At 68.8% G+C, this 57,671-nt stretch carries 50 protein-coding genes, 1 tRNA gene and 1 pseudogene (2 of these 52 running past the window's edge); 17 read left to right on the forward strand and 35 right to left on the reverse strand.

Annotation, left to right across the window (positions count from 1 at the left end):
* Positions 1-925, forward strand: partial view of a family 2 encapsulin nanocompartment cargo protein polyprenyl transferase gene (locus tag AB8M46_RS37380; protein ID WP_037346564.1) — the 3' portion only. The gene continues 101 nt to the left of window position 1, outside the view; only the last 925 of its 1,026 coding nucleotides appear in the window; its start codon lies off the left edge, out of view; the stop codon is at positions 923-925.
* Between the two features lie 57 nt (positions 926-982).
* Here the strand turns inward: AB8M46_RS37380 and AB8M46_RS37385 are convergent, their stop codons facing one another.
* The 7 genes from AB8M46_RS37385 to AB8M46_RS37415 form a co-directional block, all read right to left on the reverse strand.
* Positions 983-2,110 (reverse strand): CapA family protein, encoded by a 1,128-nt coding sequence (locus tag AB8M46_RS37385; protein ID WP_394363237.1) that lies wholly within the window; start codon positions 2,108-2,110, stop codon positions 983-985.
* 134 nt (positions 2,111-2,244) lie between these two features.
* A complete protein-coding gene (locus AB8M46_RS37390; RefSeq protein WP_378426341.1) occupies positions 2,245-3,561 on the reverse strand; it encodes a DNA polymerase IV in 1,317 nt (438 codons plus the stop codon).
* Entirely contained in the window at positions 3,548-3,871 is a 324-nt protein-coding gene (locus tag AB8M46_RS37395) for a transcriptional regulator (RefSeq protein ID WP_016332004.1), read from the reverse strand. Before AB8M46_RS37395 ends, AB8M46_RS37390 begins: the two co-directional genes overlap by 14 nt.
* Complete coding sequence (locus tag AB8M46_RS37400) at positions 3,868-4,497, reverse strand: hypothetical protein (RefSeq protein ID WP_394363238.1); 630 nt, start codon at positions 4,495-4,497, stop codon at positions 3,868-3,870. Before AB8M46_RS37400 ends, AB8M46_RS37395 begins: the two co-directional genes overlap by 4 nt.
* 20 nt (positions 4,498-4,517) lie before the next feature.
* A complete protein-coding gene (locus tag AB8M46_RS37405) occupies positions 4,518-5,249 on the reverse strand; it encodes an ABC transporter permease (RefSeq protein WP_394363240.1) in 732 nt (243 codons plus the stop codon).
* On the reverse strand, positions 5,246-6,148 hold the full coding sequence (locus AB8M46_RS37410; protein ID WP_125735548.1) for an ABC transporter ATP-binding protein: 903 nt from the start codon (positions 6,146-6,148) through the stop codon (positions 5,246-5,248). Before AB8M46_RS37410 ends, AB8M46_RS37405 begins: the two co-directional genes overlap by 4 nt.
* 142 nt (positions 6,149-6,290) lie before the next feature.
* Positions 6,291-7,847, reverse strand: a complete 1,557-nt coding sequence (locus AB8M46_RS37415; protein ID WP_394363241.1) for an alpha/beta hydrolase — start codon at positions 7,845-7,847, stop codon at positions 6,291-6,293.
* A gap of 230 nt (positions 7,848-8,077) precedes the next feature.
* On the opposite strand from AB8M46_RS37415, the gene AB8M46_RS37420 reads away from it, so the two are divergent.
* Positions 8,078-9,250 (forward strand): macrolide family glycosyltransferase, encoded by a 1,173-nt coding sequence (locus AB8M46_RS37420; RefSeq protein WP_394363242.1) that lies wholly within the window; start codon positions 8,078-8,080, stop codon positions 9,248-9,250.
* 72 nt (positions 9,251-9,322) lie between these two features.
* Here the strand turns inward: AB8M46_RS37420 and AB8M46_RS37425 are convergent, their stop codons facing one another.
* The 5 genes from AB8M46_RS37425 to AB8M46_RS37445 all read right to left on the reverse strand — a co-directional run bounded on the left by AB8M46_RS37425 (position 9,323) and on the right by AB8M46_RS37445 (position 15,052).
* On the reverse strand, positions 9,323-11,050 hold the full coding sequence (locus AB8M46_RS37425) for an aminotransferase class V-fold PLP-dependent enzyme (protein WP_394363243.1): 1,728 nt from the start codon (positions 11,048-11,050) through the stop codon (positions 9,323-9,325).
* Complete coding sequence (locus tag AB8M46_RS37430) at positions 11,047-11,814, reverse strand: amino acid ABC transporter ATP-binding protein (RefSeq protein WP_394363244.1); 768 nt, start codon at positions 11,812-11,814, stop codon at positions 11,047-11,049. Before AB8M46_RS37430 ends, AB8M46_RS37425 begins: the two co-directional genes overlap by 4 nt.
* On the reverse strand, positions 11,807-12,706 hold the full coding sequence (locus AB8M46_RS37435) for an amino acid ABC transporter permease (protein WP_394363245.1): 900 nt from the start codon (positions 12,704-12,706) through the stop codon (positions 11,807-11,809). Before AB8M46_RS37435 ends, AB8M46_RS37430 begins: the two co-directional genes overlap by 8 nt.
* Positions 12,693-13,661, reverse strand: coding sequence for an ABC transporter substrate-binding protein (locus AB8M46_RS37440; RefSeq protein WP_394363246.1), 969 nt, complete (start codon positions 13,659-13,661; stop codon positions 12,693-12,695). Before AB8M46_RS37440 ends, AB8M46_RS37435 begins: the two co-directional genes overlap by 14 nt.
* A 173-nt stretch (positions 13,662-13,834) precedes the next feature.
* Entirely contained in the window at positions 13,835-15,052 is a 1,218-nt protein-coding gene (locus tag AB8M46_RS37445) for a glycosyl hydrolase family 8 (RefSeq protein ID WP_037346977.1), read from the reverse strand.
* A gap of 141 nt (positions 15,053-15,193) precedes the next feature.
* On the opposite strand from AB8M46_RS37445, the gene AB8M46_RS37450 reads away from it, so the two are divergent.
* Entirely contained in the window at positions 15,194-15,595 is a 402-nt protein-coding gene (locus AB8M46_RS37450) for a PPOX class F420-dependent oxidoreductase (protein ID WP_394363247.1), read from the forward strand.
* 134 nt (positions 15,596-15,729) lie between these two features.
* Here AB8M46_RS37450 and AB8M46_RS37455 read toward each other — a convergent pair whose 3' ends face one another.
* From AB8M46_RS37455 to AB8M46_RS37475, 5 genes are all read right to left on the reverse strand, one after another.
* On the reverse strand, positions 15,730-16,269 hold the full coding sequence (locus AB8M46_RS37455) for a TetR/AcrR family transcriptional regulator (RefSeq protein WP_037346548.1): 540 nt from the start codon (positions 16,267-16,269) through the stop codon (positions 15,730-15,732).
* A complete protein-coding gene (locus tag AB8M46_RS37460; RefSeq protein WP_394363248.1) occupies positions 16,269-17,834 on the reverse strand; it encodes a long-chain-fatty-acid--CoA ligase in 1,566 nt (521 codons plus the stop codon). Before AB8M46_RS37460 ends, AB8M46_RS37455 begins: the two co-directional genes overlap by 1 nt.
* A gap of 68 nt (positions 17,835-17,902) precedes the next feature.
* A complete protein-coding gene (locus AB8M46_RS37465) occupies positions 17,903-19,108 on the reverse strand; it encodes a GTPase (protein WP_394363249.1) in 1,206 nt (401 codons plus the stop codon).
* A complete protein-coding gene (locus AB8M46_RS37470; protein WP_394363250.1) occupies positions 19,105-20,871 on the reverse strand; it encodes a dynamin family protein in 1,767 nt (588 codons plus the stop codon). Before AB8M46_RS37470 ends, AB8M46_RS37465 begins: the two co-directional genes overlap by 4 nt.
* 120 nt (positions 20,872-20,991) lie before the next feature.
* A complete protein-coding gene (locus tag AB8M46_RS37475; RefSeq protein ID WP_394363251.1) occupies positions 20,992-22,101 on the reverse strand; it encodes an IniB N-terminal domain-containing protein in 1,110 nt (369 codons plus the stop codon).
* A 295-nt stretch (positions 22,102-22,396) separates the two neighbouring features.
* Here AB8M46_RS37475 and AB8M46_RS37480 point away from each other — a divergent pair, with 295 nt between their 5' ends.
* The 6 genes from AB8M46_RS37480 (at position 22,397) to AB8M46_RS37505 (ending at position 28,447) form a co-directional block, all read left to right on the forward strand.
* Positions 22,397-23,542 carry a molecular chaperone DnaK gene (locus AB8M46_RS37480; protein ID WP_394363252.1) on the forward strand — a complete coding sequence of 382 codons (1,146 nt, stop codon included), beginning with the start codon at positions 22,397-22,399 and terminating at the stop codon, positions 23,540-23,542.
* On the forward strand, positions 23,539-25,887 hold the full coding sequence (locus AB8M46_RS37485) for a helix-turn-helix transcriptional regulator (RefSeq protein ID WP_394363253.1): 2,349 nt from the start codon (positions 23,539-23,541) through the stop codon (positions 25,885-25,887). Before AB8M46_RS37480 ends, AB8M46_RS37485 begins: the two co-directional genes overlap by 4 nt.
* A gap of 4 nt (positions 25,888-25,891) precedes the next feature.
* Positions 25,892-26,356 (forward strand): VOC family protein, encoded by a 465-nt coding sequence (locus AB8M46_RS37490; RefSeq protein ID WP_378424937.1) that lies wholly within the window; start codon positions 25,892-25,894, stop codon positions 26,354-26,356.
* A 364-nt stretch (positions 26,357-26,720) separates the two neighbouring features.
* Positions 26,721-27,197, forward strand: a complete 477-nt coding sequence (locus AB8M46_RS37495; RefSeq protein WP_394363254.1) for a hypothetical protein — start codon at positions 26,721-26,723, stop codon at positions 27,195-27,197.
* 114 nt (positions 27,198-27,311) lie between these two features.
* The gene (locus AB8M46_RS37500) at positions 27,312-28,049 is read left to right on the forward strand and encodes a hypothetical protein (RefSeq protein ID WP_394363255.1); all 738 of its coding nucleotides are present in this window, start codon (positions 27,312-27,314) and stop codon (positions 28,047-28,049) included.
* Positions 28,049-28,447 (forward strand): hypothetical protein, encoded by a 399-nt coding sequence (locus tag AB8M46_RS37505; RefSeq protein ID WP_037346535.1) that lies wholly within the window; start codon positions 28,049-28,051, stop codon positions 28,445-28,447. The genes AB8M46_RS37500 and AB8M46_RS37505 overlap by 1 nt, the downstream gene beginning before the upstream one ends.
* Positions 28,448-28,543: 96 nt before the next feature.
* Here the strand turns inward: AB8M46_RS37505 and AB8M46_RS37510 are convergent, their stop codons facing one another.
* Positions 28,544-28,990 (reverse strand): hypothetical protein, encoded by a 447-nt coding sequence (locus AB8M46_RS37510; protein ID WP_394363257.1) that lies wholly within the window; start codon positions 28,988-28,990, stop codon positions 28,544-28,546.
* Between the two features lie 136 nt (positions 28,991-29,126).
* On the opposite strand from AB8M46_RS37510, the gene AB8M46_RS37515 reads away from it, so the two are divergent.
* Positions 29,127-30,308, forward strand: coding sequence for a DUF222 domain-containing protein (locus tag AB8M46_RS37515; RefSeq protein ID WP_394363290.1), 1,182 nt, complete (start codon positions 29,127-29,129; stop codon positions 30,306-30,308).
* On the opposite strand, the gene AB8M46_RS37520 is transcribed toward AB8M46_RS37515, so the two are convergent.
* Positions 30,299-31,444, reverse strand: coding sequence for a HEAT repeat domain-containing protein (locus AB8M46_RS37520; protein WP_394363258.1), 1,146 nt, complete (start codon positions 31,442-31,444; stop codon positions 30,299-30,301). The two genes, AB8M46_RS37515 and AB8M46_RS37520, sit on opposite strands and share 10 nt — an antisense overlap.
* A gap of 110 nt (positions 31,445-31,554) precedes the next feature.
* Between AB8M46_RS37520 and AB8M46_RS37525 the strand changes: the two genes are divergently transcribed.
* Both AB8M46_RS37525 and AB8M46_RS37530 read left to right on the forward strand, forming a co-directional pair.
* Entirely contained in the window at positions 31,555-32,961 is a 1,407-nt protein-coding gene (locus tag AB8M46_RS37525) for a M20/M25/M40 family metallo-hydrolase (RefSeq protein WP_394363259.1), read from the forward strand.
* Positions 32,962-33,011: 50 nt separating this feature from the next.
* Positions 33,012-33,620 (forward strand): hypothetical protein, encoded by a 609-nt coding sequence (locus AB8M46_RS37530; protein WP_394363260.1) that lies wholly within the window; start codon positions 33,012-33,014, stop codon positions 33,618-33,620.
* On the opposite strand, the gene AB8M46_RS37535 is transcribed toward AB8M46_RS37530, so the two are convergent.
* Complete coding sequence (locus AB8M46_RS37535; protein ID WP_394363261.1) at positions 33,607-34,302, reverse strand: class I SAM-dependent methyltransferase; 696 nt, start codon at positions 34,300-34,302, stop codon at positions 33,607-33,609. The two genes, AB8M46_RS37530 and AB8M46_RS37535, sit on opposite strands and share 14 nt — an antisense overlap.
* Before the next feature lie 175 nt (positions 34,303-34,477).
* On the opposite strand from AB8M46_RS37535, the gene AB8M46_RS37540 reads away from it, so the two are divergent.
* Both AB8M46_RS37540 and AB8M46_RS37545 read left to right on the forward strand, forming a co-directional pair.
* Positions 34,478-34,732 carry a hypothetical protein gene (locus tag AB8M46_RS37540; protein ID WP_016331969.1) on the forward strand — a complete coding sequence of 85 codons (255 nt, stop codon included), beginning with the start codon at positions 34,478-34,480 and terminating at the stop codon, positions 34,730-34,732.
* Between the two features lie 45 nt (positions 34,733-34,777).
* Complete coding sequence (locus AB8M46_RS37545; RefSeq protein WP_394363263.1) at positions 34,778-35,572, forward strand: LmeA family phospholipid-binding protein; 795 nt, start codon at positions 34,778-34,780, stop codon at positions 35,570-35,572.
* A gap of 42 nt (positions 35,573-35,614) precedes the next feature.
* Here AB8M46_RS37545 and AB8M46_RS37550 read toward each other — a convergent pair whose 3' ends face one another.
* The 9 genes and pseudogenes from AB8M46_RS37550 to AB8M46_RS37590 form a co-directional block, all read right to left on the reverse strand.
* A complete protein-coding gene (locus AB8M46_RS37550) occupies positions 35,615-36,721 on the reverse strand; it encodes a peptidase inhibitor family I36 protein (protein ID WP_394363264.1) in 1,107 nt (368 codons plus the stop codon).
* Between the two features lie 131 nt (positions 36,722-36,852).
* Positions 36,853-37,428 (reverse strand): hypothetical protein, encoded by a 576-nt coding sequence (locus AB8M46_RS37555; protein ID WP_037346521.1) that lies wholly within the window; start codon positions 37,426-37,428, stop codon positions 36,853-36,855.
* Positions 37,425-39,047, reverse strand: coding sequence for a VWA domain-containing protein (locus AB8M46_RS37560; protein WP_394363265.1), 1,623 nt, complete (start codon positions 39,045-39,047; stop codon positions 37,425-37,427). Before AB8M46_RS37560 ends, AB8M46_RS37555 begins: the two co-directional genes overlap by 4 nt.
* Entirely contained in the window at positions 39,044-40,192 is a 1,149-nt protein-coding gene (locus AB8M46_RS37565) for a toxic anion resistance protein (protein ID WP_394363266.1), read from the reverse strand. The genes AB8M46_RS37560 and AB8M46_RS37565 overlap by 4 nt, the downstream gene beginning before the upstream one ends.
* Positions 40,192-41,280, reverse strand: a complete 1,089-nt coding sequence (locus tag AB8M46_RS37570) for a hypothetical protein (protein ID WP_037346518.1) — start codon at positions 41,278-41,280, stop codon at positions 40,192-40,194. The genes AB8M46_RS37565 and AB8M46_RS37570 overlap by 1 nt, the downstream gene beginning before the upstream one ends.
* A gap of 139 nt (positions 41,281-41,419) precedes the next feature.
* A complete protein-coding gene (locus AB8M46_RS37575; RefSeq protein ID WP_037346517.1) occupies positions 41,420-42,841 on the reverse strand; it encodes an ATP-binding protein in 1,422 nt (473 codons plus the stop codon).
* Positions 42,838-44,493: an FAD-dependent oxidoreductase gene (locus AB8M46_RS37580; protein ID WP_394363267.1), complete on the reverse strand. Its 1,656-nt coding sequence runs from the start codon at positions 44,491-44,493 to the stop codon at positions 42,838-42,840. Before AB8M46_RS37580 ends, AB8M46_RS37575 begins: the two co-directional genes overlap by 4 nt.
* Before the next feature lie 38 nt (positions 44,494-44,531).
* Entirely contained in the window at positions 44,532-45,086 is a 555-nt protein-coding gene (locus AB8M46_RS37585) for an HdeD family acid-resistance protein (protein WP_037346515.1), read from the reverse strand.
* 102 nt (positions 45,087-45,188) lie between these two features.
* Positions 45,189-47,332: pseudogene (locus AB8M46_RS37590) on the reverse strand (RICIN domain-containing protein).
* 268 nt (positions 47,333-47,600) lie between these two features.
* Between AB8M46_RS37590 and AB8M46_RS37595 the strand changes: the two are divergent.
* Positions 47,601-47,673: transfer RNA gene (locus tag AB8M46_RS37595), tRNA-Ala, on the forward strand.
* Between the two features lie 66 nt (positions 47,674-47,739).
* On the opposite strand, the gene AB8M46_RS37600 is transcribed toward AB8M46_RS37595, so the two are convergent.
* On the reverse strand, positions 47,740-48,879 hold the full coding sequence (locus tag AB8M46_RS37600) for a hypothetical protein (RefSeq protein ID WP_394363268.1): 1,140 nt from the start codon (positions 48,877-48,879) through the stop codon (positions 47,740-47,742).
* Between the two features lie 159 nt (positions 48,880-49,038).
* The gene (locus AB8M46_RS37605; protein ID WP_394363269.1) at positions 49,039-50,496 is read right to left on the reverse strand and encodes a hypothetical protein; all 1,458 of its coding nucleotides are present in this window, start codon (positions 50,494-50,496) and stop codon (positions 49,039-49,041) included.
* A 70-nt stretch (positions 50,497-50,566) separates the two neighbouring features.
* Here AB8M46_RS37605 and AB8M46_RS37610 point away from each other — a divergent pair, with 70 nt between their 5' ends.
* Together AB8M46_RS37610 and AB8M46_RS37615 are read left to right on the forward strand one after the other, a co-directional pair.
* The gene (locus AB8M46_RS37610; protein ID WP_394363270.1) at positions 50,567-51,151 is read left to right on the forward strand and encodes an RNA polymerase sigma factor; all 585 of its coding nucleotides are present in this window, start codon (positions 50,567-50,569) and stop codon (positions 51,149-51,151) included.
* Positions 51,148-52,398 (forward strand): hypothetical protein, encoded by a 1,251-nt coding sequence (locus tag AB8M46_RS37615; protein WP_394363271.1) that lies wholly within the window; start codon positions 51,148-51,150, stop codon positions 52,396-52,398. The genes AB8M46_RS37610 and AB8M46_RS37615 overlap by 4 nt, the downstream gene beginning before the upstream one ends.
* A 17-nt stretch (positions 52,399-52,415) precedes the next feature.
* Here AB8M46_RS37615 and AB8M46_RS37620 read toward each other — a convergent pair whose 3' ends face one another.
* The 4 genes from AB8M46_RS37620 to AB8M46_RS37635 all read right to left on the reverse strand — a co-directional run.
* The gene (locus AB8M46_RS37620) at positions 52,416-53,390 is read right to left on the reverse strand and encodes a glycine betaine ABC transporter substrate-binding protein (protein WP_394363273.1); all 975 of its coding nucleotides are present in this window, start codon (positions 53,388-53,390) and stop codon (positions 52,416-52,418) included.
* A 27-nt stretch (positions 53,391-53,417) separates the two neighbouring features.
* On the reverse strand, positions 53,418-55,814 hold the full coding sequence (locus AB8M46_RS37625) for an ABC transporter permease subunit (protein WP_394363275.1): 2,397 nt from the start codon (positions 55,812-55,814) through the stop codon (positions 53,418-53,420).
* Between the two features lie 171 nt (positions 55,815-55,985).
* The gene (locus AB8M46_RS37630; RefSeq protein WP_378424891.1) at positions 55,986-57,035 is read right to left on the reverse strand and encodes an alpha/beta hydrolase; all 1,050 of its coding nucleotides are present in this window, start codon (positions 57,033-57,035) and stop codon (positions 55,986-55,988) included.
* Positions 57,036-57,055: 20 nt separating this feature from the next.
* Positions 57,056-57,671: the final stretch of a cytochrome P450 gene (locus AB8M46_RS37635; RefSeq protein WP_394363276.1), read on the reverse strand. The gene runs 698 nt beyond the window's last position; only the last 616 of its 1,314 coding nucleotides appear in the window; its start codon lies off the right edge, out of view; its stop codon occupies positions 57,056-57,058.

Genomic DNA, 57,671 nt, shown 5'->3' on the forward strand with positions numbered 1-57,671 from the left:
ACTGCCCGAGTCGATGCGGCTCATCGCCGGTTACCACTTCGGCTGGTGGGACGAACACGGCCGTCCGTCCACTTCGGACAGCGGGAAGGCGCTGCGGCCCGCGCTGGCGTTGTTGTCGGCGCAAGCGGTCGGCGGGGACGCCGAGACCGCCGTCCCGGTGGGCGTCGCGGTGGAGATGGTGCACAACTTCTCCCTGCTGCACGACGACGTGATGGACTCCGACACCACGCGGCGGCACCGCCCGACCGCCTGGACCGTTTTCGGCACCGGCGCGGCGATCCTCGCCGGGGACGCCTTGCTGTGCCGTGCCTTCGAGATACTGGCGCCGTTCGGGCAGACCGCGCTGCGGGTGCTCAGCACCGCCGTGATCGACCTGCTGGAAGGGCAGAGCGCCGATCTGAAGTTCGAGGAACGCGGTGACGTCGACACCGCCGAATGCGTTCGCATGGCCGAGGGGAAGACCGGCGCGTTGCTCGGGGCGTCGTGCACGCTCGGAGCGCTGGCCGGAGAAGGGAGGCAGGATCAGGTCGACCGGCTGACCGAGTACGGGAGGGCACTCGGGCTGGCGTTCCAGCACATCGACGATCTCCTCGGGATCTGGGGCGATCCGGCGGTGACCGGGAAACCGGTCCACTCGGATCTCTCCAACCGGAAGAAGTCCCTGCCGGTGGTGGCCGCGCTCCACTCGGGGACGGACGCCGGGCGAGAACTGGATGCCTTGTACCGCAAGGAAAACCTCGACGCCGCGGAGTTGCCCCACGCGGCGGAGCTGGTGGAACGGGCGGGCGGCCGGACGTGGAGCCAGGAGCAGGCCGACGCGCTCCTGACCGGCGCGCTGCACCATCTCGCCGTCGCGAACCCGGTGCCCCGCCCAGGCGCCGAGCTCGCGGCCCTCGCGAAACTGGTGGTACGGCGACGGTATTGAAGCCGGGCGCGGTAAGGCAGGGGTGGGCGGGGAAGAGCCCACCCCTGTCCCCTCAGGTCAGCGGCCGGGCCGGGTCAAGCCCTGGTCACCGGCACCGCGACTGAGGACGACCTCATCGGTGGCCTTGAGCGCTTCCGCGCCGGCGTTCCCGGCCTGTCCCGCGGTCAGGTCGAGCAGCCGGATCGGCGGGCCGAGCTGGACCAGCGTCGGCATGTATTCGGCCTTGTCGACCTTCCAGCGGTCGCCGTCCCGCACGAACCGGAACCGCGCCGCGGCGCCCTGTTCGGTCGAGCCCTTCGGTTCCGAGTGCCGGGCGACGCTGTTGCCGAGACCGTAGGCCACCCACTTGCCGTTGATCTGCTCGAAGGGCTGCACGACGTGCGCGTGGTGGCCGATGATCAGGTCGATCGAGTCGTCGCCGAGGAGTTTCTTCGCCAGCGTGCGCTGTTCGGCGGTCGGATCGTGCTGGTACTCGGTGCCCCAGTGCAGGCTCGCGAGGACGACCTGGGCGCCCGCCTTCCGCGCGGCCTTGGCCTGGGCGATCACGGCCTCGGCGTCGATCTGGTTGACCAGCCAGGGTTTGCCCGCGGGCACCTTGATCCCGTTGAACCCGTAGGCGAAGGAGATCTGGGCGACCTTGACGCCGTTGACGTCGACGATCAGCGGCTTCTTCGCCTCTTCGGCCGAACGCGCCGAACCGGTGTGCTTGATCCCCGCCTCGTCGAGTTTGTCGAGCGTGCGGGTCGCGCCGTCCACGCCCTGGTCGATCGTGTGGTTCGACGCGGTCGAGCAGTTGTCGTACCCGGTGTCCTTGAGCGCGTCGACGATCTCCGGCGGCGCGCTGAACGACGGATAGCCGCTGTACGGCCCGCCCTTCGGCGCGAGCGGGGTTTCGAGGTGACAGATGCCGAGGTCGGCCCCGGAGATCAGCGGTTTGATCCCGGCCAGCAGCGGCCGGTAGTCGATCTTGCCGCCGCCGTCCTCCTTCGCCTGCTCGGTCAGCGCGGGGTGGATCAGCACGTCGCCGGTGGCGACCACGGTGAACGACCCGTCCGGCGCCTGGCTCACCTGCGGAGCCTCGGAGGCGGCGGGCGGCGGCTGCTGCTCAGGGGTGCCGCTGCACGCGGCGAGCAGGACGGCGGCGCCGAGGAGGGCGGTGGTCTGGCGGACGCGGGAGCTGAACATCGATTCCCTCGATCGGGTGACAGTCCCCTCCATCCTGCCTTACCGGCCCGCCGCCCCGACGAGATCGGCCTCCAAGCACGTGAGTTCCGCCTTCAATCACGTGAGTTCCGCCTTCAATCACGCGAGTTCGGTGTTCAGGCCAGGCAGTCGCCGGGTTCTCCCCGGCGCAGCGCCGGATCCTCCTGGGTGAAGGTCCGCGCGACCCCCGGCCCGCTGGACCGCGTCTCGAACCGGACGGTCACCCGGCCGTGCCCGGCGCCCTGCACCCAGCCGGTGCCGAACTCGTCGTGCACGACGTCGTCGCCGGGCCGCCAGCTCGACGAGACCACGGCCACCGGCGCGGGCGCCCGTTCGACCACCGGCACGTCCGGCGCCGGAACGGAAAGCGTGAACAGCGGATCCTGATGCGGCACCGACAGCCCGGACAACGCGACACCGGCCAGCCGCACCCCGCCGAATTCGGTCGGGTCGATCAGCAGCCGTTCCGCCATCGCGGCGAGCTGGTCGAATTCGTCGGTGGGCGAGGCCATCGTCTCCGAACGCGTCACCGTGCTGAAATCGGTGTGCCGCAGTTTCACCACCACCGTCCGCGCGACCCGGCCTGCGTTGACCAGCCGCCGGTGCGCGTGCACGGCGAGGTCGCGGACCTCGCGCCGCAGGCTCGGCAGGTCGATCAGGTCGCGGTCGAACGTCGTCTCCGCGCTGACCTGCTTGAGCTCCGCGCGGTCGGACACCGGCCGGTCGTCGACGCCGGTCGCCAGCCGCCGCAGGTCCCGCCCGACCACACTGCCCAAAGTGGACACCGCGTCGGCGTCGGAGAGCTCGGTCAGCTGCCCCAGTGTCCGGACGCCGATCGCGCGCAGTTTCCCCTCCGCCACCGGGCCGATCCCCCACAGCACCCTGGTCGGCAGCGGCGCGAGGAAATCGCGTTCGGTGCCCTGGTCGACGACGAGCAGCCCGTCCGGTTTCGCCAGATCCGAAGCGACCTTCGCGACCTGTTTCCCCGACGCCGCCCCGATCGACGCCACCAGGCCGATGTCGGAGCGGATGTGCTCCCGCAGGCGCGCACCGAACTCCCGCACGTCCTCCGACGAAGCCCCGGCCAGTGACGGCGGTTCCGCGAAGGCCTCGTCGAGGGAGATCCGTTCCAGCACGGGCGCGTACGTGGCGACGAGGTCGAACACCTGAGTGCTCAGCAATTCGTACAGTTTGAACCGCGGCGGCAGGATGACCCCGTTGGGCGGCAACAGCCGCCGCGCCTGCGACATCGGCATCGCCGATTTGATCCCGTGTTCGCGCGCCTGATAACTCGCCCCGGCGACCACGCCGCGCGGGCCCGCGCCGCCGACCAGGACCGGGCGGTGCGCCAGGGTCGGCCGGGTCAGCTGTTCACAGGAGGCGTAGAACGCGTCCATGTCGAGGTGGATGACCCACCGGTCATGCCCGCCCATCGCCCGGCACCTCGAGAAGACGGTGCAGGGCCTTCGTGTACTCCTCGAACGCGGCCCGGCCACGGGTGGTCAGCTCGACCAGCGTCACCGGCGTGCGATGTTCGAAGGCCTTGGTGATCCCGACGTAGCCGGCGTCCTCGAGTTTGCGCAGATGCGTCGACAGGTTGCCCGGCGTCATGTCCAGCAGTTGCTGCAACCGCGGGAAGGTGATGCTGTCCCCCGGCCCCAGGCTCGACAGGGCCACGGTGACCCGCAGCCGCGCCTGCGCGTGGATCACCGGGTCCAGCTGGGGCAGCCCGTCCTCACTCATCGCGCCCGCACCAGGAAGACCAGGGACGCCACCAGGAAGCCACCGCCGCCCGCGACGCTCAGCACGAGGAAGTTGTACGGTCCCCCGGCCAGCACGCTCGCCGCGCCGCACGCGATGATCCACACGCCGAGGCCGTACTGCAGTTTGCTCTGCCACAGCATTCCGCCGGCGAGGTACATCAGGCCGGTCAGCATGAGCGCGGTCCCGGACCAGAGCAACGGGATCAGGTCGGCGTCGATGCCCAGACGGATCAGCGCGGTGTTCACCACCGTCAGTCCGCCGAACGCGATCATCCAGCTCCACCCGTACATCGCCCCGACGAGCCGGGACGGGCCGTGTACGCCGCGGCCCGCGCGGATGCCGTAGATCGCCGAGTACGTCATGGCCCCGGCGAAACCGACGACGGTGATCACGGCGGCGACCCACAGCGGCATCAACGCCGTCGGCGGGGCGGAGACGTAGATCAGCCCGAAACCGAACAGCCACACCAGACCCCAGACGGCGAGCAGCACGGCCGGATTCGGCCCGATCTCGCGCCGGGTCCGCTCCGACTGCGTGGCGATGAGCGCGAGCGACTCCTCGGGCGTCATCGGCCGCTCGTCGCCGTCCCGTTCATCCTCCACCACTTGGGAAAACTAACACGGGTTCACAGCCTCGCCGTGTCGAGCCGGAACCTCGCCATCACCACGAGCGCGGGCACCACCAGCCACGCCGCGAGCACTCCGACGGCGGTCACCATGCCCGAGCCGCCGAGCACCGGAGCGCGGCCGATCTCGCCGAGCCAGTACGTCGGCATGAGGTGCCCAGCGGTGTTCATCCAGCCCGGCAGCACCTGCAGCGGGATCCACAACCCGCCGAACATGCCCAGCGGCAGCATCAGCGCGCCGGTCACGGCCTGGACGGTGTCGCCCTTGCCGAACAGGCCGATCATGAGGCCCAGTACGGCGAACGGCAGCGTCCCGAGCCACAGCGTGCCGAAGATCGTGAGCCACTGGCCGGTTTCGAGCCGGATGCCGCGGATCATCCCGGCCGCGAAGATCACCAGCAGGACGGGCAAGGCGACGAACAGTCCGGCCGCCACCTTGACCATCAGGTAGCCGGGCGCGCGCAACGGCGTCAGCCGCAGGGTGCGCTGCCAGCCGTCGGTGCGCTCGGTGGCGACGCGGGTGCCGGTGAACAGCGCGGCGGTCATGGCGCCGTACGCGGCCATGTTCACCATGGTCACCGTCGCCGTCGAGATGCCAGGAGCGATCTCGCGGGCACCGAAGATCCCGCCGAACAACAGGAACATCGCCAGCGGCATGCCGATGGTGAACAACGCGAACTGCGGGCTGCGGACGATGCGCTTGATCTCCAGCGCGAGGTAGGCGGGGTTCATCGCAGCGCTCCCTCAGTCTCGTCCGTGGTCAGCGCGATGAAGGCTTCTTCCAGTCCCACAGCGGTGATTTCGATGTTCGCGGCGAGCGGGAACTCGCGCAGCAGGCCGCGGACGGCGGCGTCGGAGTCGGCACAGTTCAGTTCCGCGTGCCCGGCGCGCAGCACGGCTCGCGAGACCCCGGGCAGCGCGGCGAGCGCGGCTTGGGTGGCATCCGGGACGACGGCGCGCAGCACCCGCCCGGCGACCGCGGCCCGCACCTCGCCGACGGGACCGTCCGCGACGACCCGGCCGTGCCGCATGAGCACCACGCGGTCCGCGTAATCCTCGGCCTCGGCGAGGTAATGCGTCGCGAAGAGGACGGTGCGGCCCGTCTCGGTGTACTCGCGCATCGACGCCCAAAACCGGCGCCGCCCGTCGACGTCCATGGCTGCGGTGGGTTCGTCGAGCACCAGCAGATCCGGATCGCCGACCAGCGCGAGCGCGAACCGGACCCGCTGCTGCTCGCCACCGGAAAGCTTGCCGCAGCGGCGGTTCGCGTACTCGGTGACGCCCGCCCGCTTGAGCACCTCGCGGACCGGCAGCGGATTCCGGTGCAGCGACGCGAACAGGCCGACCAGTTCGGCGACCGTGGCGTCCCGCAGCAGCGTCCCGTTCTGCGCCATCGCGCCGACCATCCCCCGGTCCATCGCCTCGGCCGCGCTGAGCCCGGCGACCCGGACCCGGCCGTCGTCCGGCCTGCTCAGCCCCAGCAGCATGTCGATGGTGGTCGATTTGCCCGCGCCGTTCGGCCCGAGCAGCGCCACCACCTCCCCTGGCGCGACCCGCATGCTGACGTCTTCGACGGCCAGGACGTCACCGAAACGCTTGACCAGCCCTTCGAGGCTGAACGCGTCCGCCATGACTCTCCCCCTTCGAGCACTCTGAACTACAAAGCTCACTCGCACTTTGTAACACAAAGTTCCCTGCTGCGGAAACCCCGTAGCGCGTGAAGGCCCCCTTCCCTCGGCTGAGCCGAGGGAAGGGGGCCTTCACGCGCATTGCTTAGGCGGGCACCCGGGAGGTGGCGGCCTGAGGAACCGAAGCGGGTGCCGGAGGCGGCACCGGGAGCGGCAACGGCGCGCACTCGACGTCGGCGGTGCGTCCCGGCTTGCGGTCGGGCAGCGCCCCGGTCGCCAGGTAGTCGGCGATCCGGTTGTCGACGCAAGCGTTTCCGCGCGGGGTGATGGCGTGGCTCGTGCCGCCCGGCTCACCGATCAGGCGAGCGCCGGGGAACCGGCTGCGCACCTCGAGGCTGCCCTCGTACGGCGTCGCCGCGTCGAGCGTCTCGCCGATCATCAGCACACTCGGCACCTTCGAGCCGTCGACCTTCACCGGCTTGGCAGGCTTCGCGGGCCAGTACAGGCAAGGCGCGTTGAACCAGGCGTTCTGCCACGTGAAGTACGGCGCCTTCTCATACGTGCGCCAGTTGTCGCGCTTCCACTGCTGCCAGCTCGGCGGCCACTTCACGTCCGTGCACTGGACGGCGAGGTAGACGGCGTACCCGTTGTCGTCGCCACGTCCGCCGAAGGCCTCGAACAGACCCTTCATCGTCTGCCAGTCGCCCTTGTTGACGAACTTCGCGAGCGCGTCACCGAGCAGTGTCCAGCGCAGCTGGTAGTACGACGCCTGCTGGAAGACGTCGAGGAGTTCGTCCGGTCCGATGAAACCACCGGCCGGAACGGCGGCCACCTTCTTCAACTGCTCGTTGAAGACCTGCTTCACCGCGGCCTGCGTCTTGCCGAGGTGATAGACGTCGTCGTGCTGCGCGACCCAGCCGAACCAGATGTTCAGGTTGACGTCGAAGGCCACGTCCTGGTTGAGATTCGCCTGGTACCAGACGTTGCGGGGGTCCACAGTGGAATCGAGGACCATCCGCCGGACGTGCTGCGGGAACAGCGTCCCGTAGACCTGGCCGAGATACGTGCCGTAGGAGTACCCGTAGAAGTTCAGCTGCTCCACGCGGAGGGCCTTGCGGATACTGTCCATGTCCTTGACCGTGTCGGTCGTCTTGATGTTCTCCAGCAGCGCGCGGCTGTTCTTCTCCGCGCACGCGTCGGCGTAGGACTTCGAGCGCTGCAGCCAGGTCTTCTCCAGCTGCCGCGTCGTCGGCACATAGTTCGGCCGGTTGTAGTCCATGTAGTCCGGGATGCACGAAAGCGCGGGTTTGCTGGAGCCGACGCCGCGCGGGTCGAAGCCGACCCAGTCGTAGGCGTCGCCCGCGTGGTTCGGCACGCGGGTGCCGCGGGTGGCGAGCAGCAGCCCGGAACCACCGGGGCCGCCCGGATTCGTGAGCATGACGCCCTGGTACTGCGCCTCGGGTGTCTTGTGCTTGACGCGGCTGAGCGCGAGCTGGATCTTCTCGCCGCGCGGCCTCGAATAGTCCAGTGGAACGGACAGGTGACCGCATTCGGCACCGGCGTTGATCAACGTCGGGTCGGTGCACGCTCCCCAGGTGATCGTCTCGACGGGCTGCGCCGCCTCCGCCGCGCCGGCGGGCGCGGTCACCGCGACCGAGGCGAGCGTGGCCGCGGTCAGCGCGGTGATGAGAACACGTCTCAAGGTTTCTCCCTTTCCCTCCAAAGGTGAAAGCCCCGAAACCCTATCCACGTCCATGACCTGCGGAAGCCTTCCGGCGAAGGTCCCTACCAACGGCGGGTCCCGATCGCGGCAAACCGGGCAACCGGTTAATCGGTTGGGAGGCCTCGCGGGCCTCGCTAGGCTGTCGATCATGATCCGCCGCATCCGCGTTCGCGCCCTCTGACCCCACTTCACGGATCCGGACAGGACACATGCAGAACCAGCACATCGCCATGATCGGCTCCACCGCGCCGAGTCACATCTATCCCTCGTTGGCGATCATCCGCGAGCTCGTCGCTCGCGGGCATCGGGTCAGCTACGCCGTGGGCGAGCCGCTCACCGGGTTGATCGCGCCGACCGGGGCCGAGGTCGTCTCGCACCCCTCGATCCTCCCGCTCGGTGATCAGTCGGCGTGGCCGGAGGATCCGGCGTCGCAGATGCGGGTCTTCCTCGACGAAGGCATCCAGGCGATGCCGGTGCTCACCGACTTCTACGACGACAACCGCCCGGATCTGGTGCTGTACGACATCGGCGGGCTTCCGGGGCCGCTGCTGGCGAGGCGTTACGGCGTTCCCGCGGTGCAGCTTTCCCCGACGTATGTCGCCTGGGAAGGCTACGAGGAGGACATGGGCGAGATCGTCACCGCGATCCGGACCTCACCGTCCGGAAAGGACTATTTCGCCACGTTCACCCGCTGGCTGAACGAGAACGGCATCGAGGCCGACGCCTGGGACTGGATCTCCCATCCGGAGCAGGTGCTCGCGCTGCTGCCGAGGGCGATGCAGCCCAACGTCGAGCGGGTGCCGTCGTCGGTGCGGTTCGTCGGCCCGGCACTGGACCCGGAACGTCTGGCCGATCGGAGCTGGACCCCGCCGTCGAGCGGCCGGAAGGTCCTCCTGATGTCGCTCGGCACGGCGTTCACCGACCAGCTCGACCTGTTCCGCGCGTGCGTCGACGGGTTCCGCGACTCGGACTGGCACGTGGTCATATCGATCGGACAGACCGATCCGGCCGCGCTCGGGCCGCTGCCGGAGCACATCGAGGTGCGGTCGTTCGTGCCGCAACTCGCGGTGCTGGAGGCCGCGTCGGCGTTCATCACGCACGCCGGTATGGGCGGCAGCACGGAATCGCTGTGGTACGGCGTGCCGACCGTCGCGATCCCGCTGGCGACCGACGGTTTCGGCAACGCGGCGAAACTGGCCGAACTCGGCGTCGGTGAACAGCTTCCGGCCGACGAGGTGACGGCATCGACGCTGCGTGCCGCCGTCGAGCGGGTGGCCGGTTCGCCCTCGGTGGCCGCGCGGCTGGCCGAGGTGCGGGCCGAGACCCGCGGGAACGGCGGGATCGAGCGGGCCGCCGATGCCGTGGAGTCCTTCCTCCCGTAGTCCCTCAGGAACGCCATGAAAGGTCCTTTCCTTGCAAAATTTGCAAGGAAAGGACCTTTCATGGCACGCGCGTCAGGTGCCCCGGATCTCGTTCAGGTAGTTGTAGATGGTGTATCGCGTGACGTCGAGTTCCCCGGCGAGGTGGTCCACCGAGTCCTTGATGAGGAAGAACCCCGCCTCGTCCAGTTCCCGGACCACGGCCGCCTTGTGGCGTTTCTTCATCAGGTCCACCGGGATCCCCGCCTTCGCCACCGCGCGCCCGACCAGGAACCGTTGCAGGCTGTCGACGTCCGGCGGGAACGTCTCGGGCTCGTGCCCGTTGGCCTTCGGCGCGCCGTCGGACAGCCGGTTGACGCACAGGCAGCCGATCGCGACCCCGTCCGCGTCCCGCAGGAACAACGTCGACGAGCGGATCGCGCGCCCGTCGGGGCCGTGGGTCTCGTAGTTCGTCAGATCCTGCGTCGTACCCCGGCGGACGAGCCCCAGCAGCAGATCCGTCATCGGCCCGCCGACCGTCCGGCCGGTGAGATCGCCCGCGATGGCGACGATCGAGTCCGGCAGCCTGCTCAGATCGTGCAGCAGGACTTCGTTGCCCGGCCCCAGCATCGCGGCGAGCGCGTGCACCGCCGGGACGAGCGCGGTGAGCAGATCGCCGGAGGCCGCGGACGTGACAACGGGCGCTTCGAAGACACGAGCCGGCTTCTTCAGCCGTTCCAACGCCGAACGCACCTGGTCCGCCGCACTCGCCGGAGTGGACGCGTGCGGCGACAGCCGGACGTGTTCCGGCCGCACGGTGGCCGCGATCCCGGCGTTCGCCAGCGCGGAACCCACCTGTTCGGCCGCGTGCCCCGCCAGTGTGAAGGCGAGGATCCCGGCCCGTCGCTCGACGGCGGAAACCACCTCGCCACCAACCGATTTCACGACTTCTTCGAGTTCGCCGATCCGTTCGGCGATCCGCCCGGCGATGGCGCCGACGCCCGCTTCCTCGACCAGTTCCAGCGCGGCCGCGAACGCGCCCGAGGTGATCGGGCTCAGGTTCGAGATCGACCACGCGGCCGCGGTGTCGTCGGCCGGATGGATCTCGTCGTCGAACAGGCCGGGGTCGCGGGCGCCGGTCCAGCCGGAAAGGATCGGCTCCATCCGCTCCAGCGCGCGATCCGACAGCACGGCGAAGCCGGTGCCCCAGCCCGCCCGCAGCCATTTCTGCCCGCCGACGACGAGCACGTCCGCGACCTCCCACGGCGCCTCGGTCACGCCGAAGCCCTGAATCCCGTCCACCACGAGGAGCCGGTCCCCCACCACCTCGCGGATGGTCGCCAGATCGGCGCGGTACCCGGTGCGGAAGTCGACAGCGCTCACGCTGACCAGCGACGTCTCCGGCGTCAGCGCCGCCTTGACCGCGTCCGCGGTGACGTTGCCCAGCAGCAGCCGCCGCACGGTCAGCCGCCCCGCCTGTTCCGCACGCGCCCACGGGTAGGTGTTGGCCGGGAACTCCGCCGCCGACACCAGCGCCTCACCGCCCGGCGCGTTGAACGCCGCCTGGAACAGGCCGAGACTGGTGTGCGGCAACAGCACCGTGTGGTCGGTGTCGCTGCCGGAAAGCCGCGCCGCGGCGGCCTTGGCCCTGGTCTCCTGCCGCATCAAGTCGTCCACAGTGGACGGACCGGCCTTGGTCGAAGCGTCCAGCAGGCTCGCCGTCGTGTCGAGCACGGCGTGCGACGGCGGTCCGAACCGGGCGAAGTCGAGGTACCCGGCGGGCTCGCCGAACTGCAGCAGGTACCGCGGCGAGATCCGCGTCATGCGAGGACCCTGGCCAGGAACTGCTTGGTCCGCTCGTGCTTCGGGGAGCTCGGGAGCTCCCCCGGCGGACCGGTCTCGACGACCGTGCCGTCGGCCATGAACACCACCTCGTCCGCGGCCTCGGCCGCGAACCCCATCTCGTGCGTCACCACGACCATCGTCATCCCCTCCGCGGCCAACGTACCCATCACCGCCAGCACCTCGCCCACGAGTTCCGGGTCGAGCGCCGACGTCGGCTCGTCGAACAGCATCAGCTTCGGTTTCATCGCGAGCGACCGGGCGATCGCGACCCGCTGCTGCTGCCCGCCCGAAAGCTGCGCCGGGTACGCGTCGGCGCGGTGCGCGAGGCCGACCCGGTCGAGGAGGTCGAGTGCTTGCTCCCGGGCCTCGTCCAGAGGGACGCCGAGCACGCGCACCGGCCCCTCGACGACGTTCTGCAGCGCCGTCCGGTGACCGAACAGGTTGAAGCGCTGGAACACCATGCCGATGTCACGCCGCTGCCGGGCGACCTCGCGTTCCTTCAGCTCGTACAGTTTGCCGTCGCGCAGCCGGAACCCGATCGGCTCGCCGTCGACCCAGACCTGCCCGGCGTCGATCGTCTCCAGATGGTTGACACAGCGCAGGAAGGTGCTCTTCCCCGCGCCGGACGGGCCGAGCAGGCAGACGACCTGTCCTTTGTGGACTTCGAGGTCGATGCCGCCCAGCACCTCGGTGTGGCCGTAGCTCTTGCGGACGCCGACGGCCTTGAGCAGTGGCTCAGACACGTTCACTCCTCACCAATGGCGCGGTGCGCAGGGCCTTGGCGGCGCGGGAGAACGCGCTCCGCGACCGGTCTTCGGAGTCGAAGGCGCGCTCCAGGTAGTGCTGCCCCACCCCGGCGACGGTCACCACGACCATGTACCAGACGGCGGCGGCCAGCAGGGTCTCCATCACCAGCAGGTTGTTGGACGAGATGTTGTTGGCGGCGTGGATCAGTTCGGTCACGCCGATCACCGACGCCATCGACGTGCCCTTGAGCATGTTGATGAAATCGTTGCCGGTCGGCGGGATGATCACCCGCATCGCCTGCGGCAGCACCACGCGGCGCAGTGTCGCGCCCGGCGACATCCCGATCGACTTCGCCGCCTCGGTCTGTCCACTGTCGACACTGTTCAGCCCGGCGCGGACGATCTCCGCCATGTACGCGCTCTCATTGAGCGCCAGGCCGAGCAGCGCGGCGGTGAAGGCGGTGATCAGCACGTTGGTCTGCTCGTGCAGCAGGTGGCCGCCGAACGGCAGCGGGATCGAGATGAACTCGAAGACCAGCGCCAGGTTGTACCAGATCAAGATCTGCAACAGCACCGGAAGCCCGCGGAACAGCCAGATGTAGCCCGCCGCGAACCAGCGTGCCACCGGATTCGCCGACCGGCGCATCAACGCGATCACGATCCCGATGACGATCGCCGATGTCTGCGCGATCACCGCGAGCAGCACGGTGTTGAGCAGGCCGACCGCCATCACGCGGTACCACAGGAACTCGGGGACCGAATCCCACTGGATCTGGGCGTTGCCGAGCGCGATCCCGAGCAGGATCAGCAGCGCCAGGATGATCGCGGCGCTGACCCACCGGCCCCAGTGTTTGCGCCGGACGATCGGCAGCGGCTCAACTTCCGCCATTGAGCTTCGCCTCCTTGAGCGCGCCCTGCTCGACGCCCCAGGCCTGGAGGATCTTGCCGTAGCCGCCGTCGGCGATCAGCGACTGCAGTGCCTTCTGGATCGACTCGGCGAGCGGCTTGTTCTCCTTGTTGACGCCGATCCCGTACGGCCCGCCGTTGATCGGCTCGCCGGGGACGACCTCGAAGAACTTGCCCTCGCCCGCGGTCCGCGAGATGTAGACCGCGCTGGGCAGGTCGTTGAGGATGGCGGCGACCCGGCCGGTGCGGAGCTGGTTCTGGTTCTGGGTGTCGGAATCGGTCGCGGTGACGGTCAGCGCGGGCTTGCCCGCTTGCGCGCATTTGCCGTTCTGTTCTTCGGCGAACTTCTGGTGGCTCGTGCCCTGCACCACCGCGACGTTCTTGCCGCACAACGTGTCCGGGCCGGAGATCCGGTCGGGGTTGCCCTTGCGGACCATGATCGTGATGCCGGACGAGAAGTAGTCGACGAAATCGATCTGCGCCTGACGGGTCTTCGTGTCGTTCATCGCGGCCATCGTGAGGTCGACGCGGCCGGACTGGAGGCTCGTGATCAGCGAACCGAACGCCATGTCCTGGTGGTGCACGGCGACGCCCAGCTTCTTGCCGATGGCCTTGGCGAGGTCGACCTCGTAGCCGATCGAGGTCTTGCCGTCGGCGGCGTAGAAGTTGTTCGGCGCGGACTGCAGGTTCGAGGCCAGGTGCAGCATCCCGGCCTGCGTGTACTTCGCGGGCAGGGTGCCGGCGACGGCGGCGTCCTTCTGGACGGACTCGATCAGCGCGGTCGTGTCCGGGATCGCGGCGGGCGCGCCGGGGGCCGCGGGTTCCTGGCCGCCGGCGCCGTCGGGCCCGCCTCCGCAGGCCGCGGTGACGAGCGCGGCCAGGCCGGTGAGCACGGCCAGGCGCCAGGTTCGGTTCAGGGTGAGCGGCGTCGACGGCATGACGGACCTCCACGGGGGCTTCGGGTGGTCGCCGACGCTACAACTGGGTGTTGAAGAGGTCAACTGGCTGTTGAAATCTTGTCCGGTCAGATGTCATGAAAGGGCCGTTCAGGACAAAAGATGTCCTGAACAGCCCTTTCATGACACTTCAGTAAGCGGTGGTCACCGCCGGATCAGACCGCGATGTAGTTCCCCGAGAGGATGATCAGGACCTGCACGGTGATGCCGGTGCCGTAGTAGTCGTCGGCCTGCGGCGACCAGGACGTGACACGGGTCCACAGCTTGTCCAGCCAGGCCTGGCTGCCCGGGTCGTTCATCGCCGCGATGGCGAACGACGCGGTGAAGCAGGGGTGCTCGCCGGACTCGCCCGAGATCTTGGAGCCCGACAGCGTGTAACCCTGGTTGATCTTGGCGGGGTCGCCACCGGTGGCCTGCTGGATCCAGGTGTTCATCTTCCGCACCTGACCCTGCGCCGGGCTGCCCGACACGGTGACGCCGTCGACGCCGAGGCGCCACGGGTCACGGCAGGCGTTCCAGCTGAAGTGCTGCGGGTGGTCCTCCATGAAGTCCGACGGCGCGGGCTTCGGCGTGGCGTTGGTGCCGACGACGAAGTCCGGGATGAGGCCGGTCTTCGGCGCGTACTTCTCCTGCAGCTGCGTGACGGCCTTCTCCTGCCTGGCTCGCACCTGCCCCCAGAACGAGTCCCCAGTGGCCTTTTCGAACGCGCGAAGGTGCCCCGGCATCCAGTCCGAGGAGCGCGAGCTGTTGATGTACTTGCCGCTGTCGGCCCAGTCCGCCAGCCGCATGAACTTGGTGTCGGGGTTGACCTCGCTGCGCTTGATCGCCTTGATGATCCGCAGCGCCTCGGCCTTGTAGTTGACCGAGCCCCCGCTTCCCCAGACCTTGTCGGCGATGAGCAGGCCGTAGGCGATCTCGAGGTCGCCGTCGGTCGCGGAGTCGCCGCCGTTGACGCTCTTGCAGTTCGGGTCCTGTTCGGCGGCGTGCAGGTCCTTGTCGATCACGGACGGGTGCGCCTTCACGAACTTGAGGATGCCGTCGAAGACCGTGCGCGCCTGCGGGTCCTTGTCGCCCATCATGGCCGCGATCGTCATGCCGTAGCCCTGACCCTCGGCGACGAAGGCGTGGTCGGCGTCCGGCGCCTTGACCGCGTAGGTGCCCGTGCCGCACTTGGTGGTCAGGAAGTTCTTCTTCCAGAAGTCGTAGTACTTGGCCAGCGCCGCGTCCTGCGCCGACTGGCTCGCCGACGGACGCAGAACGCCCGGCAGGTAAGGCGTCCCCTGAGTGGTCGCCGCGGTGGCGGGGGCGGTCGTGGCGACCAGCCCGGCGGTCAGCACGGCCGCGGCCAGCACTGTCCGAACGGTCTTTCTCATGGCTCCTCCGGAAACGTCGTTGGTGGCGGCGGCGCGTTCCGAGAGTGACATCCGGATCGGGCAAAAACAAGAGAGTTAAGAAAGTTTCCTTACTATTACCTCAAATGACGCCTACGTGAACAGCGGCCTAGCGTTGACCCCATGAAGATCGACCTGAGCGAACGCGGCGAAGCCTTCCGGGAATTCTGGACCGAACGGCATCTCGCCACCCTGACCACCGTCCGCCCGGACGGGACCCCGCACGTCGTCGCGGTCGGGGTCACGGTGGACTTCGAGGCCGGAATCGCCCGGGTGATCACCTTCCGCTCGTCCAAGAAGGCACGCCTGGTCAAGGAAGCGGGCGAAAACGGCATTCCGGTCGCCGCCTGCCAGCTCGACGGGCCCCGGTGGTCCACTTTGGAGGGACGCGCCGTACTGCGCGAAGACCCGGAGTCCGTAAGCGACGCCGAGAATCGCTACGCCGCGCGCTACCGGCAGCCCAAGCCCAACCCTGAGCGGGTGGTCATCGAGATCACCGTGACGCGAGTGCTCGGCAACGCCTAGCCGGGTCCCGCCTACGTGCGTGTCGTCCGTCCGATCACGCGCGACCGCTGAACCTCACGGTGGTCGTGAGTGGCGTTTCGGGTTAGAACCCGAAACGCCACTCACGACGACGGTGGATCAGGCACTCCTCCCCGCTAGCCGGCGAGCACCAGCCGCGTGTACTCGTCCAGGATCTCGCCGAGGTCGGTGAACCCACCCGCCGACGCCACCTGCTGGTAGCCCACCAGCATCGCCAGCCCGAGCGAGGTCACGACCTCCGCGCGACGCCGGTCGGGGATCAGCTCGGCCACCACCCTCCCGACCGTCTTCACCCGGGCGTCATCGACGCGTTTCTGCGCCACGCGAACGGTTTCGTCGTTCGCCGCCCAGGCGCGGATGGCCGCCTCCGCGCGATGGCGGAGTCCGCGCGTCAGGCTCATCAGCGCGGCGAAATCCGCCTCGGGACCGCCGGAACCGAAGTCCAGTTCCCGCAGGATCCGGACCTGCCGCTGCGCCCAGAAGTCGAGCAAGGCGCCCACGAATCCGGGCCAGCCGCCGAAATGGTGGTAGAAGGATCCGCTGGTGACGCCGAGGCGTCTGCCGAGCGCGCCGACGTTGAGCCCGGCGAACCCGGACTCCGCGAGGATCTCCAGCGCCGCATCGAAGTACTGCTCGCGGCTGACCGTGGAAGGCATCAGACCGCGCGCTCCCGCCCCTCCCAGTACGGGCGCCGCAACGTGCGTTTGAGGATCTTGCCGGTCGCGTTGCGCGGCAACGCCTCCACGAGCTCGACCGTGCGCGGGCATTTGTAATGCGCCAGTCGTTCCCGGCAGTACTCGACGAGTTCGTCGGCGTCGACGCGCTCTCCCGGAGCCGGGGCGACGACGGCCTTGACCTGCTCTCCCCAGCGGTCGTCGGGGATCCCGATCACGGCGACCTCGCCGACCGCGGGATGTTCGGCGATGACCCGCTCCACCTCCGGCGAGTAGACGTTCTCGCCACCGGTGATGATCATGTCCTTCACGCGGTCTTCGATGAAGACGAAACCTCCGTCGTCGACCCTGCCGACGTCACCGCTGCGGACCCAGCCGTCGACGATCGTCTCGGCCGTCGCCTCGGGTTTGCCCAGATAGCCTGCCATCGCCTGATCGGTGCGGAACCACAGTTCGCCAGGGGTCCCCGGCTCGACGTCTTCGAGGGTCGCCGGGTCCACGACGCGCATCCCCACCGCGGGGAGCACCGTGCCCGCCGACGCCAGCCGCTCGGGCCGGGCGGGGTCGCGATGCGCGTCCGGATCGAGCGTCGTCACCACCCCGGACAGCTCGGTCATGCCGTAGACCTGCACGAACCGGGTGTCCGGCCAGGCCGCGAGTGCCTTGCGCAGCAACGGGAGCGGCATCGGCGAAGCGCCGTAGCCCAGGTACTTCAACCGCTTGAACGCGGCGACGGCCTGCTCCCCCGCCTGCATGATGCCGGCGACCACGGCGGGCACCAGGAACGCGTGCGTGACGCCTTCGGCGAGCGCGCCCAGCAACGACCTGCCGTCGGGCTCGCGGGTCATCGTCGTCGGCTGCCCGTAATGGAAACCGATGATCGCGTAACAACTCCCACCGACGTGGAACAGCGGCATCGCGACCAGGTTGCGGTCGCCGTCGCCCATCGGGAACGCGGCACCGGCGTTGCGGCTGTGCGCCAGCAGGTTCCGGTGCGTCAGGACGGCGCCCTTGGGGAAACCGGTGGTACCACTGGTGTAGATGATCAGCGCGCCGTCGTGTTCGTCGACCTCGGGTGAGACCTCGGCAGGGGCCGCGCCGGCCAGGAAGTCCTCGTACTGGTCGTCTTCTCCCCCGACGACGATCACGCGCTCGACCGACGGCAGCCGATCGCGCAGCGCCTCGACGGCGGGCAGCAGTTCCGGGCCGGCGAAGACGATCCGCGCGCCACTGTCACCGAGGACGTACGCCAGTTCCTCAGGGGCGAGACGCCAGTTGACGACCGCGTTCGCCGCCCCGAGAGAGGACGCGCCGAAGGTCACCTCCAGGCAGGCGGGCGTGTTCTTGTCGACGAAGGCGACCCGGTCGCCTCTGCCGATCCCGGCGGCCGCGAGCGCGCCGGTGACGCGCCTCGTCCGGTCGTCGAGTTCGGCCCAGGTGAGCCGCCGCCCGGGGAACGAGAGGGCCTCCCGCTCAGGGATCGCCTTCGCCCAGTGCGCGAAAAGTTCACCGAGAAGCCGCACATCCGGACGCGCGTCGTCGGGCATGCCGGACCCCTTTCGCCTGGTCAGAGCCGCCATAGAGTGCTCTATGGTGACTCGGTGACCGGCGGGCGTCAAGCCACGAACAGGCTGAGCAGTCCCTCGACCGAGCGCACGATCACCCGGGCGGCGGCGCGTTCGGCGTGCGCGGCGTCGGCGCGTTCCGCCTCGTGCCGCCAGCGGACGAGGGCGCTTTCGGCACCCGCGTGGATCTCGGCCGGATCCGCGTCGGGTTCGAGACCGAGCCGCTCGGTGGGCGCGAGTCCCTGCGCGCCGAGCAGCCGTACGGCCTCCTCGGCGCTCTCCCCGGACAACGCCGTGCGGCCACCGCGGATACCCGCGATGAGCCGCAGTTCCCGGAAGTCGTGCGCGGCCGCGGCGAAGCGTTCCACACGGGCGGCCAGCCGGTCACCGTGCGGGAGAGGTTCCGCGGCGAGAAGGCTTTCCAACCGCAACACCGCCGTGCGCGCCTTCAACGCTTCGGCCCTCGCGACGAAGCATCCGGCGAGCGTGTCCCTCAGGTCGCCGAGACCGCTTCGGTGCACGAGTTCCGCCGAGAGTTTGAGCCTGCTGTCACAGCCGGTGCGGATCAGGGTGATCGCCAGCCGGACGCCGTAGAGTCCGAACCGCGACACCAGGTGTTTCCGCGACTCCGGCGAGACCCGCACCGGGAACGGATCGTCCACAAAGGAATCGACGGACAGCAGATACCGCTCCAGCTCCGGCCGGGAGATCGACGCGAGCGCGCGCAGCACCTCGAATTCGTCGTCCCGCAACGCTCGCCCCGCGTAGCCCAGCTGTCCGGCGACCGCGATGACTCCTTGGAATCCCGCGCAATCCGGGTTTTCGCGCCAGGCCCGGCGTGCCAGCTGTTTCGCGGTGAGCAAGGCGTCGATCCGGCCCGCGCCGACCTCGTCCGCCCGGCCGAGCACCAGCACCGAGTTCACCGCCGTCTGCCGCGCGAACGCCGAACCGCCCACCGGCCGAGTGCCGGCGAGTTCGTCGGGTTCGAGATGGCGCACCAAACGCACCGTCGCGTCGACGTGTTCGGCGAAAGCCGGAGTGTCGAACAGATCGATCTCGCGCAAGGCCCGCGTCGGCCATTCCGCCAAGGCGGAGACCAAAGTGGACTTCCCGGTCCCCGGCGTGCCGATGAAGCCGACGCGCAGCGGTTCGTCCAGCCGCTCCAGGCATTCCCGCAGCATCGCCACGGCGTGCGGACGGTCCCGGTAATGCGCGACGGCCTCGTTCAGCAGTTCCCGGACATCGAGCGTGGTCACGCCGACAGCTCCCGGCGCGGCGCGGCGCCGGTGCCGAGTGCCCCCGCCTTCCGGTGCAGGGCGGCCAGCCGGTCGATCTCCTTCTTGACCCGCTGAGTACGCCGGTCCCGTTCGGCGGAGCCCGCGATGATCAGTTCCCGTTGCCGCGTCAGCTCTTCCGAGAGCTGGTCGGACAGCGCGGCGAAATGGTCGCGCAGGCGCCGCTGCACCTGACGGACCTCGTCCTTGATCTCCTTGCTGAACCGGATGAACACGTCGTCCACATGGCGCTGCGCCGCGGCCTTCGCCAACGCCTGACGGCGCTGCAACCGCATCCCGCCTTCGTCACGCACGCTCTTGGTGGCGAACGCGACACCGGCGCCGAGCGACACCGGGTTGATCAAGGGCAGCCCGGCGAGACTGGTGACCAGACCGAACATCAGCACACCACCGTAGGAACCGCGCAAGCCGGTGAAGAGTTTCTGCCCGATCTTGAACCGCTCGATCTTGGGCGTGCCGACCTCGGGGATCGAGTCCACTCCGGACCCGGTCAGCGGCAGTTCCGGGGCGTGGCCGTAATGCGGCCCGAAGGTCGACGCGACGGCTTGCGCGATCCACTCCGACCGGTCGGACACCCAGTTGTAGTTCGTCTCGACGGCCTCGGCGAGGTTCTCTTCCAGCCAGGTCTGGAACTCCGGCCAGATCTGCACCGGGTCGCCTTCGTCGAAGGTGCGGTCGACATGCCGCACGATCACCCGGGTCCGCTCGCGCAGATCGTATTCGGCGTCGGAGATCAGGTCGGTGATCTCGTCGGACAACATGTTCTGCCAGCGGACGTTCTGGCGCCGCAGTTCCTCGGTGCGCCGTTGTGCCTGGTGCAGCAGGGTGACCTGGTCGACGCCGTTGTCCTGCGAGACCGCGTTCAGCCGGGTCTGCAAGGTCTCGACCAGTTCGACCGCCGCCGCGCGCACACTCACCGCGGCGGCGAGGGCGCGGGTGCGTTCGATCGGGCGTGCGGCCTGTTCTCCCACCCAGTTCAGGAGTTCCGGGAAGCCCGACCGACCGTTGAGGGCCGTGTCACCGGCCTTCGCGGCGGCTTGCCGCACCGTCGCGGACACGGGGAAGACGTCGGCGACGACACCGGTCTCCGACAGCGCGGCGCGATTGCGGGCGGCGAGTTCACGCCAGTCCGGGCTCACGTCGATCTTGGTCAGCGCCAGCACCAAAGCGGGGCACCAGGTCCGGATGTGCCTGGCCAGCGCGAGTTCGGCGGGCTGGAGTTCCTGTGTCGCGTCGGAGACGAGGATCACCGCGTGCGCGTCGGCGAGGACGTCGAGCGTGGCCGCCGTGCGCGGGGACCGGGGATCCCCGATCGCCGGGGTGTCCACGAGCACCAGGCCGGTGCCGAGGAGTTCGCGCGGCAGGCCGACTTCGACCCGGCGCAGCGACCCGGGCGGCCGGACCTCGAGTTCCTTGGCGAGGTCGCCGACCGGCACGTTCTCCCGCGCGTGCCCGACCAGGATGGCGGCGGGGTCGGCGGCGTACCCGATCTCTGTGGGAACGGCGGGCGTACTCGCGTCCCCGACCGCGCAGACCGGCGCGTTCAGCAGTGCGTTGAGCAGGTATCCCTTGCCCTGCTTGGGAAAACCGACCACCGCGATCCGGGTGCCCGGCGCCCGTTGGTCACGTCTGCGCCGGAGTCGTTCGGCCAGGTCGGCGCGACCGTGGGCGGCACAGGCGTCCAAGGTCTCGTTGAGCACGTCGAGCCAGGCGGGGGCTGTCACGGGGATGCAGTGTTCCCTTAACCAAGCGCGGAATCAATGTGGCATGGGCCAACATGCCGTGCGGGCCCCGCGACCTGCGGCGGTCGCGGGGCCCTGGCACAGAGCTGAAAAATGTTCGGATCAGCCGATGTGGATGTCGTTGTTCGAGGCGATGTCGCCGGCCCCGAGGTTGATGTCGCCCACGTGGCCGATGTTGTTGGCCACACCGGAGACGACGTCGTGCACGTCGTTGACGCCCGCGTGGTTCGCGACATCGTTCACGACGTTGTCGGTGACGTCGGTCGCGACATTGTCGGTCACGTCGCTCGCGACGTTGCCGTTGCCGATGTCGTGCGCCTTGCCCGCGATGTCGTGCACCTTGGTGGTGACGTCCGCGACGCCCGTCGTCTGACCGATGACGCTGGTGAGGTCGCCGACCGTGGACAGGAAGTTCGGGGCGTCGCCGGCGACACCGTCGGCGCGCGGCAGGTCGCTGGTCAGGTCGCCGACGGCCGGGACCGAGTCGACGGCGGGCAGACCGGCGGTGTCCACGGCCGGGACGCTGTGGGCCAGGTCGGTCGCGCTGTCGACGGCGCCGTTGGCGAGGTCGCCGGCCTGGCCGACGGAAGCGGCGTCGAGGCCACGCGAAAGGTCGTCGGTCAGGCCGAAGCTGCCGACGGTGTTCTGCGCGAGGGCGGTCACGCCGGCGGCGGCGTTCGACACGTCGGTCACGTCGGAGACGGCCGGGACGCCGGACAGGCCCGGGACGTCGACCGGCAGGTCGCCCACGGCGGGCACGGCCGGGACGGCGGGCAGGTCGCCCAGCTCCGGCAGGCCGCCGAGCTCCGGCAGACCCGGCACGGCCGGGAGACCGGCCTCGGGCAGGCCCGGCAGGGAGCCCGCACCGGGGACCGCGACCGGCAGACCGGCGGTCAGCGCGGTGAGCTGGTCGATCGCGCCCTGGACGCCGTCGGCGCACTCGCCGTCGGTGCCGTTGACGGCGTTCGTGACGCCGCCGAAGCCGGCCAGGTTGTCGGCGGTCGCGGCGGTGGTTCCGGTGAGGTCGGTGACGGTGCCGACCGGGACGAAGTCGAGCACCAGCGGGACGACCTCGTGCACGTCGGCGGCGTTGATGTCGCCGAGGCCGGCGTCGGCCAGCACCTGCTGCGGGTCGTTGGCGAACGCCGCGCGGGCCGCGGTGTCGTTCAGCAGGTTCAGCGTGAAGTCGTGCAGGGTCTGGACGGAACCCATGAAAGGACTCTCCTGGGGGTCTAGGTCGGTGGGGCGGGCCCAGCGGCCGGAGGGCACGGCTGAGCGCAGGTCACCGAAGCTAGTGAGCCGGTCCCCGTGGGCACATCGGGGATCACTCCTGGTCGTCACTCACTCAGCCAATAGGGGATCGGTATGACATCGTTAGGGCGTTAGGGGCTTAACCGAGACGCACTCGGTTGGGTTTAATGCCAACCCTCACCCGGATGGGTCAAGCCGTTCAGGTGAGTGGCCCTATTTGGTCCTTAGGGGCTGGTCAAGCGAAGGAGGATGCTCGTTGCCCTACGTCCTCGGCATCGATATCGCCTCGACCCGCACCACCGCCGCCACCTGCGTGAACTCCGGCGACGGGTGGAGCGTGCCCGAGCCGTCGTGGCTCGGCGCGCGCGGCCCGGCGGCGGCGTCGGCGGTGTTCCTCGACGACGACGGCTACCTGCTCACCGGGGACGCCGCGGTCGAGGCGGGCCGATCCGCGCCCGCCCGTCTGCTCACCGGGTTCCACGAACGGGTCGGCGACGACGTTCCCGTGATCGTCGGTGGCGAGCGGTTCCCCGCCGAATCCCTCAGCGCGGTCCTCGTCGACGCGGCGGTGGATCAAGCGGCCGAACGCTTCGGTGAGAAACCGCACCACATCGTGCTCACGCATCCCGTGGGCTGGGGTTCGTTCCGCCGCGACCTGCTGCGCCGGGCGCTGGCGGAAGCCGGATTCCCCCGTGCCGCACTGGTGGCGTCGCCCGTCGCCGCACTGCACGCGTACCTCGCCCCGCACGGCGACGTCACCGCCGGTGTCTGCGAATTCGGCCCGGACGGCGCGGTCGTCACGATCGCCGCCGCCACCGCCGTCAACGGCTGGCAACCCGTCAAAACGCTGGAAGGTGTCGACCCCGCCGAGGCCATCGGCAAGGTCTTCGAACTCGCGCACGGCGCCGGGGTCCCGCCCCAGGCGCTGGCGGGCATCGTGCTCTGCGGCGAGGCACCGCCGGTTCCCGGCCGGACACCGTGCCCCGTCTTCGCGTCGAGCGACCCGGTGCTGACGGTGGCGACCGGTGCGGCCAACATCGCCGCGCGACGTGACCTTCCTCAACCCGGCGGCGCGGGATCGCACGCCGTCGCGACCGTCGAAACCACCCTGCTCCCCCGGGTCGACACCCCCGAAGAGCTCACCGAGCGGCCCGAACGGCCGCCGGTGGACATCACCCCGTTCCCCTTGCCAGAACGCACCGGGGCGGCGAAACTGCTCAGCCGGCGCAAGCCCCTCGTCGCCGGAGCCGCGGTCGTGGTGCTGGCCGCGACCACTCTGCTGCTCACCCTGACCACTCGAGAAGCCACCGCCGACAAGGGTCCCGAAGCCCCTCCCACCACTTCGAGCTCGTGCGCGCCGCCCACCCCCGGTGCCACCGATTCCCCCGAAGGTCGCTGTTGAACGCACTGCTCGACCAGCCCGGCATCATCCAGCCGGGTGCCCGGCGCCTGCTCGACAAGGTGACCACCGCCCCGGAAGTCCCGGTGCGGGTCACCGTCGTCGCCCCCGGCGGGTACGGCAAGACCCATCTACTCGGCCTGCTCGGACGTCGCTACGCCGACGCCGGTGTCGAGGCACTGCTGATCGACGACGCCGACCAGCTCGATGACGACGAGCTCGCGAAGATCAAGGCACGGACGGAGGAAACGACGGCGCCCGTGGTGCTGGCCTTCCGGACGGCGCGCACGAAGGCGTTGCGCACGCTCGCCGATTCCTTCGGCAGATCGGTGTCTTTGGGCGCTTTCGGCGTCGACGACGTCCGGAAGCTCGTCGAGCACTCCGGGGGCGACGCGGCCACAGCGGCCGAAGTCCACCTCAAAACCGGTGGTGTGCCGGGACTCGTCGTGCGCGCGGTCACCGGGCGGCTCGCGGACTTCCGCGGCGAACTGGAGCAGCTGGACGACGACGTGCACCGCTTCCTGATCGCGGCGGAGGCGGGCGCGGGCCGGAACCTCGATCTCCTCGCCGCGCTCCTGAACCGCGATCGCGAAGGTCTCCCAGAGGTCTTCGACAGTGCCAGGGCGACCGGTCTCCTCGGTGAGGACGACGTCCTGCTGCCGATCGCGGCCGAAGCCATCCGGACCTGGGGTTCGCCGGGACGACGGCTGACGGTGCTGCAGCGGCTCGTGGAACTCCAGTTGCGGGACGGGCTTCCGGTGCTGGACCTCGCGAAGTCGTTGCTGGGAACGGGAAGTTCGGGCGCGAGCGCGGCGGCGGCCTTCGAAGCCGCCGCACGCGAGGCGATGCCCGACGACACGAAACTCGCGGCGCGGTTCTACGAGGCCGCGTCCGAGGCCGGTGGGCGCGGCGCGGCGCTCACCGTCGGCTGGGCGCACGCCGCGGCGCTGGCCGGTGACCTCGACACCGCGTTGCGGCTCGGCGACGGCATGCTCGGCAGCACTTCGGACACGGACGCCCGGGCCGCGGGCGCCGAGGTGGCCGCGACCGTGCTGGCGCATCGCGGCGAACTGGCGCACAGCGCGGAGCTGTACCAATGGTCCGGACGGGCCGCGTCGAAGGGGTTCGCCGCGATCGCGTTGCTGGGCACCGGAAAACTCGAAGCCGCCCGGGGTGTGCTGGAAACCCCCGAAGTCCCGACGTTGTTCGCCGGTGCCGCCTCGCGGATGGCGCGGGCGATCACCGATTCGGTGTCGGGTTGCGGCGCCGAAACCCTGTCCGCCTTGCTGGGCGCGGCTTCGATGCTGGAATCGACGGGCGCGCCCGCTCCGCTGCCGGACAGCCCGGCGGCCCTGGCGGCGTTGGTGGGCCTGCATTCCGGCGAACTCGCGCTGGCCGAGTCGGTGTTGAGCCGCGCGGCGAACGGCCGGATCGGCGGCGACCTGCTCGCGAAGCGGCACCGGCTGTTGCTCGGCTGGGTCGCGATGACCGCGGGCGACCTCAAGACGGCAGCCGAAGCCCTGATGCCACCGGACGGTCTCGAAGCGCGCGACGAACTCTTCGCCGCCACTCTGCAGCTGGGCCTGGCACGGCGGGCGAGCGATCTTCCCGGCCTGCAACGTTCTTGGGACCGGGCGTATCAGGCTTCGATGCGCCAGCAGCCGGACCTGTATTCGCTGCTGCCGCTGGGAGAACTCGCGATCGCGGCCGCACGGGGCGGCGCGAGCGCCAAACTGGCCGGGCAGCTGGAGCGGGCACACGCCGTGCTCGACGCGCTCGGCAACCCTCCACTGTGGACAGCCACCCTGCGCTGGCACGAACTGCACGCCGCCATCACCGTCGAGGACCACACGTCGGCGGGCGAACATCTGGCCGCGTTGAACGGTTTCGCTTCCTGCGGCCGCTATCCCGCCGCCCTCGCCGCCGCCGCGTCCGGCTGGCTCGCGGTCCTGACCGGCAGCTTCGATCCGGAATCGATCACCGCGTCCGCGTCGGAACTGCACGAACTCGGGCTCTGCTGGGACGCGTCCCGGCTGGCCGGGCAGGCGGCGATCCGGACCTCCGACCGGAAGGCGATGGTCCAGCTGCTCGAAGCGGCCCGGCAGTTCCAAGGCCGGGCGCCGGAACCCGTCGCGGCCACCGGGCTGAACGCCTTGAGCGAACGGGAACTGGAAGTCGCCCGTCTCGTCGTCGGCGGGCTGACGTACAAACAGGCCGGGAGCGAACTGTTCATCTCGGGGAAGACCGTGGAACACCACATGGCACGGATCCGGGGCAAACTCGGGGCCGGGGACCGGCGGGAACTGCTGGCGATGCTGCGGGAGTTGCTTGCGGCGGGCGAGGGTTGAGCAGTTGAACGCCTTCTACCACCTGTGCTTCGTCGTCCGAGACATCGGACAGGCGACCGAAGACCTCACCCGCACCCTCGGCGTGACCTGGAGTCCGGTTCGTGCGGGCACCCTCGGGGATTGGGACTACGACATCGTGTTCTCGACCGGTGGGCCGCCGTTCTTCGAGGTGATCCAAGGACCCGCCGGAAGCCCGTGGGACGCGACCGACGGGTCCCGCTTCGACCACATCGGCTACTGGTCCAAGGACGTCGTGACGGACAAACAGCGCCTGGCGGATCGAGGCGCGCCGATCGAGTTCGACTCCTGCCCCTACGGTCGCTCCTTCACCTACCACCGGCTCGACAGCATCGGAGCGCGGATCGAACTGGTCGATCTCGCGGTGCAGCCGGGATTCCGCGACACCTGGGCCCAGGATGTGGCGACGATGCCGCCGCTCGACTTCGACGACCCTGCTGCCAACCCCTGAGCGCGACCTGGGATCACGGCGTCGAGTCGAGCTCGACCCTCCGGTTGCGCCGACGTGCCGTTGGTGTCGACCGGCTCCGCCTCGCCGCGCCCGGACGTGGGCAACCGACCCCGTCCTCCGCGAGGACCACAGCGTGCGCCCGTCGCTCCGAGAGCCTCTGGTTGTACTCGTCGGTCCTCCGGCAGTCCAGGATGTTCGTCGAAGACCCGGCTCATCGCGTTCGTCATCCAGATGTTCGGCGTCGCGGTCCCGACGGTCTGGTCGACCGCGTCGCGGGTACGCGGGTGGCTAAGGGCTCGGCTCCGGCGTCGTTCAGCGATCGGGCGGTTCGGGCAATGCGGCCGGGTGCCGTTTACTGGTACCCGTGGCCGGAACCGCGCTCAGCGTCTTGACTCCATACCTCTCCGAACGTGTCGAACCGATCGTGGTGGCGGAGTTCGGCGTCGTGGGGATGACCCGGAACGCCGATGACCCGCGCTTTTGGCACTCGGCCGATGGGCTTCCCTACCGTTACTCCCTCGATCGGCCTGACCACGAAACCGATCCCTCGGAGATCGAAATCGTCGAACAGGCAGCAGGCAGGACAATGCACTGCGACATCGGGCTGCACATCTTCGTCAGCGATCTCATCGGCAGGCCAGTGCTGGGCAGCCTTGCACAACGAATCGCCGAGAAGACCGAGGGCTGGGTGTTCGTCGAATTCAAGACTCGCCCTTCCGCAAGCCTGCTTGAACACTTCGACCGCAACGGACGCTGCATCCGTGTCGAGGACTACGTCTACCTCGACGCACCGGCGATGGCCGCGTGGTGCGCACATCCTGCCTTCCACTTGGTCAAGTAGGGTCGCCGACTCGCACGGGCCGTCGGCGGAGGCATCACCACTGCGACAACTCGACGCCTCTGGCAGCGCCAGTGCGAGACTTGGCGGCAACTTGACGACGCGAAGGAGCTCGCTGTGGCCTCTGATGCCCTTGAACGCCCGGTACCGGCGGCAAGCGGGCCGGGACAGCCGATCCTCGATCTGCTGGACAAGGCCATCGGCTTGCAGACACCGCTGGTGCGCAAGAACATCGCACGAGCCCGTCAGCGCAACCCGGATGCGACGCCCGCAGAAGTCGTGCGCACACTGGAACGGATGTACGTCAGTGCCTTGGCAGGCACCGGAGCCGCAGTCGGGGCCACCGCGGCCGCACCCGCCGTCGGCACCGGGGTCGCATTGGCCTTGTCGGCGGGTGAGGAATTTTCTTCGCTTGAACTGAGCACTTTGTTCGTGCTTTCGGTCGCCGAGGTCCACGGCGTTCAGCTGGACGAGATCGAACGCCGTCGGACACTGGTCATGGGGATTCTTCTCGGACATTCAGGTTCCGCGACCATTGTCGGCAAGGCCGCCGAGCGCACCGGCCAGCACTGGGCCCGCCAGCTCGTCAGCAAGGTGCCCACGGCGACGCTCCGCCAGATCAACAAGGTCCTGGGCAAGAACTTCATCACCAAGTACGGCACCAAGCAGGGCATCATCGTGCTCGGCAGGGTGGCTCCATTCGGCATCGGCGCGGTGATCGGCGGCGGCGCCAACGCCACCCTCGCCTCCCTGGCGGTCCGAGCCGCTCGACGCGCGTTCGGGCCCGCGCCACAGTCATGGCCCGATACAGAGCTGGATCCCGCGCCTTCCGACTCAACCACCGGCGCACTCTGATGGTGACCGACTTTCCGCCGGACGTGGAGGCGTACTACCGGCGTCTGGCAGCCCAACGGCACTGGCCGCACGAGACTGAAGCCGCCTTCCGGGCAAGCGTCGCGCGGTATCGGGCGTTGGACGAGGGCGCTGGGCTTCGCCAGTACTACGAGTACGTGGACCATGAAGGCCTGGTCGACGAAGGAGCTCGCTGGCTGTGGGAAGCGGTTGTGGTCGAGCACGAGACAGTGGCCATCAAGCAAATCGAGCTGGATTCGTCCGGGGCCATTCGCCGCTACTGGTGGCGGAATATCGAGGATGAAGCCGGCGGACTCACCGATCAAGCACTCGACCCCGGCCTCACAGCTGTTTCCCGTTCTACGTTCTATGCACTCTGGGAAAGCACCACCGACAAGTGAGGCTCAGGCGTTGCGGTGGCGAGCAACGAGGTCGCGGTTGCGTCGTCTGCCGTCGCCCCCGCTCGCCTGGCTCATGACAGTTCCCTTCACGTGCGCTCAGAGCCGGCGACCGGTGGCCGCTTCCCACCATTCGGCGTGCCATGCCTCCTGTTCCGCGACACTCACGATCTGGTCGAGTTCCGCATCGGCCAGCGTATCGACGAGGTCCGCTTCCGAAGTCTTTTCGCCAGTGCGCATGACGTAGATCTGCATCCCGCCGCCCATGTCCCTGCACATCCCGCTCGGGTAGGTGTCGCGGCGGGCGCCTTGAACGGCGATGGCCCAACCCCCGGGTTCCAGCTGACGACGCAGCCGGGCCAGCGCCTCGAACATGTCCATGGCGGTGGCCGTAAACCGGTCAACGCCCAGGAACAGCTCGATCCGATAGAGCGGCCTTGGCCCGTCGTAACCGTCCAGCCAGCCCCGCAGCCGCGCTCGTCGCCCTTCACCGGCACGCGCCACCAATACTTCTCGGTCTTCCAGCAGCCTGGGGTAGTCGCTCACCCTCCCATTCAATCAGCCGCGCCGGTGATCGCGCCTCAGCCGGAACTAACAGCCATGACTGGCCCGTTCACTCTCCGCGTAAATTCGATCACGCTCTCGCCGCCATTCGAACGTCAGTTCGAGTATGATCATGGACATGACCACAACTCTCGCTTATAACCCGAAAGCCGCTCGCTTTCTTGACGCCGCGTTCGACGAAGAGCTTTCGCTTCGGCGGACGCAGGGACGTCAGGTACGAGCGTTAGCCGATTTCGCCGCTCGCGGTGGATCACGAAGATCCGTGACCGAGGAGGTCGCCTTGCGCTTCTCGGTCACCCGCAATCACGCGTTCCTGCTCGTCGAGACTTCCTGCGCCCTCGTCGCCCGCCTGCCGAACACGCTGGCGGCGTTGGAGCGTGGCGATATCGACCTGTACAAGGCTTCCAAGGTCATGCAGCTGACCAGAGAGGTGTCGGACGAAGTCGCGGCACAGGTCGACGCCTGGCTGACCAAACGTCTCGCCGACCGTGATCCCGGAGCGATCCGGGGTTCGGTGAGACATGCCGTGCAGAAATTCGATCCCGACGGCTATCGCGAACGAGCGGCCAAGAAACGCGCCTTGCGGCATATCTCGTTGGAACACGACGACGAGACCATGTCCACACTCTCCGGCCACCTTCCCACGGAAGTCGCCAGTTCCATCTACGCCTCGATGAGCCGCGCAGCGCGCTCCCGGCGGAATAAGGACAAATCCCGGACGCTCGACCAGCATCGCGCCGACATCTTCGCCGAACGGCTACTGGCCGAGAACGGTCGGGGGAAGCCGCGTGCCCACATCCATGTCTATGTCGACTTCTTGACACTCGTCGGCGCGCGTGACGATCCCGCGACGCTGGCCGGGTACGGCCCCATCCCTGACTGGCTGGTCCGCGAAATCGCCTCCGACCCCGGGTCCACCTGGTCCCGGCTGATCACCGACTCCGCCACGGGCCAACTGCTCGAGGCGGGCGGTGACAAGTACCGGTCACCGGCGTCCTTGGCCCGCTTGATCAAGGCGAGGGATCGCGAGTGCACGCAACCGGGCTGTCACCTGCCGGCCGAGGCCTCCGAGATCGACCACATCGTCGCGCGGGCTCGCAACGGGAAGACCAATCACCACAACTGTCATATCCACTGCAAGAACCACAACCTGCTCAAGGAGGAACCCGGGTGGTCGGCCGTACCCACCGGCGACGGCGGCATGATCATCACCACGCCGAGCGGCCATACCTACGAGTCAGCGCCAGAGCCGTTCCACGAACCACGCACAGGTCCCGAGGACGATGAAACTCAGACCTGAGCCCGTGGCCCCAAAGCCTTCAAGGCCGCCCTGACCACCCGACGGGAAGGATCCTCGACCATCGACCTCACCGAATCGACCGGGACAGCGTCCAGAATCCGAAGCGCCCCAACGGCTTGGGCCCGCACCCTGGCCGCAGAGTGCCTCAGCAACGGATACAGCAGCTCCCCGTCCTCCTGCCGCCCCGACTCGGCAAGGCCCGCGATGGCGCCCAAGGATGGGTTCGCGGCGGAAACGGCCGACCGGTACCAGTCGACAGCGTCGACGCCCGTACGCCGGGCAGCATCCCGTGCGAGCGCACGGATCAGTGAGGAACGGTCGTCCAGCAGACCGGCGATTTCGTTCCAGTGGCCGAGGCGAGCGAGTCCGGTCAGCGCGCTGATCCGTACCTCGCCGTACCGGGAGGCGGCCAGCTTGCGCAGGACGTCCACGCGACCGGTCCACACGGCCTCGCGGGCGGCGGCCTCAGCGGCACGGGCGCGGAGACCCTTGTCGGAATTCGTCAGGGCAAGCCGAACCATCTCGTCGAGTCTGAGATCGCCACGCCGGGTTCTGACTTCGAACGCGAACCTCGGCACCGCGGAGGTCGTCGAGCACATCAACTGCTCGAGCACCGCCACGGGGGCGTCGTAAGCAGCCGCGTACAGCTGCTGGACGCCGAAGCCCCCGCGACGACGGCGCCGCAGGTGAAGCATCGTTTCGGCGGCGGACTGGAGGTACGTCGATGGCTTGTCGTGCAGCAGCCGGACGACACCCATACGGGCGGCGTCGCGGACCGGAGAGGCCCAATCCGTCATGCGCACCAGCAGGAACGGAAGCATCTCCGGGCGTGGGTTCGCCAGCATCTTCGTGACCGCCACCTCGCGGACTCGACCGTTGCCGTGTGAAGCGGCGATCGCCGTCGTCAATGGCCCCGCCCCGCGTCCCGTGAGCCGTAGACCCACGTCGGCCAAGGCTCGCTGAGACCGGCAGTACACGTCGAGAGTCGCGACGAGCGCCGGTGTCTCGGTGATCGTCGCGAAGGCGGCCTTGATTGCGGAGTCGTCGCCGGACTTGTCGACGCGCATGAGCGCATCGATGAGCACGCCGACGCGCTGTCCCCGGCTCTCCAAAGTTTCCTGGAGTGCCTCGGCCACGGACTTGCTTCTCCCGAAGATCACCCGGCGATCTTCCCCGATCCACCGCCCACCGCGCTCATCCTTTTCGCGGGTAGACGCCCGATGACGGAACGCGTAGGAACGAGAGAATGGCTGAGGAAAGGTCCAGACGAGTTTTCCTGTCCACGTCGGCCGCGCTCTCGGCGGCCGCCCTGTCATCTGCAACCCTCGCACCGAGCGCCGGCGCCGAAGAAGCCGGCGAACGCCTCACCCCACAACGACCCGACGCCGAACTCCGAGCGATCCTCCGCGAGATAGACGAACACCGCATCGAGGCCACCGTACGCAGACTCGCGGCCTTCGGAACCCGGCACACGTTGTCCTCGCAGACCGACCCTGTCCGGGGAATCGGCGCCGCCCGCGACTGGATCTTCGCGGAGATGACGAAATCCGCGGAGCGGTCGGGCGGCCGGATGACGGTCGAGGCACAGTCGTACCTCCAGCAGCCCGCTCCGCCTCGGATCCCGGTCGCGACCACCATCACCAACGTCGTCGCCACCTTGCGCGGCTCCACCACCCCGGAACGGGTCTACGTCGTGTCCGGTCACTACGACTCGCGGTGTTCGGACCCACTCGACGCGACGAAGGACGCGCCGGGCGCCGACGACGACGCCTCCGGGGTGGCCGTCGCGATGGAGCTCGCCCGGGTGCTCGCCACTCGCCGTCCGGCCGCGACCATCGTGTTCGCCGCGGTCGCCGGTGAGGAACAGGGCCTGTTCGGCGCACGGCACATGGCCACGCTGTTCAAGACGGCCGGCACGAACGTGCAGGCGATGTTCACCAACGACATCGTCGGTTCCAGCCGGGCGGACGACGGGACGCGGGACCCGCGCACGATCCGGTTGTTCGCCGAGGGCGTGCCGACGTCGGAAACCCCGGCACAAGCCGACATCCGGCGCGCGGTCGGCGGTGAGAACGATTCGCCCTCCCGTCAGCTGGCGCGATTCGTACGCTCGGTCGCGGACAACGAAGCGACCGGCATGACCGTACGGGTGATCCACCGGCGCGACCGCTACCTCCGCGGCGGCGACCACATCCCGTTCCTGGAGCAGGGGTATCCCGCCGCGCGGTTCACCGAACCGCACGAGGACTACGCCCATCAGCACCAGGACGTCCGGGTGGAGAACGGCAAGCAATTCGGCGATCTGCCCGAGTTCTGCGACTTCCCGTTCATCGCCAGGGTCGCGCGGGTGAACGCCGCGACGATGTGGTCGCTGGCGACCGCGCCCGGTACCCCCGAAGACGTCCGGATCCGGACGAACCGGCTGACGAACGAGACGGATCTTGTGTGGCGGCGCGGAACGGACCCGGACCTCGCCGGCTACGAGGTCGTCTGGCGGGAGACGACGGCGCCCGACTGGACGCACGTGGTCACGGTCGGCGACACGACCGAGGCTAAAGTGGATCTGTCGAAGGACAACGTGTTCTTCGGCGTCCGCGCGGTCGGCAAGAACGGCCACCGCGGTCCGGTCGCGTTTCCGACGCCCTCGAGTTGAGGGTTGCCGAGTTGAAGACGCTGAGTTGAGGTCGCTGAGCTGATGCCACGATGACAGTCACCCCCGGCGACCTCGACGCCGCGATCGCGAGCGTGGTCGGTGAACTAAGCCAGGCGTCGGGCCGTGACTGGTCGGCGGCGTCGGGCACCGGCGATCTCAACGCCTGGCGCACGGCCGAACACCTCGGCGACTGCCTGATCTCCTATGCGGGCCTGCTGATCGCGCGGCCGTCGACACCACGTTTCGTCTGCTTCGAAGCCGTCGCCGATCAGGCAGCGACTCCGTCGGAGATGCTGGAGTTCGTCACGGTCGCCGGCGGCATCCTGGGCGGCACGCTCCGCACGGTGGCCCCGGACGTCCGCGCGTACCACCCGAGCGGCCGCGCCGACCTCGAAGGTTTCGCCGGGATGGGCTGTGTCGAAGTCCTGGTCCACGGCGAGGACATGGCCAGGGGGCTCGACGTCACCCTCGACCCGCCGCGCGATGTCTGCTCGCGAGTGCTCGCCCGGATGTTCCCGGATGTCGACGTCACCGGCGTCGACCCCTGGACGGCATTGCTGTGGGCGACGGACCGCACGGAGCTACCGGGACGGCCGTCGCGCGCTGGGTGGCAATGGCGAGGCGCGCCGCTCGACGATCAGCCGTTCAGCGAGGCCTGAAGGCGACCACAGCGGCCTGGTCGCCGTTCCGCCACGCCACGGCAGGCTCGTCGACCGGCCCGGCCTTCAAGGCACGCAGATGCCACTCGGCGGGAGGATGCCATTCGGCTGAGGACGAATCGCCGAACAGCCGAGCCCGTTCAACCACGGCCGGTCCCAGCACGGGATCCGCCGCGACCTGACCCCACCAGTCGCTCCAAGAGCCGTCATCGCTCGCGGACGCCACGACTTCCCCTTCCGGCATGTCGTCCACATTCGCCACAAAACCGCCCGCCCGCACCAGCCCGGCGAGTTCGGCGTACAACGCCGTCAGCCGGTCCGGCGGCAGGTAGTGCAAGGCCATGATCGCCAGCACGGCGTCGTAGCCGCTGTACGACAACAAGGCGGCCCAGCCCGGATCACGCAGATCGGCCTGGACCACCTCCACCGACGACGGCAGCGACGCGCGAGCGATCGCCAGCATCACCGGGTCGAGATCGACCAGCGTGACCTCCGCCTCGGGGAAACGCGCGAGCAGACGGGAACAGAGAGTGCCCGTACCGCCACCTACGTCCAGCACCCTCGGCGCCCGACCGTCGCAGCGCGCCGCGATCAGGTCGATCATCCGCTCGATCGCCCGCTCACGTCCTGGCTGATACCGCGCCATGAGTCGATCCCAGCCGTCGTTCCAGTCCCCAGTCATACCGGTAATGATAATCGATATCACCAACTGAGCAGTGCGTCACGGTCCGTCTCCGGGTAGTAAGCGAGGTACGGCCGATCGGCGCAACTTGGCCCTTGACGCGTTTGTCGCGCCGGAGTGCGGGAACTTTTCCGGCATGTCCAGATGGCGAACCACCAGTAGGAGCAACACCGCCGTGCGCGTCATCACCGGCATCGGCGCGCTGTTCGCTTTCATCGAACTGCTGTACATGGTGATGGTGCTCGCGGGTGCCAACGCGGGCAACGGTTTCTTCATCTTCATCCAGGCGCTGGCCAGGCCGCTGGCGTTGTTCTGGCCGGGTCTCTTCCCGGTGAGTGACCCGAATCTCGCGGTCATCCTCGACTACGGTCTGGCCGCGGCGTTCTGGGTGATCCTGGCGGGCGTCATCGCCCGTTTCGCGGCCCGCTGACCCCCTGCGGCGGCGATCGGCGTCCCGTTCGGCGACACTGGACGGATGAGCGACGGCAGATGGTTCGACCTGAACCCGCTTCCCGAGCTGTTCGGCCTGGCCGCCGCCGGGCGGGCGCTGTTGCCGAACGTGCCCGTGACCCCGGCCGCGATCCTGAAGACCGTGACCGAGCAGCTGGTCGGGCGCAGGCTGACGGCCAAGGTGGACGGGCACGACGTCGGTCTCACCCTGACCGGGCTCGACTACCAGACCGACAGCCTCAGCCTGGCCGCCACCGGCCGGGTCGGCGACGTCCGCATCGTCGTCGAGGACGTCGACTGGCCGGAAAACCCGCTCGAACGCATCACCGTCCTGGCGTCGAACGTGCGCCTTCGCTCACTCCCCTCCCCGGCCGCCATCCCCGAACAGGTGAAGATGGCGATCCGGGTATCGCCGGAAGTCCTCCAGGCCCGTGTGGCCGAGGTCCGGCCGGGCATCATCGTGACCCCCGGCGACGACGGGCATTTCCACATCCGCTGGGAAAAGCGGCCCCGCTGGGGACATCTCGCCCTGGAGTCCACTGTGGAGCACGACGCCGTCGTGCTCCGGCCGATTTCCGTCCACATCGGACCCCGCCGGTTCGGCCCGCCGTCCCGGCTCAAACCGATCGTGCTGCCGCTGCCCGAACTCCCGCAAGGGATCCGGCTCACCGCCGTCGAGGCGCACGACGGTCACTTGGTCCTGCACGCACTGGCCGAGGAATGGCCCGAGAAGCTGTCCACGATCCCGCTCGGCGACCTGCTGGGCTGGGTGACGACGGCCGTGACGACGTTGACCCTGCCGAGACTCGGCGGACGGTGACCGGCGATGGCCCTCGCCACGGCGACGAGGGCCATCATCGGATCAGCTGTGCAACGCGCCCTGCGCGACACGCACCGCGGGCGCGGCGGGCTTCGCGACGGGCGCGGCGGCGGTTTCCGTCTCCGCGAGGGCGGACGACCGCACGAGACCGGTCTTCTTGCCGCACACCCTCTTCTTCTCGTCCGAGGTCATCTTCTTGCCGACGGTCCTGGTCTGGCCCACGACGCCGGGCGCCGGGCCCTCACCGCTGAAGTTCCACACGTACCACTGGTGGTGGCCCCATCGGCGCTTGTCGTACCACATGTCGTACGAGCCGTAGCCCACGCGCATCACCGGAGAGCGGTCCAGGCCCGCCCAGTAGCCCGGATTCACCTCGATCCGGGTCTCGACGTTCTCGCTGGTCTCCCAGCCCCACTCCTGGCCCCACGTGCGCTTGTAGGCGACCGTCCACTGGACGAGGAACTCGAAGCCCGCGCTCACGCTGATCTCGTTCGACACCGTGTTCTTACCGCTGCGGGTGTCCCGCTTGCCGATCACCTGGGTGATCTTGTTGGCACTGCAGTTGAAGACCGTGTCCACCCGGTTCCACTCGCCGTAGAAGTCCTGGCCGCGCTGGTCGACGTGGGCGTTGCAGGTCTTGGTGGCGCGGCCGCAGTCCTTGAGCAGTTCGGCGCGGGACGGCCCGCGCGAGTACACGACGGAGCTGCCGAGGTCGTTCATGTTCGACCCGTAGTTGGCGCTGTCGTTGGCGTACCACTCCTGGGTGGCGCCCTGGTATTCGGCGTGCTCGTACATCGTGATGTAGCAGTTGTAGAAGGTCTGGAACGAGGAGACCTTGTCGTTCATCGAGCCGAGGAAGCCGATGGTCTGGTTCGTCCCCTCGACACACGGCGATCCGGTGACCGCGACACTAGCCCCGCCGAAGTTCGCGTGTTCGTAGAGCACGCTGATCACTGTCGCGGACGCGCCGACCTCGCCCGCCGACGCCGCGGCGAGGGACTCGCCCACGCTGTCGAAGCACCGGAAAGCTCCGGTGATCGTGTCGGCGACGCAGTGCTTGTCACGTTCCGCGGCGTTCGCCGGCACGACGACGGCGAGACACATCGCCACAGCGGCCAGGAAGGCCGCCCCGAGTCTGTACTTGTGCACGTCTGAACTCCCTGGGGAAGACGGAATACCGACCATGATCGGATCGGCGTCACGAGTCCACCACGGGGAAACCGGCTTGCCCATGCAGAACGACCGGCAGACTGTTTTTCGCTTGCCACTGAACGGGACCACTAGGCCGATTCGCCGCGCTCGCGCAGATATCGCGTGTGGTCGGCCTGTTGATGGACGTCACCGGCGTAGAAACGTTCCGCTATCCGGTGCGCTTCGGTCTCCAGCAGCTCCAGCTGCGCGAGGAGTTCCTCGGCCGGCCGTTTGGCGGCGAACCACCACGGCAGATTCAGATATGTCTCCACCGAAAGCGGCAGATCCGTTCGCGCCAACCGGGTGACGGCGTGCTGGACGTCCGGGTTCGCCGCCCACCGCTCCGGCCGCGCGAGCAGGTCTTCGAGTACCTCCGCGATCCGCCGCACACCGTCCACAGAGGACTCGGGCATCCGCTGCGCCCGTTCGGTCACCTTGCCCACCAGCGATTCGAGGTCCGCCCGCAGCTGCCCGGCCTCGGCGACGGCGTCCACCGAGACGAGCCGGACCTTCTCGGGCGGCGCGAGCAGGGCGAACACCGCGTACAGTCCCGCGACGACCAGCGGCCACAACCCGCCGACGACGCCGGTCAGGTACAGCGCCAGCCCGATCAGCCCGCCGACGCAGCCGGCGAGGTTCTTCGTGGAGCCGAGGTACCCGATCACTGGTACCCGCGGATTTCCTGGAACACCTTGGGCAGCACGTCGCCTCGGGCGTCGAACACGTTGCCACCCGTACGTTTCGCGACCTCGGCGAGTTCGGCGGAGTCGCCTTCGCCGAAGATCACGGTGAACACCGGGATCTGCCGCATCGCCTCCGGCAACGACGGGAACCTCAGCTGGAAATCCGAGAACTTGGCGCCGTTCGCGTTCTGCCCGTCGGTCATCAGCACGATCGAGTTGAAGCGATCGGGGTCCCGCGCGACCAAAGGTCCCATGATGTCGTACGCGCGCTGAAGACTGTCGTAGATCGCCGTGCCACCGTTCGCGTCGAGGCCCTCGGCGAACCGTTTGATCTTGTCCAACGCGGGTTGTGGATCGCCTTCCGGGACGGTGAACGTCTCCGGACTGCCGGGCACGGTGTCGAACGGCAGCATCGTGACCTCCTCACGGCTGCGGAACCGGCGGTACCGCCCGGTCAGCGAACCGTCGGCGCCGGTCAGCCCGATCAGCGCGGCACGCAGCGACTCGATCCGGTCGCCCGACATGGAACCGGAGGTGTCGAGCACGTACAGCGTCCGCGACGGCCGCCGGATCTTGTCGAAGTAGGCGCCCAGCAACGCGTCGACCGCTTGCTGCGTCGCGGGGAACGGCAGCTCGACGAGATCCTTTTGCGCGAACTGCTGCCCCAGCTGGACCCCCGGCACGACCGGCCGGCGTTGTGTGGTCTCCATGATCTTGCGCTGGGTGTCCGGCGTCCGCAGCCGCTCGGCGAGCTTGCGGTGCGCGTCCCGCGCGTCGGAATTCGCGCTCTGCAACAACGTCAGCGGATAGTCCGCGGTCACGACACCGTCGGAGGGATACACCAGCGTCAGCGGTTCGGGCAGTTTCCCGCTCGCGTTCATCGACAGCAGGACGGACTCGTAGTTGATCAGGCCGTCGACCTTCTTGCCGGGATCCTGGCCGCTCGCCCGTCGTTGGTATGCCTCGGAAAGCCAGCCCGACGAGCCCGCGGACATCGCCTGCGCGCTGAAGAACTCGGTCAGTTTCGGGGTGACGGAAGCGATCTGCTGAGCGTCGATCGCGTTGCCCGCCCCCGCGAGCGCCGACGCCACCCCGACGAGCGCCGAGAAACCGGAGTTCGACGCGGACGGATCCGTCATGCCGTAGGTGAAGGCCTTCTTGCCTGCCTGTTCGGCGATCTCACCCCAGCCCACCGGGCGCCCGGCCCAGCCGAGCCGTTGCGCCGCCGACGCGGACAGCCCGAGCACCACCGGCGAGCTCATGATCTTCACCTGCTCGCCCAGCCGTTTGGCGGCCTCCGGAATCGCCGCCGGATACCGGTTCGACGAGAACCAGACGGCGTCGTACTGGCCGTCCACCTTGCCGTTCGCGAGCGACTCGGTACCTTCCAGCGTCCCGGTGAACTGGAACTTGACCTTGACGCCGGTCGCCGCCGCCTCCTGTTCCAGCAGCGGCCGCAGGTCGGCCAGTTCGCTGCCCGCGAGCACCCGCAAGGTGCCTGCTTCGGCCTCCCCCAGCCCCGTCCCACCTTCGCTCGAATCGCAGGAAACCAGTGACAGCGCGCAGATCGCCGCCACCGTGAGTACCGCCCAGCGTTTCACGATGCCCCCTCGGCCGCCGCCGTCTCGTGAGACCGGCGCAGATGGTCTTCGGCCCGCCGGATCTCCCCGGACAGCGCCTCCACGGTCGCCGCCATCGTCGAGACGGCCCCCGCCTTGAACTCGTCGATCGCGTCGATGCTCCGGTAGATCCGCTCGAACGACTCGCGGATCGTCGCCACCGCCGGATCGCTGCCCGCGCGCTGGATCTCGGCGCTACGCAGTTCCAGCATTTCCGCGTTGGCCCTGATCAACCCGTCGGTGGTCGCTTGGACGGCCTGGATCTCGTCGAGCACGTCGCGTTGCCCGGCGAGCGCCCCGCTCACCACCAGTGCGACCCGCAGCGCCGCGACCGTGGTCGACACCGCCCGCTCGATCCCGCGGATCAGCTCGTCGTTGTTGCGCCGCACCAGATCCAGCGCGAGATAACCCTGCGCGCTGACGGCGAGCTGGGTCAGCAGATCCTGGTGCCGCTGCCGGATCGGATACAGCGCGTCCGCCCGCAAGGCCTCGGCCCGCGCGGGGTCGGTGAAGTCGAAGATCCCAGCTTGGCGGTCGACGGCCGTGTCGACGGCTTCGGCGAACGCGGCCGCTTCCGACAGCTTGCCGAGCGTCGCCCACAGGCGTTCTCGTTCACCCTTGAGCGCGGCGTTGTCCCGTCGCAGATGGTCTTGTCGCGCCCGCAGGTCCAGTACGAGCGCGTTCACCGGCTCGTTGGCCGCGCGGTAGCGGTCCAGAGCCTTCTTCGCACTGCCCGCGACCGGGATCAGCCCCATCAGCTTGCGGCCGGTGATCGGCAGTTTCGCCGGATCGATCTCCGCCACGGCCCGCCGGAGCCCGGCCAGGCTCACCGTCGCCTGGTGTTGTGGCGACCCGATTTCCGTGAGCGCCCGCGTCGACCGGTCCAGCAGCGCACCGGCGACGGTCGCCGCCGCGCGCATGTCGGACTCGCCGACCGCGAGCAGTTCGTCCAGGACACGCGTGAAGTCGGGCGACCGGATGTCGAGCGCTTCGAGGCGGCGGGCGAACCCCTCCGCGCGCTTCGCGATCTCAGCGTGGACCTCCGGCGCGAGGGTGACCAGGCCGGCCGCGCGCTCGGCCGGGATCGCCTCCACCGGTTCGGGTGGAGTGAGCGTGAAATCGTCCATCAGTACTGCTTCTTCACCGCGTCGAGCAGACGCTCCAGCGTTTCGTACGACGGCGGCTCGACGGCGTCCACCAGATCCGCGGGCACCGGCGCCTTGGCCGCGGCGACGACGTCGGCGAACAAACGCGGATCCCCGGTACGGAAACCGAAGGTCGCGGCGAGTTTCCCCAGCTCCGGGTCGGTCGCGAGCAGCCTGCCCACCTGGTCGCCGTTCGGTTTCAGCGGCACGAGCGTGTGCTTGGAGTACACCGTCGGCGCGGTGTAGAGCAGGCGCATGTCCGGCCGGATCGACCCGTCGGCGCGCACCAGCCGGTCGACGAACTGCGACTCGTAGATCAGCGCCATCGGGGTCTTGCCCATCCCCGCCGCGAGGTAGTCCTCGAACGGGCCTTCGGTGCTGTTCTGCGTGTATCCCTGGTCGATGAACAGCTTCGACACCGCGGGCAGCACCTTCGCCTCGGCCTCCGGCGTGCTGACGACGTTGTTCCCGTTGGCGACGAAGGAAACGATCGACAGGTACATCGCCGCCGAGTTCGATTCGCGCGGGTCCGTGGTCGTGACCAGCACGTTCTTGCGAGCGGGGAACGCGGTGTTGCCGGGAAGCTGGTCCCAGCGCGTGCCCTTCTGCGCTGCTTCGAGGTACTTCGCGATGTCGAGCACCTGATACTCACCGGCGCCCTTGCGCACGATCCCGTTGGCGCTCAGGAGGTTCACGATCGGTTCGAAGGTCGCGACGGCCATCGGCGACTGGAACGGCGTGTGCACGCCGGTCACCTGGTGATCGCGCTGGATCCGCTGCGCGGCGGGCGAAGAGGACGGGAACGCGAATTCGTACTTCCCGAGGTCCATGCTCGCGATCTGCCGCGAGCCCGCGGTGTCGACCTCGACCTTCAGCCCGTGCTTCGCGAACGCGTCCGCCACCCGTTTGTCGGAGAAGAAGGCGAGCTTCTCCGAACCGATGACCCCGCGCACCGTGGTCAGATCCGTGCCCTGCGCGGTGTTCTCGTCACCGTCCCGGCCCCAGACGATCACCGCGGCCACGGCCAGCAGCAGCACCACGGCCAGACCGATCGACAGACGGCGTTTCACCGGCCAACCCCCTCGTTCACAGGCTCGATCTTTCAGCCCGTACGACTCTTTTGACGCGCGGGCGAGCCATTTCGAAGTGAACGATCGATGAACGGAAGCCGTCGGTAGTTTCTGGCGAAACCCTGTGGGATAAGGGAAATCAGATCACGGACTGCTCCGAGACCGGCAGGCACACGGTGAACCGCGTGTCACCCGGCGCCGAATCGACCCGCAGATCGCCCTGATGCCGTTCGACGACGATGCGCCAGGAGATGTCCAGGCCGAGACCGGTCCCCTGCCCCACCGGTTTCGTGGTGAAGAACGGCTCGAAGATCCGCTGCCGCACCTCCGCCGGGATACCGGGCCCGGTGTCGCCGATCTCGACGTGCACGTGATCGTCCACCCTGGACGTCCGCAGGGTCAGCGTGCCCTCGGTCCCCATGGCGCCGAGCGCGTTGTCGATGACGTTCGTCCACACCTGGTTGAGCTCGCCCGCGTACGCCGGGATCCTCGGGATCGTGTGGTCGTACTCCTTCACCACGCGGATCCCCGGCGCGATCTTGCCCGCCAGCATCACGAGGGTGGAGTCGAGGCCTTCGTGGACGTCGATCCACTGGTGCGGGGCGCGGTCCATCTGCGAGTACTGCTTGGCCTTGCCGACCAGTACCGAGATCCGGGTGGTCGAATCCTCGATCTCGCCCATCAGCATCTCGGTCTCGAGCGCGTACGCGAGCCAGCGGACGGCGCCGTCGAGGAAGGTCTCGCCGACCGCGTCGAGCAGCCGGTCGAGATCCGGCACCGTCAGCCCGGCGCGGACGTAGATGTCGGCGAGATCCCAGCCCTGGTCGATACCGTGGTCGTCGAACCAGTCGCCGATCTCGTCCTCGCGGTCGGCCTGCTGCATCGCGGTCAGCTTCGGCGCCGCCGCGACCTGTTTGACCAGCTGTTCCTGGATGTCGAGCAGCTGCTCCAGCAGCGTCGGGTCGACGTTCTTCTTCGCCAGCATCGCGAGCTTGTGCCGCATCCCGGCGACCCGCTCCCGCAGCGACGCCGTCGCGCGGACGGCGGCGGCCGCCGGATTGTTGAGCTCGTGGGTCAGCCCGGCCGAGAGCTCGCCGAGCGCCAGCAGGCGCCGTCGCGAACCGATGACGGTGTCGCTGTTGCGCCAGCCGAGGTACATGCCCTCCAGCAGATGCGTCGCCATCGGGAACCAGCGGCGGAACTCGGTGGCGAATTCGGCCGCGGGCAGGGTCAGGAAGGTGATGTCGCTGACAGCGTGCACCGAAGCGCCGTAGGTGTGCTCGGTCTCCTGGTGCACAAAGAACTGCGTCGCGCCGCAGTACGCACCGCGCTGGTCGGACCGGATCGTCTCGACCTCGGTGCCGCCGACGAGCCGCGTCATCCGCAACGCGCCCGACAGCAGGAGATAGAAGCACGTGGCCGGTTCACCCTCGCGCATGACCGTGGTGCCGCCGGTGTACTGCTCCAGCACGGCGTGCTCGTCGATCCAGTCGAGCTGCTCCTCGCTGAGATGCTCGAAGAGGAAGAGCCCGCGCAGTTCTTCCCTGGGCAGAACGCTCATTGCTCCTCCAGATAACGGTGGACCATGGTGACCGCCATGGCGCCTTCGCCGACGGCCGACGCGACACGCTTCACCGACGCGGCCCGGACGTCGCCCGCCACGAAGACGCCCGGAATGGACGACTCCAGATAATGCGGGTCGCGGTCCAGCGGCCAGCCCGGCGGCGGGCCGCCGTCGGTGAGCAGATCGGGCCCGGTGCGGACGAAACCGTGGTCGTCCCGCTGGATCTCGGTGCCGAGCCAGTCGGTGCGCGGGGCGGCGCCGATGAAGATGAACAGGTGCCCGGTGGGCACGGTCTCGGTCGCGCCGCCGTTCTCGCACAGGGTCAGCCGTTCGAGGTGATCGTCGCCGTGCGCCTCGACCACGGTGGTCCGGGTGCGGACGTGGATGTTCTCGATCCCGGCGATCTGCTCGATCAGGTAGTGCGACATCGACGCTTCGAGCGACTGGCCGCGGACGAGGATGGTGACGTCGGCGGCGTGTTTGGAGAAGAACACGGCCGCCTGCCCCGCCGAGTTCGCGCCGCCGACGATGTAGACGTGCTCGCCCTTGCACTCGGGCGCCTCGGTCGCGGCCGAGCCGTAGTACACGCCGCGCCCGGCTAGCTCGGCGACACCGGGAGCCTCCAAGGCCCGGTAGGTGACGCCGCTGGCCAGCACCACGGAATGCGCGGAGATCTCGGTGCCGTCGCCGAACATGACCACGCGCGCGGAACCGCGTGCCTCCAGGCCCACGACGTCGCGGGCGGTGAGCACCTCGGCGCCGAACTTGAGCGCCTGCCGTCGCGCGCGGTCGGTGAGCTGCGCGCCGGAGACACCGTCCGGGAAGCCGAGGTAGTTCTCGATGCGGGAGCTGGTGCCCGCCTGCCCGCCGGTCGCCTTGCGCTCGACGATGACGGTCCGCAGGCCCTCCGACGCGCCGTACACGGCCGCCCCGAGCCCGGCGGGCCCGCCGCCGATCACGATCAGGTCGTAGAACTCCTGGGTGGGCCGGGTGGAGAGGCCGACGGCGTCGGCGAGTTCCGGCCCGGACGGCTGGCGCAGCACCGTGCCGTCCGGGGTGACCAGCACCGGGATGTCGTGCGGTGCCGCGTCCGCCGCCTCGAGGATCCGGCGGCCCTCGTCGTCGTCGACGGAGTACCAGCGGTACGGCACGGCGTTGCGCGCCAGGAAGTCGCGCAGGTGGAACGACGGCGAGGAGTACCGGTGGCCGATGAGCTTGATCTCGTCGACCGGCCGCTCCCCCACCGCGCGCCACGTCTCCACCAGCGCGTCGACGACCGGATAGAGCTTCTCCTCCGGCGGGTCCCACGGCTTGAGCAGGTAATGGTCGACGTCGACGACGTTGATCGCCTGGATCGCGGCGTCGGTGTCGGCGTAGGCGGTCAGCAGGGCGCGGCGCGCGTTCGGGAACAGGTCCATCGCCTTCTCGAGGAAGACGATGCCGTCCATCTGCGGCATCCGGTAGTCGGCGAGGATCGCGGCCACGGCGTCGCCGCGCAGCTTGATCTCGCGCAACGCGTCGAGGGCGTCGGCGCCGGAATCGGCCCGGATGATCCGGTAGTCCTTTCCGTACCTTCGGCGCAGGTCACGGGCGACCGAGCGGGATACGGCGGGATCGTCGTCGACGGTCAACAGGATCGGCTGGCTCACCGGATCAGCCTAAGCCCTCTTGCCGAGCCCCTAGCCCTTCAGGCTTGGGTGAGTTTCCGCAACCGGAAGGCCAGGACGAGCAGCATCACGCCGTACAGCAGGGCGTAGATCCCGACCAGGAGGGCGATCCCGTACGCGCCGGCGATCGGGTTGAACACGATCACAATGCCCGCGATCAGGGACAGCGCGCCCGCCGCGATGAGGAACGCCTCGCCCTCGATCTGCTTGCGCAGCCGGATCGCCGCGACGATCTCGACGATGCCGGTGAAGATCGCCCAGAAACCGACCAGGAGGGCCAGCACCAGCACGGTGATCCCCGGCCAGATCAGAACGAGGACACCGGCGATGATCCCGAACGCGCCGAGGACACCGTAGGCGGCGCGGTGAGCGGCGTCGCCCGGCCGGAAGGCCTGCATGATGCCGCCGATGCCGTCGAAGATGGCGTAAATGCCGTAGAGGATCGCGAGGGCCAGCACGGTCGTTCCCGGCCAGACCAACGCGAGAATGCCGAACAGGAGGGCGAAAACCCCGCGCACGGCGGCGAGCGGCCAGGCCAGGCGGGGTTCGACGACGGTGAGACCGACGAGAGGCATGTGCCGAGTATCGGAGCGCCCGCCCGGGAGCGCGCGGCACGCCACCCGTTGGGGTGAGGCCGGTGCGCGCCGCGACCGCCATCACGACGCGCACCGGGGTCATCAGGGATAAGCGACCAGGTTGGCCACGTTCGATCCCGAGTTGGCCGGTCCACCGCGGTCGTTGATCACCCGGGCGATGGTCCCGTTCCCGCCGAGGGAGACGGCGACCATGCTGCGGAACCGGACGTTCGCGTTGTTCGGCACCTCGATCGCCCGATCCGCCACCACACTCGGATTCACGTTGAAGAAGCAGTAGCTGCCGAGCCCGTAGGCCTCGTGGTTCGTCACCGAATCCGCCACCTTGTAGGCCGCGTAACCGCGCGTCGAGCCGTTCATCCAGGCGGCCTGATTCGGCGGGTCGTAAGGCATTTCGTTCTGGTAGAAGTACGTCCGGCCGCGTTCGCCGGTCCAGATCGTCTGGTACTTCTGGTAATGCTCGACGAACAGGCCGTACATCGTGACGTCGTCGCCGCTGACGATCAGGCCCGTGTCGGCGGTGTTGGTGTTCCACCCGACCCCGCTGCCGTGGTCGGCGCGCCAGATCCACAAGTGGTCGCCGATGACGTCGTCGCTGTTGACCACCAGGCTGTTCGTGGCATTGCCGACGCCCGCCCCGCCGATGCGGAAGAACACGTCGTGCAGCGAAGTCGGATTGGCCGCGTGGTCCTGCGCGGAGTTCGCCGGGCCGACCTCCATCAGCGTGTTCGAGTTCGTGGTGCCCGCGTCGATCAGCACGCCGGCGATCTTGACGCCGTCGACGTCGGCCACCGTCATCGCCGTGATGCCGTTGTCCGGGATCAACGTCGCCAGGCCGAGTCCCAGCACGACGGTGTCGGGCCGCGTGACGCGCAGCGTCTCGTTCAGGTGGTAGACGCCCGGCGTGATCAGGAGGTCCTTGCCTTCGGCGAGGGCCGCGTTGATCTGCGACGCCGTCGTGCCGGGCTTCGCGATGAAGAACCGGCTGATCGGCAGCGAGGATCCCGGCTGGCCGGCGCCCCACGTGATCCCGGAGGCGTTGGTGCGCTTGGAAGGCACGAAGACCTGGTACGCACCCGCGGCATCGACGTAGAGGAACGGCTTCTCCCGCACGACCGGCGTCGTGTTCACCGTGGTGTGGGGAAACTGGTCGACGGTGCGCCACCGACTCCGGCGAAGACCATGTTCCAGTTGGAGCCGCTCCAACTCCCGAACTGCGAATTGCGCGAGATCCACTGCTGCTGCGAGCCCGACCGCACCTGGCCGTCGACCTTCACGTCGGACATCCACCCGCCGCTGGACCAGCCGCCGTCGTCGAGCTGCAGGTTGCCGCGGACATGCATGCGGCGGTACGGCGCGGCCTGCGAAACGGCCCACCGATCGGTGCCGCCGTTGGGGTTGACGGACAGGTTTTCCGCACCACGCCAGAAGTTCTGCGTCGCGTTGCCCTGGAACCAATCGGCCTCCGCGTGCACCGCGCCATTGATCGTCACGTTGTCGGGAGACAGGCCGAGCCCCAGCACCTGTGTGTAGAACCCGACGTTCACATCGACGTTGTACGAGCCCGGCTTGAACAGCAGCGCCTTCCGGTTCGGGCCGAACTGGCTGGTCTCCTGCTGCGAGAAGACGCTGTTCACCTGGGACTGGATCGCCGACTGCGACATCCCCGGATCGAAGACGAGCACGTTCGGCCCGAGGTCGGGGTTCGCGGTGCCGGAGACCGGGGTGAGCCGGAAGGACTGGGCGCCGGTGCCGTTGCAGGCGTACTGCTGGAGCTGGGTGCTGTCCTGGGTCGAGAGGCCGGGGATGTCCAGGCACTTGCCGCTGTTGCGGCTCACGAAGTGATACGTCCCGCCCGATTCCTCGACCGGCTGCCACTGCTGGTTGTTCCCGCCGCCGTAGGCCCACAGGTGGATCAGCCCACCGTCGGCCGTCGACACCTCGGCGACGTCCCACACCTGTGCCGGGGCGTTGCGGGTGTTGACCCGGTAGTAGCCGCCCGAGGTGGGCTGGAACTGCCAGTGCTGGGAAAAGGTCTGGTTGCAGGCGTACTGCTGGACGACCGTCCCGTTCGCCGTCCCGGCGGCGCGCGCGTCCACGCATTTCCCGCCGGTGGTCGACACGGTGTACCAAGTGTCGGGGACGATGGCCGCCTGCGCCGCCGGAGCCACCACCAACAGCGCTCCGACCAGGGAAAACAGGGCTATCAGGACTGCTCTGGCCCTCATCAGGGTCTCCTCCGCGTCATTCGGGCAGGGCGAGCTGAGGCGGAGCCCAGTGGAGACGCGGCGTAGCGGGCGGGGACCTCGGCGTCACGATGCTCGAAAAGTAACGGGGGTCACACGCGGAGTCAATATACGGCTAAAAATAAGTCGCAAAGATGCAGGTCATCAACGTTCGACCGGCTCCCGGGCGCATAGAGTGACCCCCGCGTGAACGGCCTTCGCGGGCGGTGTAATGTATGGACACACGAGATGCGGAGAACAAATCCGCTCCGGGGCTATGGCGCAGCTGGTAGCGCACCTCACTGGCAGTGAGGGGGTCAGGGGTTCGAGTCCCCTTAGCTCCACAGTTACGAAACACCGCTCACCTGGCAGATTCGCCGAGGTAGGGCGGTTTTTCGTTTCGCCTCACTTTAAGAGTTGACTCTCTGTGGTCGCGTGGTCGCGTGGTCGCGGTCGAGGTCGGTCGGCGTGGTCAGCCATTCGTTTGGCCGGACGTCGCTCAACAGTCGATCCGCCATAGCCGGTGTCAGCACCATGTCGTCTTCCTTGTGCCATGTCGTCTTGGCCGGCTTGAGTCTGCCGTCACCTTTCTGTTTGAGCTCTCCACGTTTCGGTCGTTCGTAGATCCTGTTTTCCTCGGTTCGCACGCGGAAGTAGTACCGGTCGTAGATCGCTTTGACTTTGTTGTTGAGCGTGGTGAGGGTGATGTCCTGGCCCGACCCCCCGTGGTGGGCCCGGTTCCGCAGGACAGTGAGGGCGAGTACCGCGGCTGCGGCACCGGGCACGCGGTGATGCTCGTTCGCCGGCGTCAGGTTGTGCGGATTGGACACGATGTTCTCGATGTGACCGGCGGTCTCGTCTCGCCACTCGACGACCGCCTGGAGTGCTTCCACTTTGTACACCGCGCCGAACCTGCGAAGGTCCTCCTTGCTCGCGTGCTTCAGTCCTACCAGCAGCACCGAGCATTCCCGGCTGACACCGTCCATGTGCTCGTAGGTGGTCCTGAAGGCCTTGTACTGCTTGCGGAAATCTTCGTGGGCGGTGTCCTCGTAGTACTGGTTTCCCAGCTTGTTCCGTGCGGCGGTCCACTCGCTGTGTTCTTCGCTCGCGTCATCCACCCACTTTTTGGCATAGTCGTGCCACTTCGCCAGGGTGAGTTCGATCCCCGCGCGGGTCTTGCGGGTGATGACCTCGGCGTTCATCCTGGGGAAACGGAGCCCGGACACCAGCTTTTCACCGGATCCAGCGATGGCGATCAACGCCCGGCAGAGCGCGGTGACCTCTGCTTCTTCGTCCAGATCAATGAGCCCGTGGTCGTGCACCGACTCGTCAAGCGCAGCCAGGGCGCCGCGCAGCGCAGTGAGTCGCACCGCGCCGGGCTCTCCCCACCGTCGCGGGATCTCCGGGTGCAGGAACTCACGCGCCGCGAACGCGGCTCGCAGGTCCTCGGCACGTACGTCTATCGCGCGCTTCGGCTGCCCACCCGACTTGAACGTCACCTGCCGCTGGACGGCAACATTGACCGCGCGGTTTCCTGCCGCTCGCTGCAAGGCCAGCAGAGTGTTGTGCGGCGGTCTTGGCGCACCGGGCTGTGCGGAGCAGTCGAATCGGGCTATTCGGTCTAGTTTCGCGCGCATTCGCCCAACGCAACCGCAGGCCGCGCCGCCGCGCACTGTCCGAAAGGGCAGTCGTGAGGGCAGAAAATCCCGTCAGATACATTCCTCGTTGGGCACCAGGTACAGCTCCTGCTTTCCGAGAGTCGGCGCCTCGAGCGTCCAGTGCGCGAGAGCGTCCGGCGGAGGGGTCGCCAGCCGGCGCAGCACGAGTTCGGGACGGCGAGGCCGGACGTCGAAGTCGAAGAAGGCGTAGTTCACGCGGAGTAGCGCCCGAATCCAGCGGTTCTCCTCGCCGCGCGCCTCGATCGCGGCCGGCAGCAGGCCACGGTCGGAGAAGACGTCGACGACCGGGCAGTCGCAACTGTAGGCGAGGACGCCGATTTCGCCCGCGCTTCCGACGACCCGGCCTCCGGCGAGCGCACCCATTTCCGCTCCGATACGTGCGTATTGCGCGCTCGACGTGTAGTTCGACGTGAGCGGCGCGTACGTGCGGGGAAGTCCGGCAGCCGCGTACGCGATCAGACCGGCGACAGCCAGAGCGAGCACTCCGCACGCCGTCGTCCGATGGGAAACCGCTACGGCACAGACGAAAACGGTCGCCGCGGTGAGGCCGGGACCGTAGTACCAGTGGTAGGGCGGAACCGCCAGCAGCACGTAGCCGAGGTGGTAAATCAGGCCGCCGAGGGCGAGCACCACGAACGGCCGCAGCCCGGCGGTGATCCCGCGCCGCCGGACGGCCGACGTCACCGCGGCGAGGACGGCGAGGGCCGCGGGCAGGAACGCCAGGGCGGCCATCACCGGCGAACTCCGCGCGTAGAACAGCGGACCGTTGCCGAAGTTCCAAGCGCCCCAAGCATGTTGCGTGCCCTGGAGAGTCTTGATCACGACCGTGTCCGGTACCGCCGCGCCGAGCACGACCCAGCTGAAGCCGAACCACGGCAGCGTGATCAGGCCGGCGCCGAGCAGCGCGCGTCCGGTGCCGGGACGAAGGAAGACGAAGAGCACAACCGCGAACACGATCAGGTCCAGCCGGACCAGGGCGAGCAGACCGGCTGTCAGCCCGAAGGCGAAGGAGTTCTTTTCGACGGCGAACACGGTCAGCCAGCCCAGGACCGCCGCGCCGAGGGCGACCTCGAGCCCGATCGACGAGAGAAGAAGCGGGTTCGCGGTCAGCGCGCAGAGCGTAAGGGCGGGGAACCGGGGCGGCAGCCCGCACGCCGCGCCGAGCCTGCGCAACCCCAGGGCGAGAAGGACCTGGCAAAGCACGAACAGCAGTCCGGCGGCGAAGACCGCGTCGCGGACGAGAACGGTCAAGGCCGCCAGGATGAGCACGTTCGCCGGCGACGTCGCGGTGTTCGACGTCGTGTCGGCGAGCAGACCCCAGTGGCCGTGGAAGGCGACGTTGCGTGCATACGCCAGCGTGATGAACGTGTCGTCGATCAAATGCGGGCGGGCGAGCAGGAACACCGCCCCCGAGAGCACCGCTACGGACAGGGGCATCCACCAGGACTTCGCCTGGTTGTCCGTCGTCCGGACCTGTTCCATGATCATGCCTTGACATGGCTTCTCCGACCCGGAAAGTTGCGCGCAACGTTCGGCCGGTCCCGGCCACAACCAGGGTGTGAGCAGTCTTGCTATCGGGGTGGGGGTACCGGTGGAGCGGACCGGTGACCGGGAACTGTGGGCCCGCGCGGCCGGCGGCGACGAGGGGGCATTCGGTGAGCTGTTCGAGCGGCACGCCGAGGCTCTGTGGAACTACACGTACCGTCTGACCGGTTCGTGGAGCAGCGCCGAAGACCTGGCGTCCACGACGTTCCTCATCGCCTGGCGGCGGCGGGCCGAGGTGACCCTGGTGCGGGACAGCGCCCTGCCGTGGCTCTACACGGTCGCGGCCAATGTCGCCCGTGACGAGCACCGCGGTGCTCGCCGCCGGCTGAGGCTGCTCGGGAAGATCCCCGCCCAGCCCCCGGTATCCGACCACGCCGATTCGGTGGCCGAGAAGATCGACGGCCAGCGCCGGCTGGGACACGTCGCCGAAGCCGTCCGGTCGCTGCCGAAATCGCAGCGTGCGGTCGTCGAACTCTGTCTGGCCGGCGAGGTGAGCATCGCGGACGCTGCCGAGTTGCTGGGCATCGCCGAGGTCACCGTCCGCGCCCATCTTTCCCGGGGACGAGCCCGGCTTCGTACGTTGCTGGAGGAGAAATGAGCGGCGAACCGGTGTACCCGCCTCGTCAGGCGATGCCGGACGACGTCCGCGCCCGGATGCGCTCGGCCGTCCGCGAGGGGATCGCGAAGCCGCGGCGGACGGCACGAGTCTGGTACGCCGCCGCGGCGGCGGTCGTCCTCGTCGCGTCCGGTGTCGCCGTCGTGGCTCAGTCACTTCGTCAGCCGGGCACGGACCCCGGCCCGGCACCGGCCACCGGCGGGCTCGACCTGGACGTCGGGCTGGCGACGTCGTCGCTCGACCGCTGCTGGGCCGCGGTGCGGGCGGCGGGCAAGACGGACCGGGTGGCCCCGCGCGAGGAATGGGTTCCCCACTTCACGGACGTCATGCTGGACGTTTCGGTCGTCGCCGCGACCGCCGCGGGCAAGCCGATGTTCTGCGAGACGACGCTGACCACCGTGACCTTGTCCGACCCGAACGCCGTCCCCGCCTATGCGCCCGGCACCCGCACCGGACTGCTCTTGCAGACCTCGACCGGACTGATCGGCGGGGTCCTCGATCCGGCCTGGCCGGGTGCGGGTCTCGCGTTCCAGGCCGAGGATTCCGGTGGCGGGGACACCGTGGAAGCCTCGCCCCTGACACATCAGTTCGCCTCGTTCACCTGGACCGCCCCCGCGAAGACGCGACTGTCCGTCTACGAAGCCGTCGGAGCGACGACCACGATCCTGCCGCCGGCTCCGGCGCCGCTGCTTTCGGCGGTCGATCGCCCGATCGCCCCGGCCGACCGGACCTCGCCCACGGGACGTGCCCTGGGCGAATGCCTGTCCGGCGCGGTGGACGCCATCTCCGACGCGGCGGGCTACCGGCCGGGCGCGCTGCTGGCCGAGTACGGCTATCAGGTCGTTCTCGGCCGGTTGGGCGACCGGAGCCTGGCGTGCACGACCGTTCCGGACCCGCGGCGTCCCGGCCGGATGAAGATGCGTGTCTACCAAGACCATTTCGAGCTTCCCCCGGCGCAGCCCCGGATGATCCCGATGCAGCCCCTGGGCGGGGTGGAAGACGGCGGTGCCCGGGAGAATGCCCGGACGCCGTACGCCGGGACACGGCTGCCGTCGACCGCGGTGACGGTGACCGTCGACTTCGGCGCCGGGCACGCCTCGACAACCGATGTGGTCGACGGGACCTTCGTGGTCTTCGTCCCGAAAGAGGTGAACAATCCGTTCCCACAAGGGATCCACCTTCAAGCGCGCGATGCCAACGGCACCGTTGTATTCGAAGGGACCCTGTAGCCGACCACGCGAACGACTCAGCTGACGAAGCCCGCCGACTTGAGCCACTCGCGGGCGACCGTCGCCGCCTTCTGGCCATCGACACTGACCTTCTTGTTCAGGTCCGTGAGCGTCGCGGTGTCCAGCTTCGCGGCGATCGGCGTGAAGACCTGCTCCAGCTGCGGGTATTTCTGGGCGAGCGGAGTCGCGATCGTGATGGCCGGGTTGTACGTCGGGAAGAAGTGCTTGTCGTCCTCGAGCACGGTCAGCTGCTGCGCGGCCACGCGCCCGTCGGTGGTGGCGACCGAGCCGAAGCCGCACGGGTCGCCCTTGCCGATGCTCGGGTAGACGACGGCGTCGTTGAGCAGGTGCACCTGCGCGTCGGGCAGGGTGAACCCGTAGGCCTTCGCCAGACCGGGGAACCCGTCGTCCCGGCTCTTGAACTCAGGGCCCATGCAGGTCGAGGCCGCTGCCGGGTCCCGTTTCACCAGGGCCGCGTAGTCGGACAGCGTCTTCACGCCGGTCCGGGTCACTGTCGCCGGGTTTCCGGCCAGGGCGTAGGTGTCGTTGGCCGGCGAGCGTGCCCACCAGGTGACGCCGTTGGCGGTGTCGGCCTGTTTGACCGCGTCGTACTGCGCCTGCGGGTCGCTGATCGGCTTGGTCTGGTTGAGGTAGCTGATCCAGGCGGTGCCGGTGTATTCCCAGTACAGGTCGACCGCGCCGCTCGTGAGCGCCTGGCGGACGTTGCTCGAACCGGTGATGTTGGTCTTGTCCTCCGGGCTCGCCCCGGCCGCCTGCAGGGCGACGATGGCGATCTGGCCGAGGAGCAGTTGCTCGTCGAACTCCTTGGAGCTGACGCGGATCCGGGCGCCGTTCAGCGCGTCGATCTTCTTGATGGATCCCGCGCCCACTTGGGCACCGGTCTCGTCCTTGCCGATGGTGCAACCCGCCGCGAGCGACGCTGACGCGACGAGCGCGAGTACGGCGGCGGTCGTGCGCTGAAGCATCCGCATGGGTGGGGCCTCCTTGAGTAGGTCGAGCTACATTCCGCGCGGGCGCAGGACCTCCTCGGCGACCAGCCCCAGCCAGTCGGCGAAAAGCGCCAGGGCGGCGACAATGATGCCGAAGGTCAGGCTCAGGATCGGCCGGTCCAGCCCGATCCCGGCGACGAGCCCGCCGCCGAGGCCGCCGCCGTCGATGAACGTCGCCAGTGTCGCGCTCGCGACGGTGAGCACCAGCGCGGTCCGGATCCCGGCGAGAATCACCGGGACGGCCAGCGGCAGTTCGATCCGCCACAGGACGGCCGTCTTGCCCATGCCCATCCCCCGCGCGGCGTCGACGAGGGTCGGGTCGACGCCGTCGAGTCCGACGATCGTGTTGCGCAGCACCGGCAAAGTCGCGTAGACGACGAGCGCCGTCACCGCGGTCGCGGTGCCCGTGCCCATCCAGAGCGCGAGCAGCACGACGAGCCCGATCGACGGGATCGCCTGGCCGAGGTTGCCCAGCCCCAGCCCGATGGGCCGCGCCCAGCGGGCACCGGCGCGGGTGAGCAGGACGCCGAGCGGGAGGGCGATGGCGATGGTGCACGCCGTCGAGATCAGGGTGAGCCGCAGGTGCTCGCCCAGTTCGGTGAAGATCGCGCCGGCGTTGAGGAAACGCTGTTCGATCGAGTCGATCGGATGTGCGCGCACGATCATGAAGAGCGCCAGCAACGCGAGCGTCAGCAGAACCGGGCGTATCAGCAGCCCGAGCCGACGTCGACGAGGTCGCGCGGGCACGGTGGTGTCCGGCCGAGGCGTCTCCTCCACATCGGGGATCGCGGGAGCCTTTTCGGTGGACCTCAGCGCCGCGACCAGGATGGACACGTCGCACACCCCCAGCGGCCGCGCGGTGTCGCCTTCGGTGATCACGACGGCGGTGCGGCCGGTCCGCACCATCACGTCGAGCACGTCTCGCAAGGTGGCGTCGGGCCGGACCGCGGGCAAGCCGTCCGGCCCTTCTTCCTGCCGGAGGTCCAGGTCGCCCACCCGGATCAGCGCGAGCCGCTTCAGGTTCCGCTTCGAGCCGGCGAAACTCGCGACGTAGTCGTCCGCCGGCGCGGCGAGGATCGCCTGGGGCGTGTCGTACTGGGCGATCACCGATCGCGGCCGCAGCACGGCGATCCGGTCGCCGACCTTCAGGGCCTCGTCGAAATCATGCGTGACGAACACGATCGTCTTGCGCACTTCCCGTTGCAGGCGAAGGAATTCGTCCTGCAGCCGGGCGCGCGTGATCGGGTCGGTGGAGCCGAACGGCTCGTCCATCAACAGGACCGGCGGATCCGCGGCCATCGCCCGCGCCACCCCGACCCGCTGCTGCTGACCGCCGGAAAGCTCACGCGGGTAACGGATACCGTGCTCGCGGGTCAGGCCGACGACGTCGAGCAACTCGCGCACGCGGCCGGCGACGCGCTGCCGGGTCCAGCCGAGCATCCGCGGCACCACGCCGATGTTGGCGTCCACGCGCAGATGCGGGAAAAGCCCGATCTGCTGGATGACGTAGCCGGTGTTGCGCCGATGTTCGTCGACGTCGAGCGCCGACACGTCGGTGCCGCCGATCGTGACGGCGCCCGAGGTGGGCTCGACGAGCCGGTTGATCATCCGCATGGTCGTCGTCTTGCCGCATCCCGACGGACCGGTCAGCACGACGATTTCGCCCGCGGGGATACGCATCGTCAGGTTTTCGACCGCCGGTACCGCCCGGCCGGGGTAGTGCTTGCCGACGCCCAGCAGCTCGATCGTCTCGCCGCCCGTTCCGGCCGCCGCCCCCGAAGTCACCGGGGCCGTCGTTCCGCGGACACGGGGACGTCGTCGTGTGGTCAGCTTCCCGACCACCACGAAAGCCAGGTCGAACAGCAGCGCCAGCACCATGATCCCGAGCGTTCCGGTGAGGACCTGGTTCAGCGAATTGACCGAACCGAACCGGCCGAGCCCGTCGAAGATCTCGTTGCCGAGGCCGGGACCTTTGACGTACGCGCCGATGGCCGCGATACCGATCGTGATCTGCGTGGAGACCCGGATGCCGGAAAGGATCACCGGCCAGGCCAGCGGCAGGCGCACGCGGAACAGCAGCCGCGCGCGGCCGAAGCCCATCCCCCGCGCCGCGTCCACCACGGCCGGATCGACGCCGCGCAGCCCGACGATCGTGTTGCGCGTGATCGGCAGAAGCGCGTAAAGCACCAGCGCGCACAGGACGTTCGTCAGCCCCAGCCCGAACGGGCCGATCAGGATGCCCAGCAGCGCGATCGACGGAATGGTCAGGAACGCCGCCGTCGTCGTGGTCGCCATCGCGCCCAGCCACCGCCGCCGGTAGGTGAGCAGGCCGATCGTCATCCCGATCAGCACGGCCAGCGCCATCGCCGCCAGAGTGAGATCCACGTGCAGGATCGCGTCGTTCACGACGTCGATCCAGTTCTCCCGGAGGTACTCCGACAGGCTCAGGGCGCCGCTCCTCGACGTCGCAGGTCAGAAAAAAGCCGACCACGTCAGGTCCGGCCCGGTCTCAGCCCAACATGTCCGCGGTACTCCTGTCCACAGCTTGACGTAAAGATCCGGTCCGAACGGAGCGCGTCACCGGCCGACCATCTCGTTCATCCAGCCGGTCACCGCGTCGTGCAGCAGCGGCGCGTTGGGCGCGAGGTTGATCGAATGCCCGTAGCCCGGCACCACGAACGTGCGCAGCCGCGCCCCGGGGGAGTAGTACCCGGCCTCGCCTTGCCGCAGGACTTCCGCGCCGGAGCAATCGCTGGCCAGCGGGCCGCAGAACACGCTGTCCTTCTCCCCCATGGCCACCAGTACCGGGACGTTGATCCGCCTGCTGTACGGAAGCACCAGCCCGATCAGGACGGCGTCCACCATCTCGCCGGGCGCGATCAGGTCTTTGGTCGACTCGTCCACGTCGATGACCTGCTGGTCGAACGGCCCCGGATTGTGGAAAGCGGTGTACCGCGTACCCGTCATCGTGGTCAGGTAACCCGGGTCCGGTCCGGCGACCTTGGACATCTTTTCGTCCAGCGCCGCCGGGCTCAGCGCGGCCACCGTGGGCACCACCGTCAGCGGGGCGATCCGGTGGGTGAACCCGGTGATCACCACGCCGTCGACGTCCTGGAAGGTGGCCGCCTCGATGATCGTGGCGGCCGACCCGAGCGAGTGCCCGACGAGGACGATCTTGTCGAACCTGGGTCCCAGCTTGCCCGTCCGCATCGCCTGGATGGCGTGGTGCACCGCGTTGGCCTGCGCGCTCGCGGTGAGCAGCCCGCTCAGCGGTTTCGAGCTGCGTCCCGAGCCGACCCGGTCCACCGCCAAGGTCGCGTACCCGGCGTCGTTCACCGGCTTGCGGAACGATCGGCTCTCCGACAGGCCGGGCGGGTCGTAATAGGTCGAGTTGTACGTACCTCCCGGCACCAGTACCTGCAGGGTGCGGCTGCCACCCGGCGGGACGCACAGCCTGCCGTACATGGTCTGGTCCTTGAGTCCCAGCAGCGGCACATCCACCAGTGACACGGGGATGTCCAAGTCCTGGCAGGCCGCCTCGACGGCGGACGCCGGCACGGGGACGAGCACCGCACCCGCGCACAGCAGGGCCACCGCGGCGGCGAGGCGACGCAAACGAAAACGCACGGAATTCTCCTTTGTGGGGCCTAATCCCGCGGGCGCACCGTCATCGGCATGCCGCGCGGGTAGGCGATGGTGGTGTAGCGCACCCGGACCGGGCCGGTGGGTTCGAGGCGCCATCGGGCGAAGATCGTGGCCAAGCCGATGACCACTTCGGCCCTGGCGAACAGGCGGCCGACGCAGTGCCGGATCCCGTTGCCGAACGGGATGAACACCCCCGGCGGCAACGACCGCACCCGGTCGGTGGACCAGCGGTCCGGATCGAAGACGCCGGGGTGGTCCCAATACCGGGGATCGGTGTGCAGGGCGAGCGGGCTGAACATCACTTCGTCGCCGGGCCGTAGCCGCACCGGGCCGAGGTCGATCTCCTGCTCGGTCCGGCGCATCAGGATCCACAGCGAGTACATCCTCAGCACCTCGCTGACCACCTGTCCGGTGTAGGCCAGCGCGGGCAGGTCGTCGAAGGTCGCCGGGCGCCCGCCCAGTACCTGATCCACCTCCGCCCGCAGCCGGTCCGCGACGCCGGGGTGACGTCCCAGCTCGTGGCAGGCCCACGCCAGGATCAGCGCGGTGGTCTCGGTGCCCGCGGTGAGCAGGGTCATCACCTCGTCGTGCACCTGCTCCCGGGTCATCCGCTCCCCG

Source organism: Amycolatopsis sp. SB7-3 (genome assembly GCF_041021335.1).
Lineage (GTDB): Bacteria > Actinomycetota > Actinomycetes > Mycobacteriales > Pseudonocardiaceae > Amycolatopsis > Amycolatopsis japonica.

What these genes read in the sequence shown, in the direction of transcription:
- AB8M46_RS37385 (WP_394363237.1), bottom strand. Translation starts at nt 2,110, where the DNA reads ATGTTCAGCTCCCGCGTCCGCCAGACCACCGCCCTCCTCGGCGCCGCC.
- AB8M46_RS37455 (WP_037346548.1), bottom strand. Translation starts at nt 16,269, where the DNA reads ATGCCTTCCACGGTCAGCCGCGAGCAGTACTTCGATGCGGCGCTGGAG.
- AB8M46_RS37505 (WP_037346535.1), top strand. Translation starts at nt 28,049, where the DNA reads ATGGTGACCGACTTTCCGCCGGACGTGGAGGCGTACTACCGGCGTCTG.
- AB8M46_RS37405 (WP_394363240.1), bottom strand. Translation starts at nt 5,249, where the DNA reads ATGAACCCCGCCTACCTCGCGCTGGAGATCAAGCGCATCGTCCGCAGC.
- AB8M46_RS37535 (WP_394363261.1), bottom strand. Translation starts at nt 34,302, where the DNA reads ATGACTGGGGACTGGAACGACGGCTGGGATCGACTCATGGCGCGGTAT.
- AB8M46_RS37460 (WP_394363248.1), bottom strand. Translation starts at nt 17,834, where the DNA reads ATGCCCGACGACGCGCGTCCGGATGTGCGGCTTCTCGGTGAACTTTTC.
- AB8M46_RS37530 (WP_394363260.1), top strand. Translation starts at nt 33,012, where the DNA reads ATGACAGTCACCCCCGGCGACCTCGACGCCGCGATCGCGAGCGTGGTC.
- AB8M46_RS37525 (WP_394363259.1), top strand. Translation starts at nt 31,555, where the DNA reads ATGGCTGAGGAAAGGTCCAGACGAGTTTTCCTGTCCACGTCGGCCGCG.
- AB8M46_RS37390 (WP_378426341.1), bottom strand. Translation starts at nt 3,561, where the DNA reads ATGGGCGGGCATGACCGGTGGGTCATCCACCTCGACATGGACGCGTTC.
- AB8M46_RS37515 (WP_394363290.1), top strand. Translation starts at nt 29,127, where the DNA reads ATGACCACAACTCTCGCTTATAACCCGAAAGCCGCTCGCTTTCTTGAC.
- AB8M46_RS37585 (WP_037346515.1), bottom strand. Translation starts at nt 45,086, where the DNA reads ATGCCTCTCGTCGGTCTCACCGTCGTCGAACCCCGCCTGGCCTGGCCG.
- AB8M46_RS37395 (WP_016332004.1), bottom strand. Translation starts at nt 3,871, where the DNA reads ATGAGTGAGGACGGGCTGCCCCAGCTGGACCCGGTGATCCACGCGCAG.
- AB8M46_RS37615 (WP_394363271.1), top strand. Translation starts at nt 51,148, where the DNA reads ATGAGCGGCGAACCGGTGTACCCGCCTCGTCAGGCGATGCCGGACGAC.
- AB8M46_RS37605 (WP_394363269.1), bottom strand. Translation starts at nt 50,496, where the DNA reads ATGATCATGGAACAGGTCCGGACGACGGACAACCAGGCGAAGTCCTGG.
- AB8M46_RS37545 (WP_394363263.1), top strand. Translation starts at nt 34,778, where the DNA reads ATGAGCGACGGCAGATGGTTCGACCTGAACCCGCTTCCCGAGCTGTTC.
- AB8M46_RS37620 (WP_394363273.1), bottom strand. Translation starts at nt 53,390, where the DNA reads ATGCGGATGCTTCAGCGCACGACCGCCGCCGTACTCGCGCTCGTCGCG.
- AB8M46_RS37475 (WP_394363251.1), bottom strand. Translation starts at nt 22,101, where the DNA reads ATGGGTTCCGTCCAGACCCTGCACGACTTCACGCTGAACCTGCTGAAC.
- AB8M46_RS37435 (WP_394363245.1), bottom strand. Translation starts at nt 12,706, where the DNA reads ATGGCGGAAGTTGAGCCGCTGCCGATCGTCCGGCGCAAACACTGGGGC.
- AB8M46_RS37575 (WP_037346517.1), bottom strand. Translation starts at nt 42,841, where the DNA reads ATGAGCGTTCTGCCCAGGGAAGAACTGCGCGGGCTCTTCCTCTTCGAG.
- AB8M46_RS37565 (WP_394363266.1), bottom strand. Translation starts at nt 40,192, where the DNA reads ATGGACGATTTCACGCTCACTCCACCCGAACCGGTGGAGGCGATCCCG.
- AB8M46_RS37425 (WP_394363243.1), bottom strand. Translation starts at nt 11,050, where the DNA reads ATGACGCGGATCTCGCCGCGGTACCTGCTGCAGTTCGGCGAGCCCGCC.
- AB8M46_RS37450 (WP_394363247.1), top strand. Translation starts at nt 15,194, where the DNA reads ATGAAGATCGACCTGAGCGAACGCGGCGAAGCCTTCCGGGAATTCTGG.
- AB8M46_RS37420 (WP_394363242.1), top strand. Translation starts at nt 8,078, where the DNA reads ATGCAGAACCAGCACATCGCCATGATCGGCTCCACCGCGCCGAGTCAC.
- AB8M46_RS37445 (WP_037346977.1), bottom strand. Translation starts at nt 15,052, where the DNA reads ATGAGAAAGACCGTTCGGACAGTGCTGGCCGCGGCCGTGCTGACCGCC.
- AB8M46_RS37410 (WP_125735548.1), bottom strand. Translation starts at nt 6,148, where the DNA reads ATGGCGGACGCGTTCAGCCTCGAAGGGCTGGTCAAGCGTTTCGGTGAC.
- AB8M46_RS37440 (WP_394363246.1), bottom strand. Translation starts at nt 13,661, where the DNA reads ATGCCGTCGACGCCGCTCACCCTGAACCGAACCTGGCGCCTGGCCGTG.